Raw genomic sequence first — 55,448 nt, 5'->3', positions numbered from 1 at the left:
CGTCGATCGCGGCGGCGAGGGTGGACGGGGTGCTGATCGCGGTGATGTCGGTGGTGGACAGGGTGATTCGAGAGCCGGTTATCCGGCAGGGCAGGCCGTAGAGTTCGCGGTACAGCCACAGCTGACGGTCGAGCGGGGTCTCGCCTGTCACGTGCGCGGGCATGGCGCCTGACCTCCTTCGAGATAGCTGCGGGCGCTCTCCACGCGCGGGCACGGCGGGTCACAGGTGGCGTGGATTGCCAGAATCCCTTCGGCGCGTTGGCGGGTGACCGGCCAGATGCGGGCGTTCTCGCAGCCGTCTCGGACCCGGACTTCGGTGGTGTGCGGGTGGGTGACCATCTGACGTCCTCTCGACTGATCGTCGTGGTCAACCCAGTTCACGCGCGTTCCAGCGGGGTGAAAACTGAAAACTGAAAAACCAGATCGAGTTTCCTGTTTCCCCAGCGCGGTTCCCGGAGTCGCTGGGACGATTTTCCCGATCCTGAAATCGAGGCCCGTGAACTCTGGGAACTGCAACCGCATCAGAACGGGAAAACTCATGGCCGAGAACACGAGTACCCTCACGCGCCGCCAGCTGGGTCGATACCTGCGCGAAGCGCGGGAGGCGGCGAAGCTGACGCTGACTCAGGCGGCGAAGGTGATGGAGTGGGGCACCAGCACGCTGCAGCGGATCGAGGTCGGGGAGACTGCCAAGATCCGGATACACGATCTGGACAAGCTGATCAGTCTGTACGAAGTCGATGATCAGTGGGCGGTCACGCTACGGGCCATGGCGCAGCAGGCGGCGGTCAAGAGCTGGTACCACGAGTTCGGTTCGGTTATCCCCGAAGACTTTCGGTTGTATGTCGACATGGAGTACAACGCCCGGATCCTGACGTCGTTCCAGCCGGACCTGGTACCGGGCCTGCTCCAGACTCGCCCCTACGCAAGGGTCCTGACCAGTGACGCCTACCCAGAGGACGACGAAGACAAGCTCGCGGGCAGATTGGAACTGAAGGCCCGGCGGCAGCGCGCGATCACCCGCGACGTCAACCCGATTCAGTTCAACGTCATCCTCGGTGAAACTGTGTTGCGCCGAGTCATCGGAGGGCCGAAAGTTATGGCCAACCAGCTCGAGTACCTCGCCACAGCCAGTACGAGGCCGAATGTTTCGCTTCGGGTCCTTCCGTTCTCTGCTGGAATGCCGACTGGGCGTCAGACCGGTCCGTTCGTGATCCTCGAGGCGAAACTCGACAACCGCGGTGATCCGGCCGAGCCGCCGACGGTGTACGGAGAGGGGTTCTCGACCGACATGTACACGGAGAAGTCCGACATCGTCGACAGCTACGCATCCGCGTTCAAGACTCTCCAGCGAGTAGCGCTGGACGAAACGAGCAGCAGGCGACTGGTGCGCGAGGCAGCAAAGGAGTTTCAGTGAACGACGAACTACGCGAGGCACTCTGGTTCAAGAGCAGCAAGAGCGGCGGCGGCAAGGAGTGCGTCGAAGCCGCGTTCTTGGCCGGGGGTGGGATCGGGGTTCGCGATTCCAAGGATCCCGGTGGGGCGGCGCATGTTTTCACCGCTGGGCAGTGGGATGCGTTTATCGGGGCCGTGGCGGCCGGGAGGTTCGATATTCACGGTTGCTCGTAGGGGAATCGGGGGGCGAAGGCTGGGGTGAGGTCGTCCAGCCAGCGGGCTGTGTCGCTGTAGTTCGCGAAGAACGGTGTGCCTACCAGGGATTCGTCGCGGGCTTGGAGGAGGCGCAGAGCGAAGACTTGACGGTCGGCGATCGTGGCCACGCCGTCGACGACGACCTTGCCGGGGGTTGCCGACATGACCGGGCCGCGGACCGTGCGGGCCAGGCCGGGGACCGCGCGGTAGGCGTCGGTGAAGATGGCGGTCGCGGCGGCCAGGGGTACCGCGAAGTGGTCACGGGGGCCGGTGTCGCGTTCGACGAACATGTAGTACGGGATCATGCCGAGTCGGACCTCGTTTCGCCACAGGGTGATCCAGTCGTCGGCGCTGTCGTTGACGGTGCGGACGATCGGGGATTGGCAGCGGATCACGGCGCCGGTGGCCTGTAATCGGCGGATCGCGTGGCGGACCACGTCGGTCTCCAGTTCCCGGGAGTGCGAGACGTGGGCCATGATCGCCAGGTGGCGGCCGGACTCGGTGATCCGGGTCAGCAGCTTCAGCAGTTGATCGGCGTCGGGGTCGGTGACGAAGCGGTGCGGCCAGAAGGCCAGCGCCTTGGTGCCGATCCGGATCGAGGTGATCCGTTCCAGGCGCGGGTCCAGCAGCGGCTCCAGGTGCCGGGCCAGGACGTCCGCGCTCATGATCATCGGATCACCGCCGGTGACCAGGACATCGCTGACCTCGGGATGGCGGTCCAGGTAGCGGATCAGCACTTCGGGACCCGCGGCGGCCATGCGCAGGTCCGGCTCGCCGACGAACTGCGCCCAACGGAAGCAGTACGCGCAGTAGGCGTGACAGGTTTGACCGTTGCGCGGGAAGTACAGCACCGTGTTGCGGTATTTGTGCTGCAAGCCGTCGAACGACTCCCCCTCGGCCGCGGGGCGATTGAGGGTGCGCTGGCCCTCCGGATGTGGGTTCATCGCCTTGCGGATGCGGGTGGCGGTGTGGCGGATGTCGGCGGCGGAGGCGTCGTGCGCGAGCAGGGTCGCGATCTCGGCCCGGTCGTCGTCGGCGAGCATCCGCGGATGCGGCATGGTCAGCCGGAAGATCGGGTCGTCAGGAGCGCGCGTCCAGTCGATGAGTTCGTCCAGGACATAGCGATTCGTCCGGAACGGCAGCACCGCGGCCACCGCCGCCAGATCCCGCGCCTGCGCGGCGTCGAGCCCGGCGCGGGCGGCGATACTCGGCAACTCCCGAGCGCCGATCGCGCGAAACCCATACCCCCTGGTGCCCAGCGACATCCGATGCCTCCAGCACGGCCCGACGGATGTCGAGCGACCGAGCACCGATCCTAATGATCCGCGGCGGCCTCGGCCCCGCGAGGTTGCCCGGGCGATGCCACCGGGCGCAGACACAGGAAGTCGCCGTCGGACGAGTCACGGAAGATTCGGCCCGCCACCACGGTGAGCCGATCGATCAGCCCGGTGTCGACGACCCGGAACAGTTCGTAGTCGCTGCCGTCGTCGAGCCGCGCCCGGATCGGATCGGTCCCGACCCGGCCCAGGAAGCGATCCGTGCGAGCACCCTGCAGATAGCGAATATCGTCCACCACAATCGATTTCACCAAGGACCTGCGCCGGTCACCGGTTCCGTCGGACAGTGTCACGTCGATCAGGTGTTCCAGCGGAACCGACCGGCCCCACACGGCGTGGAATCGGTCGTTGACGAACTTGCCGAGCGGGGAATGCACCGACACCTCCAGCTGGCGAGAGTCGCCGGAGAGGCCGTCGATCGTATAGAACGAGATCAGGCACCGGTCGTCGGCGCGATACATCGTCACATCGGGACCCGACGAATAGAGCCGCACCTGGAAGTCCGCGCCGGGACCGTGACCCGGGTGCGCGCGCTCCAGCTCGCCGATATCCCGTTGCAGGGCGCGCAGGGAGATCAGATTGAGCGCCAACTGCCGCTGCAGGTCCTCGGCCGCACCGAGTTCCCGGTCACGCTGCTCGGCCGCGAGCGTGGACGGGTTGATCAGCAGCACCCGCACGGACACGCCGCGCGCCAACGCATCCCGGGTGATCTGCCCGAAACGATCCGAATGCGGCTCGACCAGCATATTCGAGAAGGTGTCGACGATCCGGATGGCGTTCATACTGCGGTGCGCGCGGTCCAAGAAGCGCCGATAGTCGAGTTCGCGATGCTCACGCACCCGGGATTCGCCGACCCGCTGGATGATCGGGGTCAGCAGGAAGATCGTGAACACCGCGCCGATCAGGTCGGCCGCGGTGTTCAACTCGAAATTGCGCCAATAGTCCGGCATTCCGCGGGACAGCACCGCCAGCAGCAGGACAGTCGCGACACCGACGCCCAATCCGGCGATCCAGCGCGGTTCCGGCCTGCGCCACCGCCGCTTCCAGCTCCGGCCCCATGAAACTCCCCCGCGTGCCACACGATTCAGATTAGGGGCACCACGGGGGAGCTTCAATACGGAGCGGACCGCTCAAAACTACTCGGGCTCAGCGTCATCCGCGGCAGGTTCGCCGCCGCCGCCCCGGATGGACCAGAGCAGGCCGTCGAGTTCGTCGGGCTTGATGAGAACATCGCGGGCCTTGGAGCCTTCCGACGGGCCGACCACTCCCCTGGTTTCCATCAGGTCCATGAGGCGGCCCGCCTTGGCGAAGCCGACGCGGAGCTTGCGCTGGAGCATGGACGTCGAGCCGAACTGGGAGGTGACCACCAGTTCGATGGCTTGCAGGAGAAGGTCGAGATCGTCGCCGATATCGGGGTCGACGTCCTTCTTCTCGCCGGCCTTGGCGGCGGTGACACCCTCCTGGTAGTCGGGCTCGGCCTGGGTCTTGGCGAAATCGACGACGCCGGCGATCTCCTCGTCGGAGATGAAAGCGCCCTGGAGACGAGTCGGTTTACTCGCGCCCATGGGGAGGAACAGGCCGTCACCCATACCGATCAGCTTCTCCGCGCCGGGCTGATCGAGGATGACTCGGGAGTCGGTCAGCGAGGACGTGGCGAAGGCCAGGCGGGAGGGGACGTTCGTCTTGATCAGACCTGTCACCACGTCCACCGACGGGCGCTGGGTCGCCAGCACCAGGTGAATGCCCGCGGCACGGGCCTTCTGGGTGATGCGGACGATGGCGTCCTCGACGTCACGGGGAGCGGTCATCATGAGGTCGGCGAGCTCGTCGACGATGGCCAGGATGTACGGGTAAGGGCGATACACCCTTTCGCTGCCCAGCGGAGTGGTGATCTGACCCGACTTCACCTTGCGGTTGAAGTCGTCGACGTGGCGGACCTTGCTGGCCTGCATGTCCTGATAACGCTGCTCCATCTCCTCCACCAGCCAGGCCAGCGCGGCGGCCGCCTTCTTGGGCTGGGTGATGATGGGCGTGATCAGGTGCGGAATGCCCTCGTAGGGCGTCAGTTCCACCATCTTGGGGTCGATGAGGATCATGCGCACCTCCTCAGGGGTGGCGCGGCACAGCAGCGAGACCAGCATCGAGTTGACGAAACTGGACTTACCGGAACCGGTGGAACCCGCCACCAGCAAGTGCGGCATCTTGGCCAGATTCGCGGTGACGAACTCGCCTTCGATGTTCTTGCCCAAGCCGATCACCAGCGGATGGTGGTCGTTGCGGGTGCTGGAAGCCTTCAATACGTCGGCCAGGCGCACCAATTCGCGGTCGGCATTGGGGACCTCGATACCGACGGCCGACTTGCCCGGGATCGGAGCCAGCAGGCGCACGTTCTCGGTGGCCACCGCGTAGGCCAGGTTGCGGGCCAGCGCGGTGATCTTCTCGACCTTCACGCCCGGGCCCAGCTCCACCTCGTAGCGGGTGACCGTCGGGCCGCGCACGAAACCGGTGACCGCGGCGTCGATCTTGAACTGGACCAGCACCTCGGTGATGGCCTCGATCATGGATTCGTTTGCCGCGCTGCGCTTCTTCGGCGGATCGCCGTCGGTCAACAGGGACAGCGACGGCAGTGTGTAATCGCCGTCCACCTCGCGGTCGGTGACGAACTCCAACTGCTCCGGCGGCGGCGGAGTCTGGTCGACCACCGCGGGAACGGGCTTGGGGGGCTTGGCCTTCGCCGGGGCGGGCCGCGGCTTCTCCCCCGGCTGGACGATCTCCTTCGCGTCCTGCAACGGGGGCTCGCCGAGGATCTCGGTGACCGCGTCCGAACCGCCGAACTCGTCGGCCGGATAGTTCTCCGACGGGGTGCGGCCACGACGCTTGCGCACCTCGGGAGCGTGCAGCGGGAAACCGTCCGCGTCGTAGTTGGACGGATCGTAGGGGTCATCGGAGTAGCGGTCGTATTCGTCGCCGCCCGCGCCGGTGCCGAAGATCTCCCGCAGGCGTTCGGGCACATCCCGGACCTGAGTGCCGGTCAACAGCAGCAGGCCGAAACCGATGGCCAGCATGAGCAGCGGCACCGCCAGGAACGCGGACAGCCCCTCCGAGAGCGGTCCGCCGACCACGTAACCGACGAAACCGGCGGCGTGTGCGCGACCGTGCGCGTCCGACGGGGAACCCGCGGCCAGATGCCACAAGCCCAGGATCGGCAGACCCGCCATCAGCCCGCCCAGCACCAAGCGCGGCCGGATCTCCGGCTGCGGCTCGGTGCGCATCAGAATCACCGCGATCGCCACCAGCACGAACGGCAGTGCCGCCGAAGCCGATCCGGACACCGCCCGCACCGCGGTATCGACCCAGTGCCCGACCGGGCCACCCGCCGACAGCCACACCGCCGCCACGATCAGGAAGGCGAAAGCCACCAGGCCCAGCGCGATCCCGTCACGCCGGTGGCCGTGCTCGATCTCCCCCGCCCGGCTGACCGCCCGCGTCGTCGCGCCCAGACCCCGCGCCATCATGGTCCAGCCGCTGGTCACACCACGCCGGACCACCGCCAGCGGGGCCGTATTGGACTGCGCTCGCCGGGGTGCGGGACGCCGAGCCGGAGCCTTGCGTGCCGTTGTGCCGCGGCCCTTGGCCGGGGTGCGTTGGGTGCGCGCGCGGGACTGCGCGGGAGTCTGCCCCCGCGTGGCCCCCGCTCGCGTACGTGACGTTCCGGTGCGGGCCTTACCTGCCATGCGTCCCAGGCTAGCCGCAACAGCACCACCCGGACCATCCGCAACACCCGGCCCACCCGAATCAGAAACTGTGGCGATCACAACGAAAAACCACCGTCGACGCCGCGATCAGGCGGGAAACCACCGGGTCAGCGGGGTGCCACACACCCCTCGGGGCAGATTAGACGCTGCGATCGAGCGCGTGCACCAACTCGACATCGTCCGGCGCGCCGGTCGCCTCCAGGCGGACCGCGTTGCGCCCGAAAGCGTGCAGCAGCAGCTCCGAGGGCGGACCGGCCAGCACGACCGTACGATCCCCGGCCTGCCGCGCCACCGTACGGCGGCCGTCCGGCGTGGCCAGCGCGACGGTAATCGGCGACTTGCGATAGGCCATGCGGGCCAAGCCCGTCAGCACCTTCCACAGCCGGTCCTCGTCGGCCGCGGACAGGGTGCGGGGCTCCCAGCCGGGCGCGCCACGGCGGACGTCCTCGTGGTGGACGAACATCTCGGTGGTGTTCATCAGGGCGTCGACCGGGCGCAGGTAGAACGGCGGGCCGGAGCGCACCTCGTCGAGCAGCTGCGCGAACGGGCGTTCCGTGACCTTGCGCTGCACGCTGTCCAGATACGGGGCGAACGGCTTGAGCAGGATGCCGGGGGCGGCGTCCGGGCGACGCTCACGAACGACCAAGTGCGCGGCCAGATCCCGGGCCGTCCACTCCCCGCACAGGGTCGGCGCGTCGGGGCCAGCTTCGGCCATCGCCTGAACCAGGGCCTGGCGCTCACGTTGGGCCATATTCATAAGGGGGACCTTAGTCCGGGTTGTCCGGGTTCGCACCGGGGCGTTAAGGAAACCACACGGTCTCCCATAAGCGCCGCCGCTGATCATGATCTGGCACCGGATGTGACAACACAGCCGGAGGCGGCCCGCAACGCGCTGCCGCCGCACAAACCACAGATGCCGGTTGGCGTCAACACTTCCGTATCGGTAACTTGATCCCTCGGTCCATAGGGTCGTGGACCCGAAAGCACAAGAAGGGCAACACCTTGAAGAAGATCGTCAGCGGCGCAGCCGTGATGGTCGCGGCCGTCGGTTCCCTGCTCGCTGGGACCGCCGCTCCGGCCAACGCCTACCAGGACTACAACTACGGCGCCATCGCGCTGTCGGTGTCGACCGGTCGTATCGGCTACTCCTACGACTATTCCGACAGCCCCGCGGCGCAGAACGCCGCCATGAGCTCGTGCACCTACAACGACTGCAAGATCGTCGCGCGCTTCTCGAACGGCTGCGGCGCGGTCGCCTACTCCTCGCGCGACGGCTACTACACCTTCGGCGCCGCGTCCTCGCGGATCGCCGCCAAGAACCAGGCGCTCAACCGGAACTCGAGCGGCGCCACCATCATTCACTGGAACTGCACCACCGGTTACCAGCTCTGAAATCACGGGGAGAATTTCGTTGAAGCACACCGTTTTCCGCGCGACCGCCGCGCTGATGCTGGCCACCTCGGCCTTCGGCCTGGTGGCCTGCAGCAAGTCCGATGACACCAGCAAGGCCGCCGCCACCACCTCGGCCGCCCCCGCCGGCAAGTTCGACGGCAGCACCGACGGCGGCGACGCCAAGCTCACCGGCGCGGCCCCGGCCCCCACCACGGCGGCCGACCTGCCCAAGCCCTCGGTCGCGGACCTGAACGACAAGGTCACCAAGGCGTTCGACCCGTCGATCGACTCCAAGACCAAGACCGACTGGATCGAGAACGCCGGGCTGGACCCGCAGCTCGCCCAGAAGCTGGTCGACGCCGCCAAGGCCAACAACGTCAAGATCAAGATCACCAACGTGGGCGACCCCGCCGAGGGCAAGCTCAAGGCCGACGCCGACGTCACCATCGACGGCAAGCCGGTCCAGAACGCGACCGTCTCCTTCGTCGCCGACGGCACCGACTGGAAGATCGACCACAACTACGCCTGCAGCATCGTCAAGGCCGCCAAGCTCGACTCGGCCGCCTGCCAGGACAAGTAAAACTCTTGTGGTTCCCGCCCCAGGCGGGGTGCTGCCTCCGGCAGGGGTAATCGCCTGCGGCGGGATTGCCGCCTGCGGCAGGCAAATTCGCCTGCGGCAGGCCTCGCGCTGACGGCAAGCGGCGGGCCTTTCGCCAGCGGCGGGCCTCACGTCAGCGCTGCGGCTGGTCGCCCAGGGCGGATCATTCGCCGGCAGAATGCAATCGCCCCGACAGCTTCTTGCTGTCGGGGCGATTTCTGTTGCGCTGCTCGACCTTTGGGGTCAGACGCCGATGACCGTGGGGACGATCATGGGGCGGCGGCGGTACTTCTCGGCGACCCAGCGGCCGACGACGCGGCGGACGGACTGGGCGATGCGGTGGGTGTCGGTGACGCCCTCGACGGCCAGGCGGTGCAGTTCGCTCTCGACGAGTTCCTGGGCGCCGGAGAGGGCCTCGGGGTCGTCGGAGAAGCCGCGGCCGCTGACCTCGGGGGTGCTGACGGCCTTGCCGGTCGCGGAGTCGACGGCGACATTGATGGAGATGAAGCCGCCCTCACCCAGGACCAGACGGTCCGAGAGGGTGGACTCGCCGACGTCGCCGACCGAGAGGCCGTCGACGTAGACCTGGCCGACGGGGACGCGGCCGGAGATCGTGGCGATGCCGTCGACCAGGTCGACCACGACGCCGTTCTCGGCCAGGATGACCCGCTCCTCGGGGACGCCGGTCGCCACCGCGAGGGCGCCGTTGGCGCGCAGGTGCCGCCACTCACCGTGCACGGGCATGGCGTTGGTCGGACGGACCGCGTTGTACAGGTACAGCAGCTCGCCCGCCGAGGCGTGGCCGGAGACATGGACCTTCGCGTTCTGCTGGGTGACGACCGTCGCGCCCAGGCGAGCCAGGCCGTTCACCACCGCGAACACCGCGTTCTCGTTGCCCGGGATCAGCGAGGAGGCCAGCACCACCAGGTCGTCGGCGCGGATATTGATCTGACGGTGGTCGCCGCGCGCCATGCGCGACAGCGCCGACAGCGGCTCACCCTGCGAACCGGTCGAGATCAGCACCAGCTTGTGCACCGGCAGGTTGGCGGCCTGATCCAGATCCACCACCAGGTTGTCCGGGATCTCCAGGTAACCGAGATCCTGAGCGATCTGCATATTGCGGACCATGGACCGGCCCACAAAGCAGACCCGGCGGTCGTAGCGCTGCGCCACGTCCACCACCTGCTGGATGCGGTGCACATGAGAGGCGAAGGAGGCCACGATGACCCGGCCCTTGGCCTTACCGATCACATTGTCGAGCACCGGGCCGATCTCACGCTCGGGCGTCACGAAACCCGGAACCTCGGCATTGGTGGAGTCGACCAGGAACAGGTCCACACCCTCGTCGCCCAGGCGGGAGAAACCGGCCAGGTCGGTGAGGCGGCCGTCGAGCGGCAGCTGATCCAGCTTGATGTCGCCGGTGTGCAGCGCGATGCCCGCGGGCGTGCGGATCGCCACCGCGATGGCGTCGGGGATGGAGTGATTGACCGCGAAGTACTCGCACTCGAACGCGCCGTGCTGGGTGCGCTCGCCCTCGCTGACCTCGATCAGGTTGGGCTGCAAGCGATGCTCGCGGCACTTGGCCGCCACCAGCGCGAGAGTGAACTTGGCGCCGATCACCGGGATGTCGCGGCGCAGGCGCAGCAGGAACGGCACCGCGCCGATGTGGTCCTCGTGACCGTGGGTCAGGATCACCGCGGCGATGTCGTCCATCCGGTCCTCGATGGGACCGAAGTCGGGCAGGATCAGGTCGACGCCGGGCTGCTGGTCCTCGGGGAACAACACACCGCAGTCGACGATCAGCAGCTTGCCGTCGTATTCGAAAACGGTCATGTTGCGGCCGATCTCACCGATACCGCCGAGCGCGAACACCCGCAGGCCGCCCTTGGGGGCCTTCGGCGGGGTGCCCATGGCGTGCGGATCGCGCGGGGCCGGAGCCTGGTCGCGGCCGCCCTGGCGGGAACGGCCACCGCCGCCGCGGCGGTTGCGGTCGCCGCGGTTGCGGGAATCGTCCTGGCGCGAACGGGATTCGTCCGGACGGGAACGGGGGGCCTCGTCGGCCGGTCTGGACTGGGCGGCCTTGCCGCGGACCGAGGAGCGGCCGCGGGCCGCGCGCTCGCGGGCGGGCTCGGCTTCCGCGCGGGCCGGGGCGGCCGACGCCGGTTCCGGCTGCGCGGCAGCCGAACTCACGGTTTCGGGCGCGGCAGCGGGCGGCGCGGCGGGAGTAGGCTGCGCGGGTGCGGGAGCCGGGGCGCCGGCGGCGCGGCTGGCACTGCGACGGGGGCGGCGAGCGGGGCTGGTCACGCAATCACCCCCGCGGCACGCAGGTCCACGGCGAGCTCGTCGAGCTGGTCGCCGTTCGGCATGAGTTGTGGCAAGCGTGGTTCTCCGGTCTCGACTCCGAGCAGGCGCAGCGCGCCCTTGGTCATGGCGACGCCGCCCAGACGCGACATGGCGCGGTTCAGCGGGGCCATGCTGACATTGATCTCACGGGCCCGGGCGATGTCCCCGGCCTGGTAGGCATCGATCAGGGCGCGCAGGCGGTCCGGCACGAGATGCCCGATGACACTGATGAATCCGGTCGCGCCGATCGAGAGCCACGGCAGGTTGAGCACGTCGTCGCCGGAGTAGAAGGCCAGCCCGGTCTCGGCGATCAGCTCCGCGCCCGCGCCCAGATCGCCCTTGGCGTCCTTGACGGCGACGATGTTCGGGTGCTCGGCGAGACGGCGAATGGTGTCGGTCGCGATGGGGACCACCGAGCGCGGCGGAATGTCGTAGAGGGTGACCGGCAGATCGGTCGCGTCCGCGATGGCGGTGAAATGGGCGAACAGGCCGTCCTGGTTGGGACGCGAGTAGTACGGAGTCACGACCAGCAAACCGTGGGCGCCCGCGCGCTGCGCGTTGCGGGACAGTTCGATGCTGTGAGCGGTGTCGTAAGTGCCGGTGCCCGCGATGACGGTGGCGCGGTCGCCGACGGCGTCGACGACGGCGCGCAGCAGGTCGAACTTCTCGGACTCGGTGGTGGTGGGCGACTCGCCGGTGGTTCCGGAGATCGCGAGCAGATCGACGCCGCCGTCGATCAGACGGGCGGCCAGCGCGACACCGGCATCGACGTCGAGCTTGCCTTCGGCGGTAAAGGGGGTCACCATCGCGACACCTACTGTGCCGGACGCGCGCAGCTCGGTTCGCGTCGATTCACCGTTCGTCATAGTCAGAAGGCTACAGCGTCGCTGGAACGGGTTTTGCATCGTTATACCCGAACCGTGCCCCGCAGGTTGGCGATTCGACTCGAGCGCCCGTTTCTGGCGTCAGAAGTTTCCTTGAATGACACCACCCATGACGTCACACTGGTGTCATGGATCTGAACAAGTACACCGCCCAACTCCGTGAGAACCTCATCGCCGCCGCGGCCCTCGGCGACGAGAAAACCCAGGCCACCGCCGCCGCCCTGGCCGCCGCCACCGAGAACTCCGCCCGCCTGATCCTGCTCTCCGCCCTCTCCGAGCTGGCCGCCGAGGTGAGCACCACCCTCCCCGACCGGACCGTCCACGTCTCCGTCGACGGTACCGACGCCCACGTCGATGTGCGCAAGACCGCAGCCACCGACGAGCACCCCACCTTCGAGGAGGTCACCGGCGACATCAGCCGCGTCACCCTCCGCCTGGTCGAACAGCTCAAATCCCGCGCCGAGGAAGCCGCCGCCCAGAGCGGCGTATCCCTCAACTCCTGGCTGTCCTCCACCGTCCAGTCCGCCCTCCGCGATCAGATGAGGAAGGGCGGCCGCTGGGACGAGTCCTGATCCCGTCAGGGCAACTGGCCCGCCAACGCCGAACCGAACGTGCGCGCGTCGGCGCAGGAGTCGAAGCCGTCCTGCTGCACCCGCAAGGTCTTGGCGACGAAGGCGACGCTGCCGTCACCGGTGAAGGTGGTGACATAGCAGCCCAGGTGATGGGTGTCCTGGGCCGCGCGGTACTCGACCGCCTGCCTGCCACCCAGCGCCACCGGGGTGAACTGCACGTATTTGCCACCGGCCTGGAGATCCGCCAGCGTGTCGGAGCTCGACGCGATGGTCAGCTCCACCGTTCTCGCGGTGTCCTGCCACCGGCAGCTCCGTGAGCCGGGCACGCCGGGGTTGTCGAGCCTCGTCTTGGAAGCGGCGTTCAGGCCCGCCGACGAGACCGCGGCATCCGACAGGCCGCACGGGTTCCAGAGCGCGGGTGGCGTCGACTCCGGAATCGGGGTCGGAGCCTTCGAGACGGTATCGACATCGGGGGCGGCCGGGGCCGTGACGTCCGGAGTCGCCGCGCTGACGGTCGCGCTCGCCGTGGTGACGGTGACGCCCGGCGATGGCCGGTCGACCACCGTCGCGTCATCGCAGCCCGCGAGCAGCAGGGCCGAGCCGACGGATGAGACCAGGACTGCGATGACAGAGGTTCTGGCGGACATTCAGGAAACCCTTTCCGATTCGGTTGCTTTCATGAGTGCGCTGGCGATCACCGCGATCGCCACCGCGATTCCGGCCGCTACGACGAAGACCCGGCCGTAGGCCGCCGCCGAGCCCGCGATCGTCGCGAATACCGCCAAGCCGATCGCCCCGCCGACCTGATTGGCGGTGCCCGCCAAGCCGCCGACGATCCCCGCATCACCGTCCGGGGCGTCCGAGGTGGCCACGGCCATGAGAGTCGGGAACGTCAGACCGATGCCGACGGCGATGAGCAGCGTCGGGCCGAGAACACCCAGGAGATAGCCGCTGTCGGCGCCGACGCGGGTCAGCCAGGCGAATCCGGCAAGGAGGCAGGCGCTTCCGGCGAGGATCTGCGGGCGGGCGCCGGTTCGCGGGAGGAGGGTGGCGGACACTCGCGCGAACACCAGGAACGTCACCGCGGCCGGAGCCTGTCCGAGCCCGGTACGCAATGCGCTGTAGCCCAACACGTTCTGAAGCAACAGCGAGGTGAAGTACCACATGGCGATGCCGATCGCGCCGAACAACAGCAGCAGGGTGTTGCCGACGGCGACCGGCCGAATCCGGAACAGCCGCGGCGGCACCAGCGGCCGGGCGGCGACACGGGCCTCCACCGCGAGGAAGACGATCAGCAACAGCACGCCCAGGGCGACCGGACCGGCGACCACACCCGACAGCCAGCCATGATCGGCGCCGCTCATGACACCGAAGATGACCGCGGCGAGCCCGGCGGTCCCGGTGACCGCGCCGAGGAGGTCCAGTGATTCGCGGTGCACGCGGCGTCCAGCGGTCAACGACAGCAGGGCAAGTCCGGTCAAGGCCACACCGATCGGCACGTTGATGAGGAAGACCCACCGCCACGACAGCCCGGTGGTGATGGCCCCGCCCGCCAGCGCACCGGCCATTCCGCCGATCCCGCCCGCCGCCGACCACGCCCCGAATGCCCGTGCGCGCGTGCGGGTCTCGGTGAATTCGGTGTTGATCACCGCCAGCGTCGCGGGCGCCAGCAGCGCGGCCCCGATCCCCTGCGCGAACCGAGCCGCTACCAGCAACTCCGCGGTGGTGGAGATGCCGCCGATCAGACTCGCCGCCGAGAACACCGTCAACCCGATGATCAGCATCCGCCGCTGACCGAACAGGTCCGCGGCGCGACCGCCGAGCAGCATGAACCCGGCGAAGGCGAGTAGATAGCCGTCGACCACCCAGGCCACGCCCGCGGCACTGAATCCGAGATCCCGTTGCACGGAGGGCAGCGCGACATTCACGATGGACGAGTCCAGGATGACCATGAACTGGCAGGCGCAGACCAGCGCCAGGATCAACCGCACTCGACCGGAATGCGTTCCATCCCTAGATGTCTCGACACTCGGGTCGGCGATGGCGTTCATTCCCGGCCCACCAGGACGCCGGTGCGCAGCCGCGCGGCGATCCGGGCCAATCGCGCCCCCTGGTAGGCGGCGGCCTCCAGCGCGGCCTCATCCGGCCCGTGACCGTCCGGTCCGGTGACATACGAAGTGCCGTAAGGATTTCCACCCGCCGCGGAGACGGCCGGATCGGTGAATCCGGGCGGCACGATCAGCGCACCCCAGTGGTAGAACACGTTGGCCAGGGACAGAATCGTCGCCTCGCTGCCGCCGTGCCGGTGGAAGGCCGAGGTGAAGGCCGTGACCGGCTTGTCGGCCAGCGCGCCCTCGCGCCACAGGCCGCCGGCCTGGTCGATGAACTGTTTGAGCTGTGCGGCCGGTGCGCCGAAACGCGTCGGCGTCCCGAACGCGAGCGCGTCCGCCCAGGCCAGGTCCTCGAGCGAGGCCTCGGGGACCGATCGCGTCGCATCGGCGTGCTTGCGCCACAGCGGGTTCTGATCGATCGCCGCGGCGGGTGCGAGTTCGGCGACGCGGCGCACGCGCACCTCGGCTCCGCTCGCTTCGGCTCCCGCCGCGACGGCCTGCGCGAGGGTGTGCACGGTTCCTGTCGCGCTGTAGTAGATGACGGCGACCTTCACGAGCATGGCGACTCCAGGATTGCTAGAATTAGTTATCCGCATAATGTTATGCCGATAACTATCCTGTCAAGGAGACCCGTGGACTTCGAGCAAGCCGATGCCATCAACCAGGCCATACGCCTATTGACCCTGCGCCACCGAGCAAGGGCCGCAACGCTGTTGGCGCCGCTCGGGCTGCATACCGGGCAGGAGGCGCTGTTGCTGGAGCTCGCCCGGAGCGGGCCGATGATTCAGGCGCAGCTGAGTGGCGCGCTCGGGTGCGAGCCGCCCAGTGTCACGTTGATGACGAAGAAACTCGAAGCGTCCGGGCACATTCGGCGGGCGCCCGCGCCGAACGACAAGCGGGCCAGTGTCGTCGAGCTCACCGAGAGCGGGCGGCAGGTCACCGAGAAGGTGAAGCGGCTGTGGCGGGACCTGGCCGAGGAGACCGTGACCGGACTACCGGAGCGAACCGTGGCGGAACTGCCCGCGCTGTTGGCGACCCTGACGGGGAATGTGGACAGCAGACAGCGGTGAGGGGCTTCGACTCGTCCGAACGCATCGCACCGCCGATCGACTTCGGCTACGAGGGAGAGATCGAGAGCCTCACGCATCTGGGTTCGGGGCAGGTCGCCGTGGGCGCGTGGACGCCGGCCGGTCGACTCACCCTCCGCGTGCGCCTCATCGAAGGGAAGGGCAGTGACTGACAACGGTGCTTGTGCCTAGTCGGTCATGGTGGTGACTCGGCCGTCCTGGTCGATCTCGGTGCGGCGGTCCTGGGTGGGGGCGGTAGCGAGGACGGTCGCCAGGACGGGGCGGCCCAGAGGCAGGACTCGGATGGTGACCCGGCCCGCGTTGGTCGCGTCCAATTCCTTGGTGGCGGCATCGATCACGCGGCGGCGGACCCATTCGGGGACTCCGGCGAAGCCGCCGTCGTCGAGGAGGATCACTTCGACGCCGCGGCCGCGAGCGCCGCGGGCGGCGCCGCTGAGTTCGTCGGTGACCAATTGGGGCGCGCGCAGACCGTCGCGGAGTTCGGCCTCGAGCAGGCGGCATTCCTCGCGTTCGGCGGCGGTGAGTTGCGCGCCATCGGCGATGCGCTCGAGGATCGGGCGGGCCACGCGGTCCAGGCGGGCCAGTTGGCGGGTGCGTTCGCTGTCGGCGGCGGCCATGGTGGCCTCGGCGGTGGCGCGCATGAGAGCGTCCTCGCGCAGGATGCGCAGCGAGCGCTGCATGGGGCGCATGATGGCGGTGAAGACCGAGATCGCGGTGATGGTGCCGACCGGGACCATGGAACCGATCAGGGTGCCCGGATCCAGGTGCGAACCGCCCAGGCCGAGGGTGACCAGGACCGCGGCCACGGCGATGACTCCGGCCCACGCGGTGCGAACCCGCCCGCGCAGCACCAGGACTCCGAGCACGTAGGACGAGGCGAACGCCGACCACACCGACTCGTGCGGCAGGTCGCGCACCGGGGTCATGACGGTCAGCGCGGTCGCGATCGGCGGCACGGCGGCCCCGTACAGGGCGACGGGAATCGGCAGCGGGTCGACCGGGATCGCGGTGACCAGCGCGCCCGCGCTGAGCATCAGCACCAGTGCGGCCAGCGCCGCCCACAGCGGGGCCTGCCCGAAATTGCGGGCCATGTACAGCGCGATGACGGCTTCCAGGATGAGCAGGAACCACCACGCGGTGCTGCCCCGCAGCCCGAGCAGATCGCGCAGCCCGAAGCGGGGGTCCAGATCCATGCCGTCAGCGCGAGCCATCGCCACCCCACACCAAGGTCACGGTGGTGCCCTCGCCCGGCTGGGATTCCACGAACGCCGAGCCGCCCGCCAACTGGCGCATGCGGCCCAGGATGCTCATGGAGAGGCCGAGCCGATCGGCGGACACGGCGGCCAGGTCGAATCCGGCCCCGTTGTCGCTGAACACGATCCGGATGCTGCCCGCGCTGACGGTGGCGGTCACCGTGCGCCGCACCTCGCGGCCCGGGACGGCGGCGTGGCGGAGGCTGTTCTTGACGGCCTCGGTGAGCGCGGCGGCGATGGTGCTGGCCGAGTGCACCGGCATGCGCAGGTCGTCGAAGCCGGGCCAGGTGCGGGTGGCGAAGCGGATGCTCGGATTGATCTCCTGCACCGCGGCGCGCAGGAACAGCAGCGCCGAACGGGCGTCGAGCAGGTCCGGATCACGTTCCGCGCCACGGTATTCGTCGAGTTGTTCGAGGGTGCGTTCGGCCTGCCGCCGCACCACATCGGATTCGGCGCCGGCGCGCGAGGCCTCCAAAAGCGTGGAGAGCACGGCGTCGTGGATGAGCGCCGCGAACCGCGAGCGTTCCCGGTCACGCGCCTGCGCGGCGGCCTGGGCGGCGGCACGGCGGCTCGCGATGGCGGATTCGCGGTCGACCCGGGCCGCGGCGCCGACGGCGGCGGTACCGCACCACAGGAACAGGGCCGCCAATCCCGCCGAGCGCAGGAAGTTCTCGATGATGTGCTGCGGCGTCACCTCGCCGACCGTGTACACGGTGGCCAGCGCGGCCGACGCGGACGCGGCCAGCAGATAGATCAGCGTCGTCCGGCCCGACCAGGCCAGCACGCCCGCGCTCACCGCGAGCGCGGTCACCCGGTACGGCCAGATATTGGTGGCGTCGACAGTGTGCGGGGCGAAACCGAGCGGGATGGTGGCGAGCGCGCCGAGGAAACTGACCGCGGCGCAACCACACACGAACCTGATGGCCTTGGTCCCCGCTACCGCCGACACCACGCCGATGATCGGATACCAGCCGAACACGAGCGCCATCGCCGCCACCGACCACCACACCGACGCGTAGCGGCCCTGTTCGGCGACCTCCGGCAGTTCGCCGCCGCCGATGATGGCGCCCGCGATGCCGATGGAGATGCCGAGCCGACGCATGATGCGGTCGTAGGCGGCGGTGGCCGGATCCTCGGTCGCCTTCACGCGGGCACGCACCCGCCGGGTGAGCGCCGTGAGCGAGGGCATGGACCGGGGAGCGGCCGTCGAGTCGAGGGCGCTCGTGGCGGTCATGCCCGCGGACTCCGCTCCGGAACGGGCAGCCACCCGTCCTCGACGGCCCGCTTGTAGAGGTCGGTCTTGGTCGGGGCCGGGCGTCCGGCGTCGGCGTACTTCTGCCGGATGCGGCCCAGATAGTCGTTGACGGTCTGCTCGGACAGCCCGGTCATACGGGCCACCCGCGACGCCTTCTCCCCCGAGGCGTACAGCTGCAGCACCTGCTGCTGACGCGGGCTCAACCCGACATCCTGCAATTGCGGGTCGCCGTCGATGGCGGCGGCCCAGTCGGTGGTGACCACCTGTTCGCCATGTGCGGCCCGGCGCACCGCGGCGACCACGGTCGCCGCGTCCTCGGACTTGCGCACCACACCCAGCACGCCCGCCCGCGCGGCCGATCGCACCAGGAACGGATTGTCCGCACCGGTGAACACCAGCACCTCGATCCCCCGCTCGCGCAGCGCGCGCACATTGTCATCGGGCGAGGAGCCGTCGGCGAGCCGCAGATCCAGCACCACCAGATCCAGTTCCGGCCCGGCCGCCAGCAGTTCCGCGACGGTTCCCGCGGTGATCACCAACTCCAGATCGGCTTCCGGGGCCAGCATGGCCGACAACCCCAGCACCACCGATTCATGATCCTCGACCAGCCCGATACGGCGTGTCCCCGACTCTTGCGCCTCCACGGCGGCCGTCACCTCTTCCCACACTCACAAAGAGCGTTCCGGGAGAACGCCCCCTCGAGTATGACCGGACCACCCGCGAATGTGTCAGACACCAGAATTCGGGGGCATCCGAGTCTCACTCCATCAATCGCGCCGCGACGGTCGCGCCCAGCTCCCAGCACCGCTCGATATCGGACTTCTCGGGCTTGCCCGAAATGATCACCGGCGCGGCCGCTTTCTCCCACCCCAGCCCGGTGGTCGCGCTCTCGACACTGCGTTCCGCGCCCTCGGTGCCCTGATTGCCGTGGATGTAGAGCCCGTACGGGCGACCCTTGGTCGAATCCAGGCACGGATAGTAGAAGGTGTCGAAGGCGTGTTTGAGCGCCCCGCTCATGTAGCCGAGGTTGGCCGGGGTGCCGAGGAGATAGCCGTCGGCGGCGAGGACATCGCTGGCGGTGACGCCGAGGGCCGGGCGGCGGATCACCTCGACGCCCTCGATCTCCGGATCGGTCGCGCCCGCCAGCACCGCCTCGAACATCTCCTGCATGAACGGCGACGGGGTGTGGTGGACGATCAGCAGCGTGGGCACGGTGCGAGCCTACGATCCCTGGCCGCGATAGGGGTCGACCACGACGTGGACCAGGCGCAGGGCGGTGGCGACGGCGTGGTCGGCGTCGCCCTCGGCGAGGCCGAGCAGCGGGTCGAGGCCCTGGACGTGGGGAGCCAGGGCGATTTGCGGCAACAGCAGGAGGAGCAGGGCCAGCAGCGCCTCGGTGTCGGTGCCGGGGCGCAGTGCGCCGGTGGCGACCCCGGCGTCGAAGAGGGGACGCAGGACCGCGAGGTAGCGGACGTTGACCGATTCGCGGACGGCGGTCCGGGCGACGGGGTCCGGCTCGAGGTTGGCCGCGGCGGTCATGGCGCGTTCGAGCGGGTGGTCGTAGAAGTAGCGGACCCACGCCTCGAGCAAGGCTTCGAAGGAACCGAAGAAGTCGGTGTCCCAGCGCAATTCGCGCGCCACCGCCTCCATGCCGGCGCGGATCCGCTCACTCGACCGACTGGCGCACGGCGCGATCACGCCGGTCCCGAACATCGATCACTTCGACGGCGACGAGGTGGTGTTCACCGACGGCCGCCGGGTGGCCGCCGACCTGGTGGTGTTCTGCACCGGCTACAAGATCAGCTTCCCGTCCTTCGACCACGACTTCCTCGACCCGTCGGGTGACAATCGAATCCGCCTGTACCGGCGCGTGTTCCATCCCGCGGTGCCGGGCCTGTACTTCGTGGGCCTGGTGCAGCCGCTGGGCGCGATCATGCCGATCGCCGAACGCCAGGCCCAGCTGATCGCCGACCATCTCCAGGGCCGGTACCACCTGCCGAGCTGCGCCGACATGGACAGCGAGATCGCCGCGCACCGGCGCGGCATCCAGCGCCGCTACGTCGCCTCCAAACGGCACACCATCCAGGTCGACTTCGACGACTACATGCGCGATCTGCGCCTGGAGCGTGAACGCGGAGCCCGCCGACCCGCCGGGCTGTCGGCCGCCGACCGCCCCGCCCGCCGCGCCGCCGAGGTGATCGCGTGATGAGCGGAAACCCCACGGGCACGACCACACACGACGTGCGCTTCCCCTCCGGCAACGGCGACCAGTGCGCCGCCACCCTCTATCTGCCCGAGCCGCGCCCGGGGGTCCGACCGCCGGTGGTGGTGATGGCGCACGGGCTCGGCGCGATCCGCGCCATGGGCCTGGCCGCCTATGCCGAGCGGTTCACCGCCGCCGGATACGCCTGCTTGGTGTTCGACTACCGCCACTTCGGCGACAGCGACGGCGCGCCCCGCTATCTGCTCTCGACCCGCGAGCAGCGCGCGGACTGGATCGCCGCACTGTCGTTCGCCCGGCGCCTCCCCCAGGTCGACAATGCCCGGATCATCGCCTGGGGCACGTCCTTCGGCGGCGGGCATGTCATTCACACCGCCGCGAAACGCCCGGCCGGACTGGTCGCGGCGATCGCGCAGTGCCCCTTCACCGACGGCGTCGCCTCCACCCTCGCGGTCTCGCCGATCAACTCGATCAAGGCCACCGCCGCGGGCGTGCGCGATGTCGCGGCCATGCTGCTCGGGCGGGAACCACACATGATCACCACCGCCGGGCCCGCGAACGGCACCGCGCTGATGACCGCGCCCGACGCCGAATCCGGTTATCTGGCACTGGTTCCGCCCGGCGCCGACTTCCGCAACGAGGCCGCGGCCCGGGTGGTGTTCGACATCCTCACCGATCGGCCCGGCCGCCACACCGCCCGCATCCAGGTGCCGATCCTGTTCTCGGTGTGCGAAACCGATTCCGTCGCACCGGCGAAACCCACCCTGCGCTACGCCGCGCGGGCACCGCGCGGCGAGGTCCGCACCTACGCGGACGGGCATTTCGACATCTATCGCGGTGCGGCCTTCGAGCGGGCGGTCACCGATCAGCTCGCCTTCCTCCGCCTCCATGTCCCGATCACACCGGAAGGAGACACCCCATGACCGGACGCATCGTGCTGCTGGGCGCGACGGGCTACACCGGCGACCTGGTGTTGCACGCGCTGCTGCGACGCGGCATCAAACCCGTTCTGGCCGGGCGCAATCGCGCGGCCGCGCGGGCGCTCGCCGAACAGGCGGGCGGCCTGGAATTCGCGGTCGCCGACGCCTCCGACACCGCGAGCATCACCGCGCTGGTGAGCCCAGGCGATGTGCTCATCACGACCGTCGGACCCTTCGAACGGTTCGGCTACCCGGTCGCGGAGGCCGCCGCGCTGGCCGGAGCCCACTACATCGATTCCACCGGCGAGGTCGGTTTCGTCCGCGAGTTGCAGGGCCGATTGCACGGCATCGCGCGGGCCAACGGCTCGATCATGCTGCCCGCCTTCGGCTACGACTACGTGCCGGGCGTGCTCGCCGGGACGCTGGCCGCGCTCCCTGGGCCGCAAGCTGATCGACGCGTGCACCCGGCCGGTGATCGGCCTGCCCGGCGGACCCGATGCCGCCGAACGTGAGCGCACCCGCTCCCATGTGGTCGCGGTCGCCACCGGCCCGACCGGCCCGCTCGCCGAGGTCCATCTCGAAGGTCCGAGCATCTACAACCTCACCGGTGAGCTGATCGCCTGGGCCGCACAGCAACTCGCGTCCGATGCGGGGCGCACCGCGGGTGTCGTCGGCCCGATCGAGGCGTTCGGGTTCGACGGATTGCGCGACGGCTGCGCCGACATCGGCCTGACCCCGGTGTGATCGATGAGCCCCGACGAGCAGGCGCTCATCGACCTCGCCCTGGTCTGGCAGCCTTTCGGCGGCCCGCCCGCCGGTGAGATCCTCACCACGCTCGGGCTCAGCGCGCCCGAGTTCCGGGCCCGCGTCCGCCGAATCCTGGCCACCCGGGGCACCCGCGTCGAGGAGCCGATGCGCCGGCACGCGCGGGCGGTCCCCCGTTCGTACCTCCACGACGCGGGCCGCCCTTGACGCGCACCGCTCGAATCACTGAATCTCGTTGCCTCGCAACGCGATCTCGCGTTCCTTGGCTTCCGCGGTCTGGCGTGGATTGTCGATGGTGACGGGTTCGTCGCCGAGTTCGGTGTGGGATTGCATGGAGTAGAAGCGGACTTCGTGACCGTCGGGGTCGCGCAGCTCGGGCAGGATCCAGCCGAGGCTGGCGCGGTGCACCCCGGCATGGGATTCGCCGAGGCCGCTCAGATGCCGGGCCAGCGTTTCCAGGGCGGCTCGATCCGGGACGCCGATCGAGAAGAAGTCGAATCCCACGGAGGCGGCGGCCATTTCGGGATGTAGGCGCAGGCCGAGCATCGGTCCGCCGGCGGCGTGGTGCAGGACGACACCCCTCAGGACGCCCTGCTCCTGGAATTCGAGGCCGACGGTGTAGCCGAGGCGGCTGCGGTACCAATCGATGGCCCGTGCCAGATCCGACACGGGAACTTTGAGGTGATGCACCCCGGCGAGTGTGGGGATCATCGCTGCTATCCTTTGCAGTATCGATGTATTTATGCAGTATCACTGTAGTGATGCAGTTAGGATGCAGCAGTTGAGTCCGGGTGTCAAGAAGTCGTCCCCGCTGTGGGACGCCCGCAAGGCCGAGACCGAGCGCAAGATCCTCGACGCGGCGCGGCGGCTGTTCATCGCCGACGGCTACGCGGCGACCTCGCTGGCCGCGGTCGCCGACGCCGCCGAGGTGGGTTCGCGCACGGTCTACCTGCGCTTCGGCTCCAAGGCCGAACTGCTCAAACGCACTATCGACGTGGCGATCGTCGGCGACACCGAGGACGTCGACCTGGCCCACCGCGACTGGCACATCCGGGCCGGGACCGCGCCCACCCTGCACGAACGCGTCACCGCCTACGCCCAGGGCGCGCGGCAGCTCATGGAACGCGCGGCGCCGCTCATCGCGGCCGCCGTCGCCGCTGAGGCCAGCGAACCGGTCATCGCCGAGGCCGCCCGGGCCGGACGCGCCGCCACCCAGCAACATGTCGCGGAGCTGTGGCAGCGCATGCGCGCCGACGGACTGCTGCACCCCGAGGCGGATCTCGACTGGATCATCGGAACGGTCGGCCCGCTCGCCCAGGCCGACACCTATAACCTCATGGTCAGCACCCTCGGCCTGGACCCGGACGGTTACCAACGGTGGCTCTACGGCACGTGGATGCGCCTGGCCACGAGGTCCTCGACGCTTGCGGAGTGCTGATGAAGATCGCCCACACGATCGGGGTTGTCGCGGGCCTGGCCCTGATACTGATCGGATTGTTCCGGCTGTCGCTGCCCGTGGAATGTGACGGTCACTCCATGAACATCGGTCAGGTCTGCCATGAGACCAGCAAGGGCCGCCCGGTGGTGCGGAGCTACGACGAGCAACGCTCCCTGCGCGATTCGACCACGGGATTCCTGGTCGTCGGCGGCGTGATCGTGGCGGCCGGGTCGGCGGTACTGCTGCGCCGGACGCTGCGGGCGGAGTGAGCGCGGGCTCGCCGAGAACACACCGAGCGAACGCGCGGCGGGCACACTGGTAGCCATGGATCCTGTCGTCGCGCTCCGCATGATCGCGTTCTTCAAGGACCGGGCCCGCGAGGATTCGCGGCGGGTGATGGCCTACCGCAATGCCGCCGACATCATCGAGGCCCTCGACGACGAGCAGCGGGAGCGACTGGGCCGCACCGGAGATTGGCAGTCCCTGGCCGGGGTCGGGCCCAAGACGGCGGCGGTGATCGCGCAGGCGTGGGCCGGTCGCGAGCCCGACACCCTGGTCCAATTGCGCACCGCGGCCAAGGATCTCGGCGGCGGTGCGCTGCGGGCCGCGCTCAAGGGCGACCTGCACGTGCACTCGAACTGGTCCGACGGGTCGGCGTCGATCGTGGAGATGATGGCCACCGCGCAGGCCCTGGGCCACGAATACTGCGCGCTGACCGACCATTCCCCGCGGCTGACGGTGGCCAACGGCCTCTCGCCGGACCGGTTGCGACAGCAGCTCGACGTGATCGACGAACTGCGGGACCGTTTCTCCCCCATGGTCATCCTGACCGGCATCGAGGTCGACATCCTCGACGACGGCAGCCTCGATCAGGAGCCCGAACTCCTCGACCGCCTCGATATCGTGGTCGCCAGCGTCCATTCCAAGCTGAAGATGGACGCCGCCGCCATGACCCGGCGCATGGTGCGCGCGGTCTCGGGCGGCCGCGCCACCGTGCTCGGCCACTGCACCGGCCGCCTGGTCGAAGGCAATCGCGGCACCCGCCCCGAGTCGAGTTTCGATGCCGCGCAGGTCTTCTCGGCCTGCCGCGACCACGGGGTCGCGGTCGAGATCAACTCCCGCCCCGAACGCCGTGACCCGCCGACCCGCCTGCTGAAACAAGCCCTCGAGCTGGGCTGCCACTTCTCCATCGACACCGACGCCCACGCGCCCGGCCAGCTCGACTTCCTCGGCTACGGCGCCCAACGCGCCCTCGACAACGGCGTGCCCACCGACCGGATCATCAACACCTGGCCGGTGGACAAGCTCCTGGCCTGGGCGTCGTCCTGACCGCGTTCACTTGACGGTCGGGATCCCGCCGCCGCCGGTGCGGCGATGACGGCCACCCCGTCACGCGATACCGCGCCCGCGAGCACCCCCGGCCGCGGGCGAGCATCGCGTCTAGGCGGCCGCCCGCTGCCGACGGCGCAGGACCGTCGAGGCCACCGCCGCGACCACCGAGAGGGCGGCGAGCCCGGCGAAGGCGAGGTGGTAGCCGGACACCGGGTCCCATCCGGAAGCCGTTGCACGGGACAGGATCACGGCCACCAGCGCGACCCCGACCGCGCCGCCGACCCGCTGCATGATGTTCACCAGCGCCGTGGCGTCGGGCAGCTGCTCGCGCCGGACCGCCGCGTAGGCCGCCGACACCAGCGGCATCGCGCCCACCGCGGTCGCCAATCCCGCCGCGAACAGCAGTGATTGGACGAGGAACCCGTTGGCGTCGACCGGCAGGAAGGCCAGCGGCAGCACGGTGGCGGCCACGGCGAGATTGCCGAGCACCGCGACGCTGCCGCCACCGAAGCGGTCGGTCAGCCTGCCGCCCAGGGGCAGCATGACGACCCCACCCAGCCCGAAGCCGAGCAGGCTCACGCCGGTGCGGACCAGCCCGGTGCCGTGCAATTCCTGGAAGTACAACGGCAGCAACACCATCACGCCGAACATGGCTCCCCCGGCGAAGAACCCGGCGCTGGTGGCCGCGCTGAAGCCGGGGTTGCCGAACAGCCGGATGTCCAGCAGCGGCAGCGTGCTCCGCAGCGCGCGCACCAGGAATCCGGCCAGCCCGGCCAGGCCGAGCAGCACCGGCAGCCACACCGACAGCGAGGTCACCGACCCCGTCACGCCGACCTCGGACAGTCCGTAGACGACCGCCGACACGCCGCCGCCCGCGAATACCAGCCCGAGCACATCCAGCGGCTGCGTGGCCGTCCCGCTGCTCCGCGGCAGGTAGCGCAGGCCCAGTGCCAGTCCGATCAGGCCGAACGGAATGTTGATGAGGAACAACCACTCCCAGCTCCAGTGCGCCAGCAGGAGCCCGCCGATGGTCGGCCCGATGGCGGGCGCGCCCACCACGGCGATGCCGACCACGCCCATGACCCGGCCCATGCGCTGCGGCCCGGCAGCCTGACCCAGGATGGTCTGCCCGGCGGGAATCATCAGCCCGGCGGCGAGCCCTTGCAGGATGCGCAATCCGATCAGCCAGCCCGCGTCGGGTGCGAGGGCGCACGCGGTCGAGGTGAGGGTGAACGCGATCAACGCCCAGAGCCAGAGCCTGGTGACGCCGACGCGCCGCGCGAGCCAGCCGCAGACGGTGAGTGAAACCCCCAGGGCCAGCAGGTATCCGCTGGCGACCCACTGGATCGTGGCCAGCGACGCACCGAGGTCCGCGCCGATGGTGTGCAGCCCGATATTGACCAGCGAGGTGTCGAGCATCCCCATGACCGCGCCGAACACCACCACGCCGGCGGTGCGCCAGACATGCGCGGGGATCTGGTCGGAGTCGGCAGGGGTGGCGCCGGAGTCGGCGGCGATGGATGTCCCGGTGTCCGAACGCGTTTGCGTCATCGGACCCCTCCTTCATTGTTGATGAGCAACTCAATTGCAGAGAGTAACAATGATTGAGCTCCTCAACAATAGATAGAATCGGCGGGTGACCGACGAACCCTCCGCCGCCGCGGGCGCCCACCCCGCCGGGCTGCTGCGGCACCCGACCTACGCCCTCGGCAAGCTGCACAAGGCGATGCACGCCGAACTCGGGACGCCGCTGCGCGAGCACTGGGTGCTCACCTACCTCGCCGAGCGCGCCGAACCGTCCCAGCAGGAGATGGCCAATGTGCTCGAGATCGACCGCAGCGAGGTGGTGCGACTGATCGACAGCCTGGAGAAGGCCGGACTGGTCACCCGCAACCGCGATCCCGAGGACCGTCGGAAATACCGTTTGGCTATCACCGCGGCCGGGAATCGGGTGCGCGCCGAGACCGACGCGCGGATCGCCGCGGCGACCGATGTGCTGCTCGCCCGCCTGTCCCCGGCGGAACGGGAAACGCTGCACCGGCTTTCGCTCAAGGCGCTGGGCTACGACGCCGACGAGATCTGACCCACACCGGGGGGCTTGCGGTGACGGTCTAGGGTTGGGGCGTGCCTTCTCGCCCCCGCCTACCCCGTTTGCCCCAGCTCAACCCGCCGCTGGACGTCCGTCGCGGCTACTCCCAGCAGGAGATCCTCGGCGAGCTGCGCCGTCTGGTCCTGGAGGGCAACCTGCCCCCGGGCACCGGCCTGCCCCTGGGCGAGCTGGCCCGTTCCTTCGAGGTGAGCGCGATCCCGGTGCGCGAGTCGCTGCAGACGCTGATCGGCGAGGGCCTGGTCGAGCATCGGCCCAACTTCGGGTACCAGGTGACCCTGCTGACCGCCGACGAGCTGCGCGAGCTGTACGTGGTGCGCGAGCGGCTGGAGTCGGCGGCGCTGGCCGCGGCGGTGCACAACGCGACCGAGGCCGACCACCAGCTGGCCCGCGAGATCCACGCGCGCCTCGAGCAGGCGGTACTCACCGAGAACGCGGTGGCCTATCACCGCGAGACCCGCAATTTCCATCTGGCGCTGGTGCGCCCGTCGGGGATGCCGCGGGTGGTCCACATGCTGGAATACGCCTGGAACATCACCGAGCCCGTGCAGCCCATGGTGCATGTGACGACCATGGACCGCGTGGTGCTGCACGCCGATCACTCGAAGCAGTTGCAAGCCTTCTTGGCAAGAGATGCTGAAGCGTTGCTGGCGGCCACCGAGGGCCATCATGCACGATTGAACGGTGTGCTCGCGCATCTCCCGAAGGACACCGGACTTTTCGCCGAACCAGCAGGTGAAGAAGATATATAGGCCCTGAACCAGGGGTTACGGAACATATATCGTTCAGGCAATAATCGGGCAATGCCTGTTGGATAGCCTTCGCACACTCGTCTCAATCAACGGGACACCACGACACGATGGGATGTGCGAAATGCCCGATACCGTTGCGCCGGCGGCCGGGAGTTCGCTCGCCCCGGTCCCGCCCGCGCCGGAGGTCCCGGCCTCGCCCGCCCCCGAGTACGACCCCCGCCTGGTCAACGAGGACCTGGCGCCGCTGCGCAAGCAGACCTGGGGCACGTACAACATCTTCGCGTTCTGGATGTCGGACGTGCACAGCGTCGGCGGATACGTCACCGCGGGCTCGCTGTTCGCGCTCGGGCTGCACAGCTGGCAGGTGCTCGTCGCCCTGGTCGTCGGCATCACCATCGTGTACGGCCTCTGCAACCTCGTCGCCAAGCCCAGCCAGGCCACCGGCGTCCCGTATCCGGTGATCTGCCGCAGCGCCTTCGGCGTGCTCGGCGCGAACGTCCCGGCCATCATCCGCGGCCTGATCGCGGTGGCCTGGTACGGCATTCAGACCTTCCTGGCGTCCGCGGCCCTGGATGTGGTGCTGATCAAGCTCTTTCCGGGCCTGGCCCCCTACGCGGTCGAGGCCGACCACGGCTTCCTGGGCCTGTCCGCGCTGGGCTGGGCCTCCTACCTGATCCTGTGGGTGCTGCAGGCCGCGGTGTTCTGGCGCGGCATGGAGTCCATCCGCAAGTTCATCGACTTCTGCGGTCCCGCGGTCTACGTGGTCATGTTCGTGTTGTGCGGCTACCTGATCCACAAGGCGGGCTGGCACGGCATCGACCTGAACATGGGCAAGGCGGCCACCCACACCGGCTGGTCGGCGGTGCCGGTCATGCTGGGCGCGATCGCGCTGGTGGTGTCGTACTTCTCGGGCCCGATGCTCAACTTCGGCGACTTCTCCCGCTACGGGCGCAGTTTCGCGGCGGTGAAGAAGGGCAACTTCCTGGGCCTGCCGGTCAACTTCCTGGTGTTCTCGCTACTGGTCGTGGTGACCGCCTCGCTGACGATTCCGGTGTACGGCGAGCTCATCACCGATCCGGTCGCCACGGTGGCGCGCATCGACAACACCTTCGCGATCGTGCTGGGCGCGCTCACCTTCACCGTCGCGACCATCGGCATCAATATCGTCGCGAACTTCATCTCCCCCGCCTTCGACTTCTCGAACGTGAACCCGCAGAAGATCAGCTGGCGCACGGGCGGCATGATCGCCGCGGTCGGGTCGGTGCTGATCACCCCCTGGAACCTGTACAACAACCCCGACGTCATCCACTACACCCTCGAGGTGCTGGGCGCGTTCATCGGACCGCTGTTCGGCGTGCTCATCGCCGACTACTACCTGGTGCGCCGCCAGCGGGTGTTCGTCGACGAGCTGTTCACCATGTCCGAGCAGGGCACCTATTGGTACCGCAAGGGCTACAACCCGGCCGCCATCGTGGCCACCGCGCTCGGCGCGATCGCCGCGGTGATCCCGGTGCTGACCGCCGGCGACGTGCCCGGCATGTACACCGCCGCCCAGTACAGCTGGTTCATCGGCTGTGCCCTGGCCCTGGTCGCCTACCGCGTGCTGGCGTTGCGCGGTCCGCTGAAGATCGACGCCTCCCGCCACGTCCCGTCCTTCGAGAACCGGTGATTTCCATGCGCATTCGAGTCATCAATCCCAACACCACCGCGGCCATGACCAGCCTGATCGAGGCCAGCGCCAAGCTGGTGGCCGCGCCCGGCACCATCGTCGAGGGCGTGAACCCGGCCATGGGCCCGGCCTCCATCGAGAGCCACTACGACGAGGCGCTGGCCGTGCCGGGCCTGCTGGCCGAGATCGCGCGCGGCGAGGCCGAGGGCGTGGACGGCTACATCATCGCCTGCTTCGGCGATCCGGGCCTGGACGCCGCCCGCGAGCTCGCGCGCGGCCCGGTGATCGGCATCGCCGAGGCCGCCATGCAGTACGCCAGTCATCTCGGGCGCAAGTTCAGCGTGGTCACCACGCTGGGCCGCACCGCGGGCCGAGCCTGGGATCTGGCCGAACGCTATGGGATGGAACGGTTCTGCGCGAACGTGCACGCCTGTGAGATCCCGGTGCTCGAACTCGAGGACCCCAAGGCGCGCAAGGTCATCGCCGACGCCTGCCGTGACGCCGTGGCCGCCGACGGCTCCGACGCGATCGTGCTCGGCTGCGCGGGCATGGCGGATCTGTGCGAGTACCTGACCGACGAGGTCGGCGTGCCCGTCATCGACGGCGTCGCCGCCGCCACCCTGACCGTGCAGTCGCTGGTCACCATGAAGCTGCGTAAGTCCGGCCGCGGGGAATTCGCGGCCCCACTGCCGAAGCGGTATGTGGGATTGCTCGCCGATTTCGGCATCGAGGAGAAGGAGGCCCGTGCGTGAGGGTGCCACCGGAGACATTGAACGGGATCGAATCCCGTGTGCGGGACGTGGATTCGGAGCTGCTGCGGCGCTATCCGGGTGATCGCCCGGGACAGCCGGTGCACACCGCGTACGCCTCCGGCGCCGACGCCTCGATCGATCTGCCCGGCCAGTGGGGCGCGGCCGCGATCGAACTCGCCGAGGCCCAGCGCGACCTGCTGGTCGAGCTGGCCGGCGCCGACGTCACCGAGCGGGTCTTCACGGTTCTTCGCGAGCGGCCCATCCAGGACCTGCGTTTCGATTTCGAGGACGGCTACGGCACCCGCGGCGACGAGGTCGAGGACCGCGACGCCCTGCACGCCGGCGCGGTGCTGAAAGCCCTTGCCCCCGAGGTCGTCTCGCGCGGCATCCGCATGAAGGGCCTGACCTCCCTGGAATGGGCGCGCGCCGTGCGCACCCTGGAGAAGGTCCTCGAGGGCGCGGGCGGGGTGCCCGAGGGCTTCGTGTTCACCGTCCCCAAGATCCGCCACGTCGAGCAGGCCGACATCACCGTGGACCTGTGCGAGGCCGTCGAAGCCGCGCACGGCCTGGCCGCCGGATCGCTGAAGTTCGAGCTGCAGATCGAGAGCCCGCAGGCCATCATCGCCGCCGACGGCACCTCGCCGGTCGCCCAGCTGATCCAGCGCTCGGCCGGACGCTGCACCGGATTGCACTACGGCACTTACGATTACAGCGCCGCCTGCGGGATCGCACCCAAGTTCCAGTCGCTGGAGCACCCGGTCGCCGACCACGCCAAGGCGGTCATGCAGGCCGCCGCGGCCACCACCGGCGTGTGGGTGTGCGACGGCTCCACCCAGGTGCTGCCCATCGGCACCGACTCCGAGGTGCGCGCGGCGGTGTCGCGGCACTTCCGCCTGGTCAGCCGCTCGCTCGAGCGCGGCTACTACCAGGGCTGGGACATGGGCGCGGGCCACCTGGTCACCCGCTGGCTGGCCACCTTCGCGTTCTTCCGCGAGGGCCTGGGCATCGCCGCCCCGCGCATCGGCCGCTACCTGGACCGCCAGGGCGGCGCGGTGATGGACGAACCGGCCACCGCGCAGGCCCTGGCGACAGTGGTGCTGCGCGGACTGGAGTGCGGCGCTTTCGATCCCGCCGACGTGATCGCGATCGCCCCCAAAGCCTCTGTCGAGGTATTGCATCAATTGCGAGAAAGGAAGATCCCGGCGCTATGAGCGACGCTGATTTCACGCTGCTTCCCGATCTGGCCGTGCGCACCCTGGGCGGTGCCGTGCTGTGGGCCGACGACGAGTCCTTCGCCGAGCGGGAGAACCTGATCCGGCCCGAGGCGGCCACCTACTCCCCCGCCACCTTCGGCCACAAGGGGCAGGTCTACGACGGCTGGGAGACGCTGCGCCAGCGCGGCGAGGACGGCGGCCACCCGTCGATCGACGCCTGCCACACCGCGATCATCCGTCTGGGCGTGCCCGGCGTGATCAAGGGCGTCGTGGTGGACACCGCGTGGTTCAAGGGCAACTATCCGCCCGAGGTGTCGGTGGAAGCCATCGCGGTGGCGGGCCATCCGTCGGTCGACGAGCTGGTCGCCGTGCAGGGCTGGACCACCCTGGTGGACCGCGCCAAGGTCGACGGTGATTCGGAGAACCCGTTCGCGGTGGACTCTGCCCAGCGCTTCACCCACGTGCGCCTGCGCATGTTCCCCGACGGCGGCATCGCCCGCCTGCGCGTGCACGGCGTCGCCAAGCCGGATCCGGCCTGGCTCGAGGCGGGCCCGTTCGATCTGGCCGCGATCGAGAACGGCGGTCTGGTCGCCGACTGCTCGAACCGCTTCTACTCGCACCCGCAGAACGTGCTCATGCCCGGTCGCGCCCGCAGCATGGGCGACGGCTGGGAGACCGCGCGCCGCCGCGACAAGAACACCAACGACTGGGTGCTGGTGCGGCTCGCCGAGGAAGGCGTGATCACCGCCGCCGAGATCGACACCTCGTACTTCCTGTTCAACAGCCCGGGCGCGGGCTCACTCACCGGCATCCGCGCCGACGGCAGCGAGGTCGAACTGCTGGCGCGCACCCGCCTGCAGCCCGACACCCGCCACCGCTTCCTGATCGACGCCGCCGACCCGGTGGTGTCGGTCCGCCTGGACGCCTACCCCGACGGCGGCCTGGCCCGGCTGCGGCTCTACGGCATGCTCACCGACGAAGCCCGCGCACGATTGCGTGCCGAGCTGGACAATGAACGCGCATGAGCGATTTCGACCTGAACTACCCGCGGGACATGGTCGGCTACGGCCCCCACCCGCCGCATCCGCAGTGGCCGGGCGATGCGAACATCGCCGTCAACTTCGTCCTCAACTACGAGGAGGGCGGCGAGAACAATGTGCTCGACGGCGACGAGGGCTCGGAGACGTTCCTGTCGGATATCGTTCCGGCGGCGTCGTTCCCGGACCGGCACATGTCGATGGAGACCATCTACGAGTACGGCTCGCGGGCCGGACTGTGGCGGGTGCTGCGGCTGTTCGAGAGCCGGGGCGTGCCGCTGACGATCTTCGGGGTGGCTCGGGCGCTGGAACGCAACCCGGAGGCGGTCGCGGCGTTCAAGCGGCTCGGCTACGACATCTGCTCGCACGGCCTGCGCTGGCTCTCCTACCAGAGCGTGGACGTCGAGACCGAGCGCGCGCATCTGGAAGAGGCGGTGCGGATCATCACCAAGCTCTTCGGTGAGGCGCCCAAGGGCTGGTACACCGGCCGCGACTCGCCGCGGACCCGCGAACTGGTAGTGGAGCACGGCGGATTCGTCTACGACTCCGACTCCTACGCCGACGACCTGCCGTACTGGGTGAAGGTCGGCGACCGGGACCACCTGGTGCTGCCGTACACCCTCGAAACCAACGACATGCGGTTCTCCTCCCCCGCCGGATTCGCCAACGGCGAGGAGTTCTTCACCTACCTGAAGGACGCCTTCGACGTGCTCTACGCCGAAGGCGAGGCGGGCGCGCCGAAGATGCTCTCGATCGGCCTGCACTGCCGCATCGCGGGCAAGCCCGCGCGGGCGAAGGCGTTGGAGCGCTTCGTGGATTACGTGCGATCGCACGACAAGGTGTGGCTCGCCCGGCGCATCGACATCGCCGAGCACTGGCAGCGGGTGCACCCCGCCTCCTGAACGCGAGACCCGAATGCGGCCCGGAACCACCAGGTTCCGGGCCGCATTCGGGTCGTCACGCGAAAACCGCTCAGAGCGTGCCGTTCTCGATATCGGCCTTCACCGCTTCCTGGGAGGCGAGGTGCGCGGCCACGCCGTTGTCCGCGGTGAAATCGATGAGCGGCTGATCGGCGACGAAGGTCAGGTGCTCGTTGACCGTGGTGGTGCCGTCGCCGTTGTCGGTGAAAGTGACCACCTGGTGGGTGGTGACATTGGGGATGTCCCAGGTGTCGGAGGTGTAGTAGTTCTGGTCCGGGTACAGGCGCTGCTCGGCCTGGGTGTGGCCGGGGAAGGTGATCGGCCCCATCGGAATGTCTTCCAGCGCCGTGAAATCGGTGACGCGCACGCCGTCCTCGTCGCAGGTGCGGTGGACGATGATGTCCTTGAGGAAGGAGTGGCGGCCCAGGCCGTTGCGGAAGTCGGTGTACACCGACCACACCTTGTCCAGCGGGGCGTCGATGGTGATCGGCAGATCCACCTCGCGCACCGCCCGCGCGTCGGCTGGATTCCGCTGCTCGGCCTCGTAGATCGACCAGCTGAGCTGCCATTCGAGTTTGTAGTCGTTCTCCGACTCGATACAGGACGGCGCGGTGTCCGCGCGCGCCACCGCCGATACCGCCGCAGGCGACCCCATCGTCGCGCAGGCGATGGCCAGCGCATAACCCACCGTGAACCTCACCCGGCGGACTTTACTCCGGTCGCAACCTACCGGCAGGTTTCCTGCGAAACACTGGCTACCGGGAGCCGGTACGCTCGGCGCGCTCCAAATCGACTGCGCGCTTCATCATTTCGCGCGCCCGAGTGCGGTCCCCGGCATAGTCGTAGGCGCGAGCCGCGCGGTAGCTGGTGCGCCAGTTCTGCGGGTCCGCTTCGAATTCGGCCTTCACCTGCTCGAAAAGCTCATCGGCGGCGGCCTTCTCGATCCGGCCGGAGGGGCGGCGCGGCAGCTCGGAGACGTCGAGCTCACCGCCCTCCTCGTGCATGCGCCGGGCCAGATGCTGGTGGGCGAACGCGGCGCGGACGCTGGTGCCCACGATCCACACCCCCAGCAGCGGCAGGATGAGCACGCCCAGGCCGAGGCCGATGGCCGCGGGCTTGCCGGAACCGATGAGGCTGAACGCGATCCGGCCCAGCAGCACGAAATAGAACCCGAGGACCAGCACCAGGGCCGCGATGAAGCCGACCCGTTTGAAGACCTCGCGGCCGTTGTTCGCCTCCGGCGCGCTCACAGGTCGAGCAGCGGGTCGATGCCCACGGTCAGGCCGGGGCGCAGCGGGGTCTTGCGCACGCCCAGCAGCACGCCCGGCACGAAGGAGGTGCGGTCGAGCGAGTCGTGGCGGATGGTGAGCGTCTCGCCCTGGGTGCCGAACAGCACCTCCTGGTGGGCGACCAGCCCGGCCAGCCGCACCGAGTGCACCCGCACGCCGTCCACGTCCGCGCCGCGCGCGCCCTCGAGCTCCTGGCTGGTGGCGTCGGGGCTGCGGCCGACACCGGCCTTCTCGCGGGCGGCGGCGATGAGCGCGGCGGTCCGGAAGGCGGTGCCCGAGGGCGCGTCGGCCTTGTTCGGGTGGTGCAGCTCGATGACCTCGACCGAGTCGAAGAAGCGGGCGGCCTGCTCGGCGAACCGCATGCTCAGCACGGCGCCGATGGCGAAGTTGGGGGCGATCAGCACGCCGACCTCGGGCTTGGCGGCGAGCCAGCCCTTGACCTGCTCGAGCCGGTCGGCGTCGAAGCCGGTGGTGCCGACGACAGCGTGAATGCCGTTCTCCACCAGCCACTTCAGATTCGGCATCACCACGTCGGGGTGGGTGAAGTCGACCACGACCTCGGCGCCGGCGGCGGTGAACGCCTCCAGCGAGTCGCCCTTGTCGACCTGTGCCACCAGCTCCAGATCCGCGGCCGCCTCGACGCCCGCGCAGATGGACTGCCCGACCTTGCCGCGCGCCCCGAGTACACCCACCCGGATCCGGTTCGTGGCCACCTGGTCTCCTTCGCTCTGACCGATCTGGAACCCGTCGAGCCTATCGGGTCGGCGAAACACCGGGACCACAGGCCGGTGACCACGGGCCGGCCGAATTGACCGAGTGGTAACTTTCGAGGGTGCGATCCACAGCCGGAACCAAGGGCGTCCCGCGCGCCGAACGCGAGGCGCAGATTCTCGACGTGGCCGCCGCGGAGATCGCCCGGGTCGGCTACGCGGGCCTGTCCCCCGCGACGGTGGCGGCGGCGGCCGGGGTGTCGAAACCCTTGGTGTACGGCTACTTCGGTTCCAAGGACGGGCTGTACGTGGCCTGCGTGCAGCGGGCCTCGGCGGTGCTCGGGGACGCCATCGACGCGGCCTTCGCCGGCCCCGCCTCGCTCGATATGGCCGAACGCACGCTCGCCGCGATCTTCACGGTCCTGGAACCGCGCCCGCACGACTGGAAGGTCGTGCAGGACCAATCGCATCCGGACGAGGGGCCCGCGGCCGAGGCGGCGCTGGCCGCACGCGCCCGCATCTCGGCGCAGGCCGATCGGGGCGTGTCGGCGTTCGTGTCGCTGCACGGACTGACCGATCCGCACGATCTGTCGGCACTGCGCGCGGTCTGGACGGGCGTGGTCGCCGCGCTCGTGGACTGGTGGCTGAGCCATCCGGAGCAGACGGCCGAGGCCATGGTCGCCCGCAGCAGCCGGCTGTTCGCCGCCCTCACCTGACCCGGGCACCCTCGTCTGTCCGAATCGGCCTCTTGTCCTCGAATTGACCAATTGGTAACTTACGAATTGGGCAATTCGAGGAGGTCCAGTGTTTTCGCAGGTCTGGCATGAGATCAATACACCGCTGCTGTACGCGGTCCCCGTCTTTCTACTGTCCATCGGTGCCGAGGCGCTGGCCCTGCGCGACGATCACGACGCCACCGGGTACCTGGCCCGCGACACCCGGACGAGCCTGAGCATGGGCGTGGGGTCGCTGGTGTCGAGCGCGATCTTCAAGGCGGGGTCGCTGGTGTTGTTCGTCTTCCTGTGGACCTACGTCGCGCCCTGGCACATCCCCACCGACGTCTGGTGGAGCTGGGCGCTGCTGCTGCTCGTCCTCGACTTCGCGTTCTACTGGAACCACCGCTTCGTCCACCGGGTGCGGATCGGCTGGGCGGCGCATCAGGCGCATCACTCCAGCGAGTACTTCAACTTCGGAACCGCCCTGCGGCAGAAGTGGAATCCGTGGACCGAGGCCATCTTCTGGGCGCCGCTGCCGCTGCTGGGCTTCACGCCCTGGACGATCTACATCGCCTTCACGATCAACCTGATCTACCAGTTCTTCACCCACACCGAGTCCGTCGGAAAGCTCTGGGGCCCGGTGGAATTGCTCTTCAACACCCCGTCACACCACCGCGTGCACCACGGCAGCGACGCGCAGTACCTGGACAAGAACTACGCCGGGATGCTCATCATCTGGGACCGCGTGTTCGGCACCTTCGAACCCGAGATCCAGCGCCCCACCTACGGTCTCACCAAGCCGGTCGGCACCTACAACCTGCTGACGCTGCAGTACGGCGAATACGCCAAGATCGTGCGCGACGTGCGGAGCACCGCGAACTGGCGCGACAAGCTCGGCTACATCTTCGCCCCGCCGGGCTGGGAGCCCGAGCAGACCCGACCCTGACGCGCGACCGGTTCACGAGCTCGGCGGAAGGTGTTCAGGCAACGGCCAACCCGGCGATGGTTCGGACGTATAGGCATCTCTGGTGAGAATTCGTCCCGTTACCCGCCGGGTTGCCGTCGCCGTCGTCGTCGGCGCAGCCGCCGTCACCGCCGCCTGCTCCTCCGGATCCGACTCCGCCGACTTCACCGCCACGGCCGGCCGGCCGCTGGTGATCTCGCTGGACCAGCTGCTGGACAAGACCGGGGGCCACGCCGCCGTCGCGGTCGCCGACCCGCAGCACGGCACCCTGAGCCGGCGGCTGGACGGCGCGCTGGTGTACACCCCCGCGGCCGGGTACACCGGTTCGGACTCCATCACCGTGACCACCACCGACGCGGTGCGCCTGTTCACCACCGACATCCCGCCGATCGGGGAATTCGGCGGAGTTCCGGTGCAGGCCAGCGCCTACGGCTCCGCCTTCACCCCGGTCCCGGGCTCGACCGACGAGTTCTACGGGCTCACCGATCGCGGCCCGAACGTGGACGGCAAGGGCAAGAACGAGAAGATCGCGCCGGTCCCGGACTTCACGCCGCAGATCGCCAAGTTCAAGCTGGTCGGCAACAAGGCCGTGGTGGAATCCACCATCCTGCTGAAGAATCCGGCCGGGCAGCCCTTCAACGGCCTGGTCGACACCTCCGCCACCACCGGCGAGACCATCAAGGACCTGACCGGCAAGGCACTGCCGCCCACCGATCACGGCATCGACAGCGAGGGCCTGGTCGCGCTCGCCGACGGCACCTTCTGGATCTCCGACGAATACGGCCCGTTCCTGGTGCATTTCGACGCCAAGGGCGCGGAGCTGGAGCGGCTCGCGCCGGGCCGCGGACTGCCCAAGGAACTCGCGTTCCGCACCCCGAACCAGGGCATGGAGGGCCTGACCGTCACCCCCGACGGCAGCACCCTGGTCGGCGTCGTCCAGAGCGCGCTCAACGAGCCGGGCGTCACCAATGCCCGTGAGACCCCGATGACGCGCATCGTCACCGTGGACCTGAAGACCAAGGCGGTCAAGGAGTTCGCGCTGCCGCTCGAGTCACCCAAGGAGAAGCTGGCGGTCTCCGAGATCACCGCGCTGTCCAACACCACCTTCCTGGTGGACGAGCGCGACGGCAACAAGGCGCCCAAGGCCAACAAGAAGCTGTGGACCGTCGACATCGCCGGAGCCACCGACATCGGCCCGGACGCCAAAGTCCCCGGCGCGCAGTACGACCCGGAGAAGGGCCTGCTGATCGACGGCAAGCCGATCGAGGTCTACGTCGGCACCGTCAGCACTGCCGACGGCATCGCCGCGCTGAAGAAGGCGGGCATCACGCCGGTCGCCAAGACCGGCAACCTCGACCTGGGCGGGCTGCTGGACGGCCTCAATGCCGACGGCAAGTTCTTCGGCCACGACAAGATCGAGGGCGTGGCCACCAACGACCACGGCAAGACCCTCTACATCTCCAACGACAGCGACTTCGGCATCGAGGCCGTCACCGGCGACCAGCCGCCGTTCGGGCTCAAGGCCAAGATCCTGCCCAACGGCGTTCAGGACACCGGCGAGATCCTGGCGGTGGACACCACCAAGCTGCCCGCCAAGACCGAGACCAAGAAGGTCACGCTGACGGTCGAGTAGGTCAGCGGAATTCCACCGGTTCACCGGGATTCGACGCGGTCCACGGCGCTCAGAGCGCGCCGTAGGCCGCGTCGATCAGGTCGTAGGCCCGGCGGTCGCCGGAGACCCAGTCGCGGCGCAGGTTCGGGGCGAAGGCGATCGCGAGCCGATTCGCGGTGTCGCCCAGGCCGATCGCGCCGCCCGCGCCGGGATGGCCGAAGGCCGTGGGGCGGGCGACCTCGGGCAGGATCATGTTCTCCGAGGGCAGCATGTAGCCCAGGCCGAAGGCGCTCTCCAGGGTCAGCACGGCGTCGCGGCCGCGCACGCGCTCGCGAACGGCGTCAGCGAGGACGTCCGGGGGCAGGAGGTCGCCGGCCGCCAAGTCGGCGTAGAAGCGGGCCAAGGCGCGGGCGGTGGTGACCAGTCCGGTCGAGGGCCAGCCGCCGGCCAGCACCTCCGGACTGTTGTAGGAGCCCAGGGGGTTGGTGGAGGCGCGCAGGGCCAGCGATCGGGGGTCCTGAAAGGCGCGCGCCATCTCGGCCGCCGTCGCGGCACTGATCGGGGCGGGGTCGGTCCACGCCCGGTCGGCGGCGGGCGGAGCACCCACGCGGGCGGCTTGTTCCGCGATCTCGGGCGGCGCGCCGATCCACAGCTGCTCGCCGAAGTTCCGGCGCACGTACTCGCCGACCGTGAATCCCGTGTGGCGGCGGACGAATTCGCCGAGCAGCCAGCCGAAGGTCAAGGCGTGATAGCCGTGTCGGGTGCCAGGTTGCCACACCGGGTGTTGTTCGGCCAGCCGGGCCGCCATCGCCCGCTGGTCCGCGGCGTCGGCGACGGAAACGGGACGCTCGAAGACCGGCAGACCCGCTCGATGGGTGAGCAGATCGGCCAGGGTCGTCGAATCCTTGCCTCCGACACCGTATTCCGGCCACCAGTCGGTGACCGGATCGTCCAGGCCGATGCCGCGCTCATGCGCTACCAGTAGTGCGGCGGTGGCGGTGACACCCTTCGTGCACGAGTAGGTGACCACCGGGGTGTCGCGCAGCCAGGGCCGGTTCGCCCGGGTGTCGGCCAGGCCGCCCCACAGGTCGACCACCGGACGGCCATCGACGAACACCGCCACGGCCGCGCCCGCGTTCCGCCCATCCGCGAAGCTCGCTTCGAACACATCCCGCACCGCCCGGAATGCCGGGTCGACCTGGCCGTCCACGAATCCGCTCATAGCCAAATTAGAACACGTTCTAGTTCAGGACGGAACCGGTATGAGGAATTGCGAGACCAGCCAACCCGGATGCGCGCCGGTGTGCACCACACCGGTCTGCACGAGAACCGTTCGCACCGTGCCGTTCCCGAGATCACGCAGCCGGATCCGCCACATGGGCGGGAAACTCGCCACCTCACCGTCGCCCCACATGCGGCGGAAGTCGGGGTAGCGGCTCAGTCCGTCGAGCAGTTCCGCGAAGGTCTCCGCGCCGCCGAAGCCGCCCACCGCCAACCGGAAGGCCCGCACCGACACGGTCGTGTCGGCCTCCCAGTCGACCATCGCCCGGCGGGCGAGCTCGCAGCCGAACAACCAGTGGAATTGATTGACGCCCTGCCCCATTCCGGGGAACGCGCGCTCCCAGCCGGGGTTGCAGGCCAGCACGCAGCCGCCGACCGCGGTGATCGCGGCGGGCAGGGGCCGATCCAGTAGCTCGCGGAGTTCGGGGGTGACGGCGGCCCGCAGCTCGTCCAGCGGCGGGCAGCCGGAGACGGTGAGCCCGGCCAGATCCCGCAACTGCCGGCGGTCCTCGATCGAGAGGGGGTCGACGCGATCGAGATACCGGATGATCGCGTCGAGAACCTCCCGGGTGGGACGGTCGCGCGCACCCTTCTCCAAATGCGTGATGTAGCTGGAGCTCACGCCCGCATTGAATGCGAGACGTTCGCGCGACACCTTGCGGGAATCGCGTACGGAACGCAATACCGGACCGAGCGCCGGAACAGCCGGTGCGCCATTGCCTTCGCCATCGTCCGCGCCCTTGTCATTGTCTATCGATGTATCGATTGCCACGCCGAGCTCCTCCAGATATTCGCCCGTGTGCACCCTGGCGAGAATCCAGGTTCATCCGACGTTTCGATACTGACAGAAAACCGACTGACCTGCATGTACGTGTCCTAGACAACAGTTCTCCGACCGGCATCAATGAATGCGCTCAGTGACGAGAACTACATTTCCCGAGCGGAAAGAACTGAATTAGTTGCACCCGGACAACAATTCCGACCGGTCGAATTGAATGGATGATTCAGAGCGCGACAATCACATTTCACAGGCTCACCCTGAGATATCCAGCGGCGCTGAACAATTGAACCTGAACCGCATATTGCGCCAGTCGTGCAGTTGTAGCATTCGATGCGGGATCACCGGGTGAGGCTGGGGGCCGGAGCGCCGCTGCTGAGGACGCCCCGCCTGACGGGTGTTCCAAATGTGGACGCCGTCGACCAGTCCGGGCAACCCTCGGTCTGCTGGTACGGCGGCACCTCACAGAGCGGCAGCAAGATCACGGTCACCCCGACCTTCGGATGACCTGATCGGCCCGCCGCGGACCACCGGCCGCGGCGGGCCGGATCCGCGTCAGTCGAAGATGCCTCCGCGTCAGTCGAAGATGATGACCTGGCGCAGGGCGTGGCCGGCGGCCAATTCGTCCATGGCGTGGTTGATGTCGTCGAGGCGGATGCGGGAGGAGACGAGGCGCTCGACCGGGAGGGTGCCCTCGCGCCACATGCGGACGAATTCGGGGATGTCGCGGGCGGGGACGGCGGAGCCGAGGTAGCTGCCGACGATGGTGCGGCCCTGCGCCACCAGGGCCAGCGGGGAGATGCTGGCGCGGGCGTCGGGGGCGGGCAGGCCCACGGTGACCGTGGTGCCGCCGGGAGCCGTTGCGGCCACGGCGGTTTCGAAGGCGCGGATGTTTCCGGCGGCCTCGACGACGACTTCGGCCTGGATGTTGTCGGCGGCGATCTGCTGCGGGGTGTAGGCGGCGGTCGCGCCGAGTTCCAGTGCGGTCTTCAGCTTCTCGGGGACGGTGTCCACCGCGATGACCTCCTGGCCGGTGCTCGCGCGCAGGGAGGCGGCCACCAGCACCGCGGCCATGCCGACGCCGCCGAGACCGACCACCATGATGCGGTCCCGCGGGCCGGGCTGGGCCGAATTCAGCAGTGCGCCACCACCGGTGAGGACGGCGCAGCCGAGGACGGCGGCCACCTCCGGAGGCACGTCGTCGTCGACGGGGACCACCGAATGACGGTCGACGACGGCATGGGTGGCGAAGCCCGAGACGCCCAGATGGTGATGGACCTCCACACCGTCACGGAGCAAACGCCGTCCGCCCGCGAGGAGTTCGCCCGCGTTGTTGGCGAGACTACCGGGCTCGCACGGGGTGCGGCCGTCGGTGGCGCAGCCCGCGCAGGAGCCGCAGCGGGGCAGGAAAGTCATGATGACGCGCTGGCCGACACGCAAGTCGGAGTCGCCGGGGCCGAGCGCCTCGATGCGGCCCGCGGCCTCGTGGCCCAGCAGCATGGGGACCGGGCGGACGCGGTTGCCGTCCACCACGGACAGATCGGAATGGCACAGCCCCGCGGCCTCGATCCGGACCAGCAGCTCACCCGGGCCGGGTTCGCCCAGGTCCAGCTCGCTGATGGTGATCGGCTTCGAATCGGCGAAGGGCGTCGACGCCCCGATCTGTTCCAGGACGGCACCACGAATCCTCATGCGCCCGACGCTACTCCATCGCACCTTCCCAGACAGTCCGGAATCTGATTCCATGGAGCCGGACAGGAGCACACATGACCACTTCGCTGACCACCGGCAACCGCGCCTTCAACCAGGTGGTGACGCGGTTCTGGGGCAAGGTCGCCCGCGCCTACGACACCGCCGCCCTGCAACACCTCGTCTACCGCCCGCCGCAGGATCAGATGGTCGCCGAGCTGCGCGCCGCCGGCTCCCGGCGGATCGCCGACATCGGCTGCGGCACCGGCATTCTCACCACCCGCATCCAACGCGAGCTGCGGCCCGACGCCGTCTACGGCGTGGACGCCTCGGCGGGCATGCTGGAGCAGGCCCGCGCCCGCTCGGCCGAGGTCCGGTGGCGGCATTCCGCCGCCGAGCATCTCCCCTTCGACGACGGCGCGCTGGACGCGGTCGTCACCACCAGCGCCTTCCACTTCTTCGACCATCCGGCGGCGCTGCGCGAATTCCATCGGGTGCTGACACCCGGCGGCCTGGTGGCCATCGCGACCATGCATCCCTCCGGTGCGGCGTCGCGCCCGATCCAGCAGCTGACCCGCAGCCCGCGCTTCCCCGCGCACGCGCCGTCGCCGCGCGAGACCCGCGCCCTGCTGACCGGCGCCGGTTTCGAGGTCGTCGATCAGCGCAAGGTCGCGCGGCCGCTGCCGTCGTGGCTGATCCCGGACGTCATCACCGTCGGCACGCGGCGCTGACCGTCACGTCCCCGGGTTGTCGCCGCCGCGGAAACACACGGTGAGTTCGAGCTTTCGCCAGATCACCCAGACCGCGCCGCGGCCGTCCCGGGGACAGGACGCGCCCGAGGTGGCGTTGGCCAGCACGGCGGTGGCCTGGACGATGTGCTCGCCGGACGTCGCGCAGTCGACCTTCGACGGGGTCTCCATGGCGGTGGTGTCGTAGCAGACGCCGGTGCGCCAGTCGAAGGTCAGGCACAGGTGGTAGCGCGGCTTGCCGGTCTTGTCCTTCGGGGCGGAATCGAGCGTGTAGAGCGGGTCGGTGCACGGGTCGGGGCCGTTCTGCAGCACCCGGTAGTTCGCGTCCACCGAATCGCAGTCCGACGGTTCGGGTGTGCCCGCCTTCCAGGTCGGGGTGCCCGAGGCATCCCTGGCTCGCTCGATGGGGACCTCGACGCAGTCCCCCGGCTTCAGGGACGCCATGGGATCGGGGGCGGCGGGTTTGGCCGAAGTGGTCGGCCCGCCGGCCTGCACGAGTTCGGGTGGCGCGCCGATGGGGTTGCCCGCGACGGTTTCCCGGGTCATGGGTGAGAGGGTGGCCGTCACCGCCGCGAACGCGAGGATCCAGCCGGTCGCCGCGCAGGCCAGGGCGCTCGCCCGCTGCCGCTTCGATGCCGCTCCGGCCCGGCTCCCGAGAGCCGCGGCCAGGCAGAGCAGCAGAACCGCTGCCGCGACAACCCAGCCGACGCCGTGGCTCCCCACCACCAACCCCTTCAACTCCGCTCGTCTGCAAGCTATCCCACGGCCGAGTTCCGGGCAAAACGGGCGACGAGCCCGGCTGGTTCAGGAGGCGAGTTCGGAGGCGGATTCGGCCAGCACCGGCGGCCACGGGGTCGGGGAGATATGGGACGGCTTGGTCGCGGGGCTCTCGTCCCAGTCGAAGTGGACACCGACCCACGCCTTGGGGCGGTCGAAACTGACCTCGCGCGCATCGAAGGCGGCGCGGCGGAAGGAGATGTCGCCGAAGAAGTCACCCCCGGCGAAGACCACCTTGCGGCCCCCGAAGACGGTGTCGGCGAAGGAGACCGTGCCGTGGTACTCGGTGCGCGCGAACGACACTTCCTGGGTACGGCCGGTACGCCAGCGGATCTGCGTGCCCAGGTGGGCACAGTCGAAGGAGCTGGACTCGGTGTAGAAGCGGGAATCGGCGAAGGTGACTCGCGCGCCGGTGAATTCCGCACCCGTGAAGGTGACGCGCTCGCCGTCGAACACCGCGCGCTCGAACGTGGTCTGGTCGGCGGCGAAGACGGCGTTGGCGAAGCTGGTCCGCTCCCCCGCGAACGTGGTGCGGTCGAACGCGGTTCGCGTGCCCCGGAATTCGGCGCCCTCGAAGCTGCCGCCGCTGCCGAAGGTGGCCTCGGCGAAGGTGGCGGCGGTGTCGTCACGGTCGGCGCGGTCCACGGCGGTGTGGGCGAAGACGGCGCGGTCGAAGACGGCGGCGCTGCGGAAGATGGCCCCGCGGAACGTGACCCGCTTGCCGAGGAACCGCGCCTGCTCGAAGGTGACCGTGCGGCCGCTCAGGAACATGGCGTTGGTGAAGCGGGTATTGCGGCCCGCGAAGACGGCGTAGCGGAAGTCGGCGTTCTCGAAGACGGCGTCGGTGAAGTCGAAATCGCAGGAGCTCCAGCGGGTCTCGGCCGAGGGGCGCAGATGTTCGGCGATCACCCGGACGATGGTGTCGCGGACCTGCCGGTCGTTCTGTCGGTAGGTGTACACCCGTTCGACGGCGGTGCCGTGGTCCTCGATGCGCTGAGACTTGGAGACCAGGTGGCTGGCGCCCTCCTCCGGCTGGTACGGCAGCCGCAGGTAGCCGCACAGCACGTCCACGCACTGCTGGCGCCGCCAGCGCGCGGAGAACTCGTCGGCGACCCCGGCCATGGCGTAGACCCCGGCGATGCGCACCGCCACATCCGGGTCGCCGAGCTGACCGGCGGCGGCCCCGAAGACCTCGGCGAAGCGGCCACGCTCGGCATCGCGCTGCTTGCGGTAGGCCACCACCAGCGCGACCGCGCCGCCGATGCCCGCCGCCACCGCGAGCGAAATCCGGCTCAGATCCAGCTGATTCGGCGTCTCGGCCTTGGCGCCGAGGAAATGCCACAGCCCCCACCAGGTGAGGCCCGCGATGGCGAGCCCGCCCGTCACGGCGGCCAGGACCGACACCAACAGACCCGATCGGTGTACCGTCCGGCTCACCACCCCACCGAACCTCCACCGCCGCATAGCCGAAGAATAGCGATCCGGGACGCGTCACGCATCGGATGCGGCAATTCCACCCGACTTCGCGCACCCGAAAAACCGGGCATCGCAATCCGTTTCGCCCGGAATGCCGCGTCCGCCCCGGACATGTGGGGTCACCGGGGCGGACGGGTTGTGCGGACGGGTTGTTCCGAGAACGTGGACCGCAGCGCGACAGTCAGTCGACAGCCGCGGTGGCCACCACGGCTGCCGCGGCCTCGACGTTGCGACGCAAGCCGATCCCGGCCGCGCCCAGGCAGGCCAGCGCGACCACCGCGACGAACCACGGGAAGACCGTGCTCAGCCCCCACGTGGTGGCCGCCCAGCCCGCCAGCACCGTCGGCACCGCCATGGCCGAGTAGGCCAGCAGGTAGTAGGCCGACATGGTCTCGCCCCGCTTGTGTTGCGGCACAACGTTGGACAGGTGCCGCAGCGATCCGCCGAAGCCCAGGCCGAAGGTGCCGCCCAGCGCGAGCCCGGCCAGCAGCACCAGCACCCAGTTGTGGGTGTCGAGCGCCGGAATGGTGAGCAGCAGCGCGATCGCCATGCCGATGTCGCCCGCGATGGCCGCGCGGCGCGCCGGGATGCCGCCCGCGACGGCCTGGGCGAGTGCGCCCGCGGTCGCCGTGGAAGCCACCACCGCGCCGCCGAACACCAGATTGTGGATGCCGGTCTCGGCCGAGGCCAGCGAGGGGTACAGCGACAGCAGCACGCCCAGCACCGACCAGGCCGCCATCACACCGAGCGCGGAGAACCAGAAGTCAGCGCGGATCTCCTGCGGCACAGCCGGTTTGGCGATGGTGATGCGCTGCTTCCGCCGCGCCGCGTGCGGTTCCCGCAGCGCCAGCACGCCCGCGGCGATCAGCAGGCACACCAGCGTGATCACCACGTACGGCGTCCGCAGCGGATGCGGCGCGTACTGGGCCAGCACCGCCGACCCCAGGATCGCCACGGCCATACCGACATTGAAGGCGACCCCGGACAGCTGACCCGACCGCGCGCCCGCCTGCGGGCGCAGGTCCAGCAGCGCCGCCGCGCCCGCCACCACGATCGCGCCGACCGCGGCCCCGTGCAGCGCCCGCGCCAGCAGCAGCATGGCCACATTGTCGGCGAACAGGAACACCACCAGGCCGACGATCATGGTCGCGAACGCGCCGAGCAGGACCGGCTTGCGGCCCACCACATCCGAGATCCGGCCCGACACGAGGACCGCGCCGAGCGCGGCCACGGCGTAGACGGCGAACACGAATGTGGTGGTGAGCGGAGAGAAATGCCAGCTGCGTTGATAGAGCGCGTAGAGCGGCGCGGGCGCGCCCGAGACGCCGAGCGCCACACCACTGGCGGCGAGGACGAGCGCGTACGCCCAGCTCTGAGTGCCCTGTTCCGCGCTGGTCTCCACCGCTGTTGCCGATGCCATCCCGGCCTCCATCAGGTAAGTTTGAATCTTATCGAACTCACCGTAGTCAAGGTTCGACAGTTATCAAACTAGTTTTCCCGTGAGGTAGGTCATGACCGACACCGACGCGCTGCCCGCCGTGGCCCCGCTCCCCGCGGTGCTCGGCGCGCTCCAGGACCCGGTCCGCCTGGAAATCGTCCGCCGCCTGGCCGAAGCCGGCGTCCCCATCCGCTGCAGCCTCACCTACGACGGCGTCAGCAAATCCACCGCCGCCCACCACTTCAAGATCCTGCGCGAAGCGGGCGTCACCGAACGCGTCACCATCGACGGCAACACCCACCTACGCCTGCGCGCGGACGACCTCGACGTCGCCCTCCCCGGCCTGCTCCCCGCCGTCCTCGCCGCCGCGAACCGCGAACACGCACCGGAGTAGCCGGCCACCGCGCGAGGCGATCAACCGCGCGCCCCCGCCGACGCGGGCATTCTGATCACGGTCGGCGCCATTCCCCGCGGGTGGGCCACCGACGCCGACGGTGTCGACTCCCCGGCCTTGCCGACGGTGTCGACTCCCCGGCCTTGCGGGCGCTGGTCGATGAACTCACCGACCTGATGAACGCCTACAACCACGAGGGCACCGATGTCGCCCGACCCTGCTCGGCGAAGGACAGCAGCCAACGTCCCGGACACGTGGAAGCGACAGGGAACCGGCCGCGCCCGTCGAGGTTTCGACGACGCGCCACAGCGGCGGCGCGGGTCGCGCTCGGGCCTGATGCCCGCGATCGGTCAGGACTGGGTGAGCGGCAAGGACTTCCACCAGTCGACGACACCGCTCGGGGTGGTGGGGATGCCGCGGGTGTACATGAGGAACTTCTCGCGCTTGGGGTCGTCGAAGAAGGAGGTGGCGAAGACCGTGGACGGGACGTCGGCGGTGGCGTCGAAGCGGTGGTTGACGTACTGCTTCGAGCCGCAGAACTCCTTGAAGGTCAGATCCTCCAAAGCGCTTCCGGCGGGGCGGATCCGGCGGGCCGCCGAGCGCGCCACCGCGGCGGAATCGTAGGCGAAGACGATGTACTCGCGGACTTCGTGGTCGGCGGAGTACTGGCAGTCCCAGGCCGCGGCCCAGCCCTCGAAGGCGAACGGCGGCAGGAAGTCCTTGGTGTCGTGATCGACCACGCGGCAGCTGGCCGAGTTGAATCCCGAGCCCAGTTCCGGAGAACGCGGCACGAGCCCCGGGAAAGCCGCACTGATCTGGGCGATCTCAGCCGCGGCCGCCTTCGGCTTGGCGCCGCGGCCGGACGGGCTCATGACGAACACCACCACGCCGAGCGCGACCGCCAGACCCACGCTCATCATCACCAGCATGCGCAGGCCGCCCAGCCACCGGCCCGTACCCGGAGCGGTCATCCGCGGTGGCGGCGACTGATGCCGGTCCGTGCGCGGCCCGAACAGGGCGGGAATGTCGGTCAGCCGGCCCGAACGCACCGCCGTCGATGACGGAATCCGCCGTGCCCCGGTCGTTTCCGCTGGCGAGGTCCGACGCGCCCCGGCGGCGTCCGGCTGGTGTGCTCGCCGGGCTCCGGTGACCTCCGAGGGATGAACTCGCCGCGCGCCCGTGGTCTCCGAGGGATGCACACGTCGCGCGCCCGTGGTCTCCGACGGGTGCACCCGCCGCGCCCCGGTGGTCTCCGACGGATGTCTTCGGCGCGCAGCGGAATCCGGCTGCGATCCGCGTCGCGCCCCCGACGCCTCGGCCTGCTGTCCCGGCCAGACCGCGGGTGCGTCCGGCTGCTGCGCCCGACGCATCGCCGACGTGTCGGACGGCTTCCCGGGCCGGGCCGCCGGTGTGTTCGACTGCTGGCTCCGCCGTGCCCCCGAGGAGTCGGGCTGCTGCCCGGGCCAGGGTGGCGGCGTATCGGACTGGTGCCCCCGCCGCACCGCGGTGGGGTCCGATTGCTGCCATCGACCCGCCGGTGAATCCGCTTGCTCCGCTCGCGAACCCGGCGCGTTCCGGATCCCCCGGCGGCCGGTGGACGGCGCGGCGGCCCGTCGTGCGGACGGATCCGCGCCTCGGCGGCGCGGCGGTGCGTGGGCACTCTCGACCGCGACGCCCTCGGCGAGCGCTCGTTGCGCGGCCGCCGCGAATTCCGAACAGGTCGGGTACCGGTCGTCGGGGTTCTTGGCCAGAGCGCGGGCCAGGACCGGATCCAGGGTCGCGGGCAGGTCGGGTCGCAGGCCGGCGATCGGGGGCGGGTTGTCGTACAGGTGGGCTTTGACGATCGCGCCGAGGTCGTTCGCGCGGAAGAGCGGAACCCCGGTCAGCAATCGGAACAGGGTGCAGGCCAAGGAGTATTGGTCGGCGCGATGGTCGACCGGCTGATTCTGCAGCTGTTCGGGGGAGGCGTAGGCCAGGGTCGCCATGACCGAGCCGGAGCCGGTGAGGCGGCCGGTGTCCTCCTGTAGCCGGGCGATGCCGAAGTCGGTGAGCAACACCCCCGCCTGCTGTTCGCGGGTCTCGCGCGCCAGCATGATGTTGGCGGGCTTGACATCTCGGTGCAGCACGCCGACGCGATGCGCGTAGTCGAGGGCGTCGGCGGTGGCGGCGACGATCTCGACGGCGCGCTCGGCGGTCATGTCGGTGACCGATTCGGCTTCGATGCCGTCGACGTACTGCATGGCGATCCACAGTCGCCCGTCCTCGACGCCGCGGTCGTAGACGGTGACCACACCGGGGTGATTCAGCCGGGCCGCGAGGTCGGCCTCGCGTTCGAATCGAGCGTGAGTCTCGCTGTCGCCGTGGTACTCCGCGTTCAACAGCTTCAGTGCGATCCAACGCGGCAGGCGTGGATGGCGCGCCAGGTACACCGCACCCATCCCGCCGCGTCCGAGCTCACGTTCGATGACATACCCGGCGAAGTTCTCACCTGGTTCGACCACGACCCCTCCCATTCCGGCGAGGTGATCATAGCCACAAACGGGCATACCTCACCGTCGGCTGGAGATTACCGCCGAGTAAGTATTTCAGCCGACCAGATTCCGGACGGCCGAGGGCAGGTCGCGGGTGCGCCGATACGGTCCGGCCACCGCCGCCCCGAACGGTCGCGCCAACAAGCTCGTCGCGATCGAGGACACCTCCTCGGTGGTGACTTCGTCGATGCGAGCGAGGGTTTCGGACACACTGCGGTGATTGCCGTAGCTGAGCTCCGAGCGCCCGATCCGGTTCATCCGCGATCCGGAGTCCTCGAGCCCCAGCACCAGGCCCCCGCGCAGCGAACCCTTGGCGCGAGCGCATTCGGCGTCGGTGATGCCGTCGGCCGCCACCTCCTCGAGCACGCCGTGCGCCAGAGCGGCTACGCGACCGAGGTTTTCGGGCTGGCAGCCCAGGTACACCGAGAACGCGCCGGTGTCGGCGAAGGTGTCGACACTGGAGTACACCGAGTACGCCAGCCCGCGCTCCTCCCGAATGCGCTGGAACAGCCGCGAACTCAGGCCGCCGCCGAGCACGGTGTTGAGGATCGACAGCGGCCAGCGCTTCTCACCCTCGTGCCGCCCGAAGGCGCGGGTGCCGAACACCAGGTGCGCCTGCTCGCTGTCCCGGTTGATGCGGATCAGTTCCGGATTGCCGCGCGGGCGGAACCTGCCCTCGCGGCGCGGCGCCGGTTCCAGTCCGGTCTCGAGCCGATTCTCGAAGGCGCGGAACACCAATTCGACGACGTGCTCGTGCTCGATATTGCCCGCGACCGCCACCACCATCCGGTCGGGCCGGTAGCGGCGCAGGTGGAACGAGCGCAGCTGGTGCGCGCCCATGGCCTCGATGGTCTCGACACTGCCGATCACCGGGCGCCCGATCGGGTGGTCGCCGAACAGCGCGGTCAGGAACGCGTCGCCGACCATGTCCTCGGGATCGTCGTCGCGCATGGAGATCTCCTCCAGCACCACCTGCCGCTCCACGTTCACGTCCTCGGCGCGGCACAGCCCGTTGAGCACCACGTCGCTGACCAGGTCCACCGCCAGCGGCAGGTCCTCGTCGAGCACGTGGGCGTAGTAGCAGGTCTGTTCCTTCGCGGTGAACGCGTTGAGCTCGCCGCCGACCGCGTCCATGGCCTCGGCGATGTCCAGGGCCGAGCGCGAGGGCGTGGCCTTGAAGAGCAGATGCTCGAGGAAATGCGCGGCGCCGGCCACGGTCGGACCCTCGTCGCGCGAACCGACACCCACCCATACGCCGATCGAGGCCGAGCGCACGCCCGGCACATGCTCGGTCACGACCCGCAGACCGCCGGGCAGGACGGTCCGGCGCACTCCGATATCCATTGCGGGAGACTCGTTCCGGTCGATCGCCAGCGCAGAACCCCCCTGCTCCAAGTTGCGGAGCAAGGGGGCGTTGTTCTGCGCGGAGTCCTTCGCGGTGCGCGCGGAACCCGCGCGCACCGCGGACTGCTTCTTCGTCACAGAGAAATGATTACTCTGCGTTCGCGTCGACCGCAGCCGAGGTCGCGGAGTTGTCCGAATCCTCGTCGATCGGAACCAGCGAGATCTTGCCGCGGTTGTCGATGTCGGCGATCTCGACGCGGATCTTGTCACCCACGTTGACCACGTCCTCGACCTTGGCGACGCGCTTGCCGTTGCCCAGCTTCGAGATGTGGACCAGACCGTCGCGGCCCGGGAGCAGCGACACGAACGCGCCGAAGGCGGTGGTCTTGACGACCGTGCCCAGGAAGCGCTCGCCGACCTTCGGCAGCTGCGGGTTGGCGATGGCGTTGATCGCGTCGATCGCGGCCTGCGCCGACGGGCCGTCGGTCGCACCGACGAACACGGTGCCGTCATCCTCGATGGAGATGTTGGCGCCGGTGTCCTCGGTGATCTGGTTGATCACCTTGCCCTTGGGTCCGATCACCTCGCCGATCTTGTCGACCGGGATCTTGATGGCGGTGACGCGCGGAGCGTAGGGGCTCATCTCGTCCGGGGTGGCGATGGCCTCGGCCATCACGTCCAGGATGGTGTCGCGGGCGTCCTTGGCCTGGTTCAGCGCGCCGGCCAGCACCTGCGACGGGATGCCGTCGAGCTTGGTGTCCAGCTGCAGGGCGGTGACGAACTCGCGGGTACCGGCGACCTTGAAGTCCATGTCGCCGAAGGCATCCTCGGCGCCGAGGATGTCGGTGAGGGCCACGTAGCGGACCTCGTCCTCACCCTTGTCGTTCTTCACGGTGTCCGACACCAGGCCCATGGCGATACCGGCGACGGGGGCCTTCAGCGGCACACCGGCGTTCAGCAGCGACAGGGTCGAGGCGCAGACCGAGCCCATCGAGGTGGAACCGTTGGAGCCCAGCGCCTCCGACACCTGACGGATGGCGTAGGGGAACTCCTCCTGCGAGGGCAGCACCGGCATCAGGGCGCGCTCGGCGAGAGCGCCGTGGCCGATCTCGCGACGCTTGGGCGAGCCCACGCGACCGGTCTCACCGGTGGAGAACGGCGGGAAGTTGTAGTGGTGCATGTAGCGCTTGGAGGTCTCCGGGCCGAGCGAGTCGACCTGCTGCGCCATCTTCACCATGTCGAGGGTGGTGACGCCCAGGATCTGGGTCTCGCCACGCTCGAACAGCGCCGAACCGTGGGCGCGCGGCACCACGGCGACCTCGGCCGAGAGCGCGCGGATGTCCGCGAGGCCACGACCGTCGATGCGGAAGCTGTCGGTCAGGATGCGCTGGCGGACCAGCTTCTTGGTGACCGAGCGGAAGGCCGCGCCCAGCTCCTTCTCGCGACCGGCGAAGGACTCGGCCAGCTCGGAGAGCACGGCCAGCTTGATCTCGTCGGTGCGCTCGTCGCGCTCCTGCTTGCCCGCGATGGACAGCGCCTCGTTCAGCTCACGCTTGGCGGTGCCCTCGACGGCCTCGTAGGCGTCGGGCTGGTACGGCAGGAAGATCGGGAACTCTTCGGTCGGCTTGGCCGCCAGGGCGGCCAGGTCGGCCTGCGCCTTGCACAGGCGGGCGATGAACGGCTTGGCGGCCTCGAGGCCTTCGGCCACAACGATTTCCGTCGGGGCGGAGGCGCCGTCGGCGATCAGGGCCAGCACGTTGTCGGTGGCCTCGGCCTCGACCATCATGATGGCGACGTCACCGTCGACCACGCGGCCGGCGACGACCATGTCGAACACGGCGTTCTCGAGCTGCTCGACGGTCGGGAACGCGACCCACTGGCCCTCGATCAGGGCGACGCGCACGCCGCCGACCGGGCCGGAGAAGGGCAGGCCCGCGATCTGGGTGGACGCCGAGGCGGCGTTGATCGCGACCACGTCGTACAGATCCTTCGGATCCAGCGACATGACGGTCACGACGACCTGGATCTCGTTGCGCAGGCCGTCGACGAACGACGGGCGCAGCGGCCGGTCGATCAGGCGGCAGGTCAGGATCGCGTCGGTGGAGGGGCGGCCCTCACGACGGAAGAACGAGCCGGGGATGCGGCCCGCGGCGTACATGCGCTCCTCGACGTCCACCGTCAGCGGGAAGAAATCGAACTGGTCCTTGGGCTGCTTGGAGGCCGTGGTGGCCGAGAGCAGCATGGTCTCGTCGTCGAGGTAGGCGACCACGGAACCCGCGGCCTGCTTGGCCAGGCGTCCGGTCTCGAAACGGATGGTGCGAGTACCGAAGGCGCCGTTGTCGATCAGGGCGACGGACTCGAAAACGCCGGGCTCGACCTCGGCGGCGGAACTGGTCTGGGTGTCGGACATCTTTGTTATCTCAACCTCTCGTCTTCGCCGGATCCGGCACGTGTTCGTTCACGTGCCCACCGGCAGGCAAGCCGTACCCGGCATGGGCGCGCGGCAGCCCTCGTGGCTGCCGCAACGCACACCCGGCCGGTATCCCCTTGGATACGGCGACGCGGAGGCGGTCATCGATCGAAGCCCTCCGGGCGCGCATGGTTCATCTCATACTTCGCGCCCCGAAAAGCCACTACCGAAGACCGACGCCACGCGACGGGTGCATACGGCTCGTGTCGGCGTATATCCGGCCGTGTCCCCCCTCGTGGGGAACCTCCGGCCACATATACGAAAGGCCAACGAGAAGGATTCTATGCCTCCTCGTTGGCCGGTTCGTCAACTACCTCCGCTCACCAGGTGTGTCACCTCGTGGGCCGAGGGGTCCGCGGCTGGAATCAGCGACGCAGGCCGAGACGCTCGATCAGCGAACGGTAGCGGTTGATGTCCTTGTCCTGCAGGTACTTCGACAGCCGCTTGCGACGACCGATCAGCGCCATCAGACCGTGGCGGGTGTGGTGGTCGTGCTTGTGCTTCTTGAGGTGCTCGGTGATGTCGGCGATCCGCTTCGACAGCAGCGCGATCTGCGCCTCCGGGGAACCGGTGTCCTTCTCGTGGACGCCATACTCGGCGAGGATGGCCGACTTCTGCTCGGTGGTGAGAGCCACAGATACTCCTTGTTTCAGACCGCGCTCGGAGGAGGCCGGGACAACCCGGCCCGGGCAGCCGCCGCGGACCGCAGCAAACCCGACGTGACAGCCTACCGGAGGCGATACTGTCGCGGAAATCGGCCCTGGCGCGGCCTAGTCGTCGGCCTCGCCGCCGAGTACCTTGCGGGCCTGATCGCAGTCGCGGCGGATGGCCTCGACCAGTTCCTCGATCGACTCGAACTTGCGCATGCCGCGCAGCTGCTCGACGAAGTCGACGGCCACGTGCTTGCCGTAGAGGTCGGCGTCGAAGTCGAGGATATGGGGCTCGACGGTGCGGTTGCGGCCGTCGAAGGTCGGGTTGGTGCCGACCGAGATGGCGGTCATGTGGCGGGTGCCCGCCAGCGGGTCGCCGGGCTCGAGGACAGTGAACCAGCCCGCGTACACGCCGTCGGCGGGGATGGCGGCATGCATGGTGGGGGCCACGTTGGCGGTCGGGAAGCCCAGACCCTTGCCGCGACCGTCGCCGTGCACGACCACGCCCTCGACGCGGTGCGGGCGGCCCAGCGCCTCGGCGGCGGCGCCCACATTGCCCTCGGACAGGCAGCCGCGGATGTAGGTGGAGGAGAAGGTGACCGCGTGCTCGCCCAGCAGCTGCACGCCGTCGACCTCGAAGCCGTAGCGGTTGCCCAGCTCCCGCATGGTGTCGAGGGTGCCGGCGGCCTGCTTGCCGAAGGTGAAGTTGTCGCCCACCACGACCTCGGACACGTGCAGGCGGTTCACCAGCAGTTCCTCGACGTACTCCTCGGGGGTGAGCTTCATGAAGTCGCGGGTGAACGGCATGACCACGAACACGTCGATGCCGAGTTCCTCGACCAGTTCCGCGCGCCGGTCCAGGGTGGACAGCTGCGGCGGATGCGTTCCCGGGCGCACCACGTCCACCGGATGCGGGTCGAAGGTCATCAGCACCGACGGAACGCCGCGCACCGCAGCGGATTTCACCGCGCGGCTGATCAGCTGGGTATGCCCGCGGTGCACGCCGTCGAACACCCCGATGGTGAGGACACACCGGCCCCAGTCCGCGGGCATCTCCTCGAGGCTTCGCCATCTCTGCACACCGGAAGCCTACGCAAAGCGCGTCTCGGACAATATTCCGCCGTGCGGAAGTCCACGGCCGGAAGCATGCCCGTCACCGTGTGTTCACCGGTCCGGGGCGCTCGGCGGCGGGTGCCTCTACCAGCGAGCGCGCCG

The 55,448-nt window shown here is 69.2% G+C and carries 59 protein-coding genes (1 of these 59 only partly in view); 27 read left to right on the top strand and 32 right to left on the bottom strand.

The annotated features are described in order from the left end of the window. On the bottom strand, positions 1 to 163 hold the start of the coding sequence (locus tag ACFRAQ_RS08785) for a hypothetical protein (RefSeq protein WP_379096256.1). Its footprint begins 308 nt before the window's first position; the window shows 163 of its 471 coding nt (coding positions 1–163); the start codon lies at positions 161 to 163; its stop codon lies off the left edge, out of view. Further along, positions 148 to 540, bottom strand: coding sequence for a hypothetical protein (locus ACFRAQ_RS08780; protein WP_379096253.1), 393 nt, complete (start codon positions 538 to 540; stop codon positions 148 to 150). Before ACFRAQ_RS08780 ends, ACFRAQ_RS08785 begins: the two co-directional genes overlap by 16 nt. Here ACFRAQ_RS08780 and ACFRAQ_RS08775 point away from each other — a divergent pair. Next, positions 539 to 1,417, top strand: coding sequence for a helix-turn-helix domain-containing protein (locus tag ACFRAQ_RS08775; protein WP_379096250.1), 879 nt, complete (start codon positions 539 to 541; stop codon positions 1,415 to 1,417). The two genes, ACFRAQ_RS08780 and ACFRAQ_RS08775, sit on opposite strands and share 2 nt — an antisense overlap. After that, the gene (locus ACFRAQ_RS08770; protein WP_379096247.1) at positions 1,414 to 1,629 is read left to right on the top strand and encodes a DUF397 domain-containing protein; all 216 of its coding nucleotides are present in this window, start codon (positions 1,414 to 1,416) and stop codon (positions 1,627 to 1,629) included. The genes ACFRAQ_RS08775 and ACFRAQ_RS08770 overlap by 4 nt, the downstream gene beginning before the upstream one ends. Here ACFRAQ_RS08770 and ACFRAQ_RS08765 read toward each other — a convergent pair. From ACFRAQ_RS08765 to ACFRAQ_RS08750, 4 genes are all read right to left on the bottom strand, one after another. Beyond that, complete coding sequence (locus ACFRAQ_RS08765) at positions 1,614 to 2,915, bottom strand: KamA family radical SAM protein (protein WP_379096244.1); 1,302 nt, start codon at positions 2,913 to 2,915, stop codon at positions 1,614 to 1,616. The two genes, ACFRAQ_RS08770 and ACFRAQ_RS08765, sit on opposite strands and share 16 nt — an antisense overlap. A 50-nt stretch (positions 2,916 to 2,965) precedes the next feature. Continuing rightward, positions 2,966 to 4,102 (bottom strand): DUF5919 domain-containing protein, encoded by a 1,137-nt coding sequence (locus tag ACFRAQ_RS08760; protein ID WP_379096239.1) that lies wholly within the window; start codon positions 4,100 to 4,102, stop codon positions 2,966 to 2,968. Positions 4,103 to 4,123: 21 nt separating this feature from the next. Beyond that, a complete protein-coding gene (locus tag ACFRAQ_RS08755) occupies positions 4,124 to 6,721 on the bottom strand; it encodes a DNA translocase FtsK 4TM domain-containing protein (RefSeq protein ID WP_379096236.1) in 2,598 nt (865 codons plus the stop codon). Positions 6,722 to 6,881: 160 nt separating this feature from the next. After that, positions 6,882 to 7,499, bottom strand: a complete 618-nt coding sequence (locus ACFRAQ_RS08750) for a TIGR03085 family metal-binding protein (protein ID WP_379096233.1) — start codon at positions 7,497 to 7,499, stop codon at positions 6,882 to 6,884. Positions 7,500 to 7,744: 245 nt separating this feature from the next. Between ACFRAQ_RS08750 and ACFRAQ_RS08745 the strand changes: the two genes are divergently transcribed. After that, positions 7,745 to 8,134 (top strand): DUF4189 domain-containing protein, encoded by a 390-nt coding sequence (locus ACFRAQ_RS08745; protein ID WP_379096230.1) that lies wholly within the window; start codon positions 7,745 to 7,747, stop codon positions 8,132 to 8,134. A 19-nt stretch (positions 8,135 to 8,153) separates the two neighbouring features. After that, a complete protein-coding gene (locus tag ACFRAQ_RS08740) occupies positions 8,154 to 8,714 on the top strand; it encodes a hypothetical protein (protein ID WP_379096227.1) in 561 nt (186 codons plus the stop codon). Between the two features lie 261 nt (positions 8,715 to 8,975). Here the strand turns inward: ACFRAQ_RS08740 and ACFRAQ_RS08735 are convergent, their stop codons facing one another. Then, complete coding sequence (locus ACFRAQ_RS08735) at positions 8,976 to 11,036, bottom strand: ribonuclease J (RefSeq protein WP_379096225.1); 2,061 nt, start codon at positions 11,034 to 11,036, stop codon at positions 8,976 to 8,978. Then, a complete protein-coding gene (dapA, locus tag ACFRAQ_RS08730) occupies positions 11,033 to 11,941 on the bottom strand; it encodes a 4-hydroxy-tetrahydrodipicolinate synthase (RefSeq protein WP_379096222.1) in 909 nt (302 codons plus the stop codon). The genes ACFRAQ_RS08735 and dapA overlap by 4 nt, the downstream gene beginning before the upstream one ends. Positions 11,942 to 12,087: 146 nt before the next feature. Between dapA and ACFRAQ_RS08725 the strand changes: the two genes are divergently transcribed. Further along, positions 12,088 to 12,531, top strand: a complete 444-nt coding sequence (locus ACFRAQ_RS08725) for a toxin-antitoxin system HicB family antitoxin (RefSeq protein ID WP_379096219.1) — start codon at positions 12,088 to 12,090, stop codon at positions 12,529 to 12,531. Between the two features lie 5 nt (positions 12,532 to 12,536). Here the strand turns inward: ACFRAQ_RS08725 and ACFRAQ_RS08720 are convergent, their stop codons facing one another. Genes ACFRAQ_RS08720 through wrbA form a run of 3 tightly spaced genes read right to left on the bottom strand, consistent with a single transcriptional unit; the run spans position 12,537 to position 15,202 of the window. Continuing rightward, positions 12,537 to 13,178: a DUF3558 family protein gene (locus ACFRAQ_RS08720; protein WP_379096216.1), complete on the bottom strand. Its 642-nt coding sequence runs from the start codon at positions 13,176 to 13,178 to the stop codon at positions 12,537 to 12,539. Further along, positions 13,179 to 14,582 (bottom strand): MFS transporter, encoded by a 1,404-nt coding sequence (locus ACFRAQ_RS08715; protein ID WP_379096213.1) that lies wholly within the window; start codon positions 14,580 to 14,582, stop codon positions 13,179 to 13,181. Then, positions 14,579 to 15,202, bottom strand: a complete 624-nt coding sequence (wrbA, locus tag ACFRAQ_RS08710; protein WP_379096210.1) for an NAD(P)H:quinone oxidoreductase — start codon at positions 15,200 to 15,202, stop codon at positions 14,579 to 14,581. Before wrbA ends, ACFRAQ_RS08715 begins: the two co-directional genes overlap by 4 nt. A gap of 72 nt (positions 15,203 to 15,274) precedes the next feature. Here wrbA and ACFRAQ_RS08705 point away from each other — a divergent pair, with 72 nt between their 5' ends. Then, positions 15,275 to 15,712, top strand: a complete 438-nt coding sequence (locus ACFRAQ_RS08705) for a MarR family winged helix-turn-helix transcriptional regulator (RefSeq protein ID WP_379096207.1) — start codon at positions 15,275 to 15,277, stop codon at positions 15,710 to 15,712. Continuing rightward, entirely contained in the window at positions 15,709 to 15,882 is a 174-nt protein-coding gene (locus ACFRAQ_RS08700) for a hypothetical protein (protein ID WP_379096204.1), read from the top strand. The genes ACFRAQ_RS08705 and ACFRAQ_RS08700 overlap by 4 nt, the downstream gene beginning before the upstream one ends. A gap of 15 nt (positions 15,883 to 15,897) precedes the next feature. Here the strand turns inward: ACFRAQ_RS08700 and ACFRAQ_RS08695 are convergent, their stop codons facing one another. The 5 genes from ACFRAQ_RS08695 to ACFRAQ_RS08675 all read right to left on the bottom strand — a co-directional run bounded on the left by ACFRAQ_RS08695 (position 15,898) and on the right by ACFRAQ_RS08675 (position 19,879). Further along, positions 15,898 to 16,941: a hypothetical protein gene (locus ACFRAQ_RS08695; RefSeq protein WP_379096201.1), complete on the bottom strand. Its 1,044-nt coding sequence runs from the start codon at positions 16,939 to 16,941 to the stop codon at positions 15,898 to 15,900. Next, a complete protein-coding gene (locus ACFRAQ_RS08690) occupies positions 16,928 to 18,217 on the bottom strand; it encodes a sensor histidine kinase (RefSeq protein WP_379096198.1) in 1,290 nt (429 codons plus the stop codon). The genes ACFRAQ_RS08695 and ACFRAQ_RS08690 overlap by 14 nt, the downstream gene beginning before the upstream one ends. Beyond that, positions 18,214 to 18,882, bottom strand: a complete 669-nt coding sequence (locus tag ACFRAQ_RS08685; protein ID WP_357097276.1) for a response regulator transcription factor — start codon at positions 18,880 to 18,882, stop codon at positions 18,214 to 18,216. The genes ACFRAQ_RS08690 and ACFRAQ_RS08685 overlap by 4 nt, the downstream gene beginning before the upstream one ends. Positions 18,883 to 18,997: 115 nt before the next feature. After that, positions 18,998 to 19,450 carry a flavodoxin family protein gene (locus ACFRAQ_RS08680; protein WP_357281016.1) on the bottom strand — a complete coding sequence of 151 codons (453 nt, stop codon included), beginning with the start codon at positions 19,448 to 19,450 and terminating at the stop codon, positions 18,998 to 19,000. Positions 19,451 to 19,459: 9 nt separating this feature from the next. Continuing rightward, a complete protein-coding gene (locus tag ACFRAQ_RS08675) occupies positions 19,460 to 19,879 on the bottom strand; it encodes a hypothetical protein (RefSeq protein ID WP_379096194.1) in 420 nt (139 codons plus the stop codon). On the opposite strand from ACFRAQ_RS08675, the gene ACFRAQ_RS08670 reads away from it, so the two are divergent. Genes ACFRAQ_RS08670 through ACFRAQ_RS08650 form a run of 5 tightly spaced genes read left to right on the top strand, consistent with a single transcriptional unit; the run spans position 19,854 to position 22,351 of the window. After that, positions 19,854 to 20,444, top strand: coding sequence for a hypothetical protein (locus ACFRAQ_RS08670; RefSeq protein WP_379096192.1), 591 nt, complete (start codon positions 19,854 to 19,856; stop codon positions 20,442 to 20,444). The two genes, ACFRAQ_RS08675 and ACFRAQ_RS08670, sit on opposite strands and share 26 nt — an antisense overlap. Then, positions 20,444 to 21,382 carry an alpha/beta hydrolase gene (locus ACFRAQ_RS08665; protein WP_379096190.1) on the top strand — a complete coding sequence of 313 codons (939 nt, stop codon included), beginning with the start codon at positions 20,444 to 20,446 and terminating at the stop codon, positions 21,380 to 21,382. Before ACFRAQ_RS08670 ends, ACFRAQ_RS08665 begins: the two co-directional genes overlap by 1 nt. After that, positions 21,379 to 21,891 carry a saccharopine dehydrogenase NADP-binding domain-containing protein gene (locus ACFRAQ_RS08660; protein ID WP_379096187.1) on the top strand — a complete coding sequence of 171 codons (513 nt, stop codon included), beginning with the start codon at positions 21,379 to 21,381 and terminating at the stop codon, positions 21,889 to 21,891. The genes ACFRAQ_RS08665 and ACFRAQ_RS08660 overlap by 4 nt, the downstream gene beginning before the upstream one ends. Beyond that, positions 21,851 to 22,123: a hypothetical protein gene (locus tag ACFRAQ_RS08655; protein WP_379096184.1), complete on the top strand. Its 273-nt coding sequence runs from the start codon at positions 21,851 to 21,853 to the stop codon at positions 22,121 to 22,123. The genes ACFRAQ_RS08660 and ACFRAQ_RS08655 overlap by 41 nt, the downstream gene beginning before the upstream one ends. Positions 22,124 to 22,126: 3 nt before the next feature. Next, positions 22,127 to 22,351 carry a hypothetical protein gene (locus tag ACFRAQ_RS08650; RefSeq protein WP_379096181.1) on the top strand — a complete coding sequence of 75 codons (225 nt, stop codon included), beginning with the start codon at positions 22,127 to 22,129 and terminating at the stop codon, positions 22,349 to 22,351. A 15-nt stretch (positions 22,352 to 22,366) separates the two neighbouring features. On the opposite strand, the gene ACFRAQ_RS08645 is transcribed toward ACFRAQ_RS08650, so the two are convergent. Continuing rightward, entirely contained in the window at positions 22,367 to 22,855 is a 489-nt protein-coding gene (locus ACFRAQ_RS08645) for a VOC family protein (protein WP_379096178.1), read from the bottom strand. Between the two features lie 70 nt (positions 22,856 to 22,925). Between ACFRAQ_RS08645 and ACFRAQ_RS08640 the strand changes: the two genes are divergently transcribed. From ACFRAQ_RS08640 to ACFRAQ_RS08630, 3 genes are read left to right on the top strand one after another with little or no spacing between them, the layout of a single operon-like run. Continuing rightward, a complete protein-coding gene (locus ACFRAQ_RS08640; RefSeq protein ID WP_379096176.1) occupies positions 22,926 to 23,582 on the top strand; it encodes a TetR/AcrR family transcriptional regulator in 657 nt (218 codons plus the stop codon). After that, positions 23,582 to 23,851: a hypothetical protein gene (locus tag ACFRAQ_RS08635; RefSeq protein ID WP_379096173.1), complete on the top strand. Its 270-nt coding sequence runs from the start codon at positions 23,582 to 23,584 to the stop codon at positions 23,849 to 23,851. The genes ACFRAQ_RS08640 and ACFRAQ_RS08635 overlap by 1 nt, the downstream gene beginning before the upstream one ends. A gap of 55 nt (positions 23,852 to 23,906) precedes the next feature. Then, complete coding sequence (locus tag ACFRAQ_RS08630) at positions 23,907 to 24,911, top strand: PHP domain-containing protein (RefSeq protein ID WP_379096170.1); 1,005 nt, start codon at positions 23,907 to 23,909, stop codon at positions 24,909 to 24,911. A gap of 111 nt (positions 24,912 to 25,022) precedes the next feature. Here the strand turns inward: ACFRAQ_RS08630 and ACFRAQ_RS08625 are convergent, their stop codons facing one another. After that, a complete protein-coding gene (locus tag ACFRAQ_RS08625; protein WP_379096167.1) occupies positions 25,023 to 26,465 on the bottom strand; it encodes a DHA2 family efflux MFS transporter permease subunit in 1,443 nt (480 codons plus the stop codon). Positions 26,466 to 26,550: 85 nt separating this feature from the next. Between ACFRAQ_RS08625 and ACFRAQ_RS08620 the strand changes: the two genes are divergently transcribed. From ACFRAQ_RS08620 to puuE, 7 genes are all read left to right on the top strand, one after another. After that, positions 26,551 to 26,997 (top strand): MarR family winged helix-turn-helix transcriptional regulator, encoded by a 447-nt coding sequence (locus ACFRAQ_RS08620; RefSeq protein WP_379096164.1) that lies wholly within the window; start codon positions 26,551 to 26,553, stop codon positions 26,995 to 26,997. 41 nt (positions 26,998 to 27,038) lie between these two features. Continuing rightward, complete coding sequence (locus tag ACFRAQ_RS08615; RefSeq protein WP_379096161.1) at positions 27,039 to 27,773, top strand: GntR family transcriptional regulator; 735 nt, start codon at positions 27,039 to 27,041, stop codon at positions 27,771 to 27,773. Positions 27,774 to 27,894: 121 nt separating this feature from the next. Further along, positions 27,895 to 29,442 carry an NCS1 family nucleobase:cation symporter-1 gene (locus tag ACFRAQ_RS08610; RefSeq protein WP_379096158.1) on the top strand — a complete coding sequence of 516 codons (1,548 nt, stop codon included), beginning with the start codon at positions 27,895 to 27,897 and terminating at the stop codon, positions 29,440 to 29,442. Between the two features lie 5 nt (positions 29,443 to 29,447). Next, positions 29,448 to 30,194 (top strand): aspartate/glutamate racemase family protein, encoded by a 747-nt coding sequence (locus ACFRAQ_RS08605; RefSeq protein WP_379096155.1) that lies wholly within the window; start codon positions 29,448 to 29,450, stop codon positions 30,192 to 30,194. Continuing rightward, positions 30,191 to 31,405, top strand: coding sequence for a DUF6986 family protein (locus ACFRAQ_RS08600; protein ID WP_379096152.1), 1,215 nt, complete (start codon positions 30,191 to 30,193; stop codon positions 31,403 to 31,405). The genes ACFRAQ_RS08605 and ACFRAQ_RS08600 overlap by 4 nt, the downstream gene beginning before the upstream one ends. Then, positions 31,402 to 32,433 carry an allantoicase gene (alc, locus tag ACFRAQ_RS08595; RefSeq protein WP_379096150.1) on the top strand — a complete coding sequence of 344 codons (1,032 nt, stop codon included), beginning with the start codon at positions 31,402 to 31,404 and terminating at the stop codon, positions 32,431 to 32,433. Before ACFRAQ_RS08600 ends, alc begins: the two co-directional genes overlap by 4 nt. Next, positions 32,430 to 33,347, top strand: a complete 918-nt coding sequence (gene puuE / locus ACFRAQ_RS08590) for an allantoinase PuuE (RefSeq protein ID WP_379096147.1) — start codon at positions 32,430 to 32,432, stop codon at positions 33,345 to 33,347. Before alc ends, puuE begins: the two co-directional genes overlap by 4 nt. A 70-nt stretch (positions 33,348 to 33,417) precedes the next feature. Here puuE and ACFRAQ_RS08585 read toward each other — a convergent pair whose 3' ends face one another. Genes ACFRAQ_RS08585 through dapB form a run of 3 tightly spaced genes read right to left on the bottom strand, consistent with a single transcriptional unit; the run spans position 33,418 to position 35,367 of the window. Then, a complete protein-coding gene (locus ACFRAQ_RS08585; protein ID WP_357281059.1) occupies positions 33,418 to 34,065 on the bottom strand; it encodes a hypothetical protein in 648 nt (215 codons plus the stop codon). A 55-nt stretch (positions 34,066 to 34,120) separates the two neighbouring features. Continuing rightward, complete coding sequence (locus ACFRAQ_RS08580) at positions 34,121 to 34,615, bottom strand: hypothetical protein (protein ID WP_357097308.1); 495 nt, start codon at positions 34,613 to 34,615, stop codon at positions 34,121 to 34,123. Beyond that, positions 34,612 to 35,367 carry a 4-hydroxy-tetrahydrodipicolinate reductase gene (gene dapB, locus ACFRAQ_RS08575; RefSeq protein ID WP_379096143.1) on the bottom strand — a complete coding sequence of 252 codons (756 nt, stop codon included), beginning with the start codon at positions 35,365 to 35,367 and terminating at the stop codon, positions 34,612 to 34,614. Before dapB ends, ACFRAQ_RS08580 begins: the two co-directional genes overlap by 4 nt. Before the next feature lie 119 nt (positions 35,368 to 35,486). On the opposite strand from dapB, the gene ACFRAQ_RS08570 reads away from it, so the two are divergent. From ACFRAQ_RS08570 to ACFRAQ_RS08560, 3 genes are all read left to right on the top strand, one after another. Next, complete coding sequence (locus ACFRAQ_RS08570; RefSeq protein ID WP_379096140.1) at positions 35,487 to 36,080, top strand: TetR/AcrR family transcriptional regulator; 594 nt, start codon at positions 35,487 to 35,489, stop codon at positions 36,078 to 36,080. A gap of 88 nt (positions 36,081 to 36,168) precedes the next feature. Further along, positions 36,169 to 37,026 carry a sterol desaturase family protein gene (locus tag ACFRAQ_RS08565; RefSeq protein WP_379096137.1) on the top strand — a complete coding sequence of 286 codons (858 nt, stop codon included), beginning with the start codon at positions 36,169 to 36,171 and terminating at the stop codon, positions 37,024 to 37,026. Positions 37,027 to 37,108: 82 nt separating this feature from the next. Continuing rightward, complete coding sequence (locus ACFRAQ_RS08560; protein ID WP_379096134.1) at positions 37,109 to 38,677, top strand: esterase-like activity of phytase family protein; 1,569 nt, start codon at positions 37,109 to 37,111, stop codon at positions 38,675 to 38,677. A 49-nt stretch (positions 38,678 to 38,726) separates the two neighbouring features. Here ACFRAQ_RS08560 and ACFRAQ_RS08555 read toward each other — a convergent pair whose 3' ends face one another. From ACFRAQ_RS08555 to ACFRAQ_RS08545, 3 genes are all read right to left on the bottom strand, one after another. Further along, a complete protein-coding gene (locus ACFRAQ_RS08555) occupies positions 38,727 to 39,878 on the bottom strand; it encodes a serine hydrolase domain-containing protein (protein ID WP_379096131.1) in 1,152 nt (383 codons plus the stop codon). 24 nt (positions 39,879 to 39,902) lie between these two features. After that, on the bottom strand, positions 39,903 to 40,709 hold the full coding sequence (locus ACFRAQ_RS08550) for a helix-turn-helix domain-containing protein (protein ID WP_379096129.1): 807 nt from the start codon (positions 40,707 to 40,709) through the stop codon (positions 39,903 to 39,905). Positions 40,710 to 41,291: 582 nt separating this feature from the next. Then, positions 41,292 to 42,407: an alcohol dehydrogenase catalytic domain-containing protein gene (locus tag ACFRAQ_RS08545; RefSeq protein ID WP_379096126.1), complete on the bottom strand. Its 1,116-nt coding sequence runs from the start codon at positions 42,405 to 42,407 to the stop codon at positions 41,292 to 41,294. Between the two features lie 74 nt (positions 42,408 to 42,481). Here ACFRAQ_RS08545 and ACFRAQ_RS08540 point away from each other — a divergent pair, with 74 nt between their 5' ends. Then, positions 42,482 to 43,135: a class I SAM-dependent methyltransferase gene (locus ACFRAQ_RS08540; protein WP_379096122.1), complete on the top strand. Its 654-nt coding sequence runs from the start codon at positions 42,482 to 42,484 to the stop codon at positions 43,133 to 43,135. 3 nt (positions 43,136 to 43,138) lie between these two features. Here the strand turns inward: ACFRAQ_RS08540 and ACFRAQ_RS08535 are convergent, their stop codons facing one another. The 3 genes from ACFRAQ_RS08535 to ACFRAQ_RS08525 all read right to left on the bottom strand — a co-directional run bounded on the left by ACFRAQ_RS08535 (position 43,139) and on the right by ACFRAQ_RS08525 (position 46,826). Further along, positions 43,139 to 43,876 (bottom strand): hypothetical protein, encoded by a 738-nt coding sequence (locus tag ACFRAQ_RS08535; RefSeq protein ID WP_379096119.1) that lies wholly within the window; start codon positions 43,874 to 43,876, stop codon positions 43,139 to 43,141. Between the two features lie 81 nt (positions 43,877 to 43,957). Continuing rightward, on the bottom strand, positions 43,958 to 45,367 hold the full coding sequence (locus ACFRAQ_RS08530; RefSeq protein WP_379096116.1) for a pentapeptide repeat-containing protein: 1,410 nt from the start codon (positions 45,365 to 45,367) through the stop codon (positions 43,958 to 43,960). Between the two features lie 220 nt (positions 45,368 to 45,587). After that, positions 45,588 to 46,826 carry an MFS transporter gene (locus ACFRAQ_RS08525; protein WP_379096113.1) on the bottom strand — a complete coding sequence of 413 codons (1,239 nt, stop codon included), beginning with the start codon at positions 46,824 to 46,826 and terminating at the stop codon, positions 45,588 to 45,590. A gap of 91 nt (positions 46,827 to 46,917) precedes the next feature. On the opposite strand from ACFRAQ_RS08525, the gene ACFRAQ_RS08520 reads away from it, so the two are divergent. Continuing rightward, positions 46,918 to 47,238, top strand: coding sequence for an ArsR/SmtB family transcription factor (locus ACFRAQ_RS08520; protein ID WP_379096110.1), 321 nt, complete (start codon positions 46,918 to 46,920; stop codon positions 47,236 to 47,238). A gap of 350 nt (positions 47,239 to 47,588) precedes the next feature. Here the strand turns inward: ACFRAQ_RS08520 and ACFRAQ_RS08515 are convergent, their stop codons facing one another. The 5 genes from ACFRAQ_RS08515 to ACFRAQ_RS08495 all read right to left on the bottom strand — a co-directional run bounded on the left by ACFRAQ_RS08515 (position 47,589) and on the right by ACFRAQ_RS08495 (position 55,313). After that, complete coding sequence (locus ACFRAQ_RS08515) at positions 47,589 to 49,739, bottom strand: protein kinase (protein ID WP_379096106.1); 2,151 nt, start codon at positions 49,737 to 49,739, stop codon at positions 47,589 to 47,591. Positions 49,740 to 49,823: 84 nt separating this feature from the next. Next, entirely contained in the window at positions 49,824 to 51,113 is a 1,290-nt protein-coding gene (locus tag ACFRAQ_RS08510) for a M16 family metallopeptidase (protein ID WP_379100156.1), read from the bottom strand. A gap of 148 nt (positions 51,114 to 51,261) precedes the next feature. Next, a complete protein-coding gene (locus tag ACFRAQ_RS08505) occupies positions 51,262 to 53,523 on the bottom strand; it encodes a polyribonucleotide nucleotidyltransferase (protein WP_357093352.1) in 2,262 nt (753 codons plus the stop codon). Between the two features lie 425 nt (positions 53,524 to 53,948). Then, positions 53,949 to 54,218, bottom strand: coding sequence for a 30S ribosomal protein S15 (gene rpsO, locus ACFRAQ_RS08500; RefSeq protein ID WP_213556830.1), 270 nt, complete (start codon positions 54,216 to 54,218; stop codon positions 53,949 to 53,951). Positions 54,219 to 54,353: 135 nt separating this feature from the next. Beyond that, positions 54,354 to 55,313: a bifunctional riboflavin kinase/FAD synthetase gene (locus tag ACFRAQ_RS08495; protein WP_379096101.1), complete on the bottom strand. Its 960-nt coding sequence runs from the start codon at positions 55,311 to 55,313 to the stop codon at positions 54,354 to 54,356. Positions 55,314 to 55,448: the final 135 nt, after the last annotated feature.

Origin of the sequence: Nocardia sp. NPDC056611 (assembly GCF_042792755.1) — a bacterium.
Lineage (GTDB): Bacteria > Actinomycetota > Actinomycetes > Mycobacteriales > Mycobacteriaceae > Nocardia.
The sequence above is the reverse complement of the archived record's forward strand: the minus strand, read 5'-3'. Positions and strand labels throughout refer to the sequence as shown.

Bases quoted from the DNA above. Each gene is read 5' to 3' on its own strand.
- ACFRAQ_RS08775 (WP_379096250.1), top strand. From the start codon at position 539: ATGGCCGAGAACACGAGTACCCTCACGCGCCGCCAGCTGGGTCGATAC.
- ACFRAQ_RS08780 (WP_379096253.1), bottom strand. From the start codon at position 540: ATGAGTTTTCCCGTTCTGATGCGGTTGCAGTTCCCAGAGTTCACGGGC.
- ACFRAQ_RS08765 (WP_379096244.1), bottom strand. From the start codon at position 2,915: ATGTCGCTGGGCACCAGGGGGTATGGGTTTCGCGCGATCGGCGCTCGG.
- ACFRAQ_RS08755 (WP_379096236.1), bottom strand. From the start codon at position 6,721: ATGGCAGGTAAGGCCCGCACCGGAACGTCACGTACGCGAGCGGGGGCC.
- ACFRAQ_RS08750 (WP_379096233.1), bottom strand. From the start codon at position 7,499: ATGAATATGGCCCAACGTGAGCGCCAGGCCCTGGTTCAGGCGATGGCC.
- dapA (WP_379096222.1), bottom strand. From the start codon at position 11,941: ATGACGAACGGTGAATCGACGCGAACCGAGCTGCGCGCGTCCGGCACA.
- ACFRAQ_RS08725 (WP_379096219.1), top strand. From the start codon at position 12,088: ATGGATCTGAACAAGTACACCGCCCAACTCCGTGAGAACCTCATCGCC.
- ACFRAQ_RS08720 (WP_379096216.1), bottom strand. From the start codon at position 13,178: ATGTCCGCCAGAACCTCTGTCATCGCAGTCCTGGTCTCATCCGTCGGC.
- ACFRAQ_RS08715 (WP_379096213.1), bottom strand. From the start codon at position 14,582: ATGAACGCCATCGCCGACCCGAGTGTCGAGACATCTAGGGATGGAACG.
- wrbA (WP_379096210.1), bottom strand. From the start codon at position 15,202: ATGCTCGTGAAGGTCGCCGTCATCTACTACAGCGCGACAGGAACCGTG.
- ACFRAQ_RS08695 (WP_379096201.1), bottom strand. From the start codon at position 16,941: ATGGCTCGCGCTGACGGCATGGATCTGGACCCCCGCTTCGGGCTGCGC.
- ACFRAQ_RS08690 (WP_379096198.1), bottom strand. From the start codon at position 18,217: ATGACCGCCACGAGCGCCCTCGACTCGACGGCCGCTCCCCGGTCCATG.
- ACFRAQ_RS08665 (WP_379096190.1), top strand. From the start codon at position 20,444: ATGAGCGGAAACCCCACGGGCACGACCACACACGACGTGCGCTTCCCC.
- ACFRAQ_RS08660 (WP_379096187.1), top strand. From the start codon at position 21,379: ATGACCGGACGCATCGTGCTGCTGGGCGCGACGGGCTACACCGGCGAC.
- ACFRAQ_RS08650 (WP_379096181.1), top strand. From the start codon at position 22,127: ATGAGCCCCGACGAGCAGGCGCTCATCGACCTCGCCCTGGTCTGGCAG.
- ACFRAQ_RS08645 (WP_379096178.1), bottom strand. From the start codon at position 22,855: ATGATCCCCACACTCGCCGGGGTGCATCACCTCAAAGTTCCCGTGTCG.
- ACFRAQ_RS08635 (WP_379096173.1), top strand. From the start codon at position 23,582: ATGAAGATCGCCCACACGATCGGGGTTGTCGCGGGCCTGGCCCTGATA.
- ACFRAQ_RS08630 (WP_379096170.1), top strand. From the start codon at position 23,907: ATGGATCCTGTCGTCGCGCTCCGCATGATCGCGTTCTTCAAGGACCGG.
- ACFRAQ_RS08625 (WP_379096167.1), bottom strand. From the start codon at position 26,465: ATGACGCAAACGCGTTCGGACACCGGGACATCCATCGCCGCCGACTCC.
- ACFRAQ_RS08610 (WP_379096158.1), top strand. From the start codon at position 27,895: ATGCCCGATACCGTTGCGCCGGCGGCCGGGAGTTCGCTCGCCCCGGTC.
- ACFRAQ_RS08605 (WP_379096155.1), top strand. From the start codon at position 29,448: ATGCGCATTCGAGTCATCAATCCCAACACCACCGCGGCCATGACCAGC.
- alc (WP_379096150.1), top strand. From the start codon at position 31,402: ATGAGCGACGCTGATTTCACGCTGCTTCCCGATCTGGCCGTGCGCACC.
- puuE (WP_379096147.1), top strand. From the start codon at position 32,430: ATGAGCGATTTCGACCTGAACTACCCGCGGGACATGGTCGGCTACGGC.
- ACFRAQ_RS08555 (WP_379096131.1), bottom strand. From the start codon at position 39,878: ATGAGCGGATTCGTGGACGGCCAGGTCGACCCGGCATTCCGGGCGGTG.
- ACFRAQ_RS08545 (WP_379096126.1), bottom strand. From the start codon at position 42,407: ATGAGGATTCGTGGTGCCGTCCTGGAACAGATCGGGGCGTCGACGCCC.
- ACFRAQ_RS08540 (WP_379096122.1), top strand. From the start codon at position 42,482: ATGACCACTTCGCTGACCACCGGCAACCGCGCCTTCAACCAGGTGGTG.
- ACFRAQ_RS08525 (WP_379096113.1), bottom strand. From the start codon at position 46,826: ATGGCATCGGCAACAGCGGTGGAGACCAGCGCGGAACAGGGCACTCAG.
- ACFRAQ_RS08520 (WP_379096110.1), top strand. From the start codon at position 46,918: ATGACCGACACCGACGCGCTGCCCGCCGTGGCCCCGCTCCCCGCGGTG.
- ACFRAQ_RS08510 (WP_379100156.1), bottom strand. From the start codon at position 51,113: ATGGATATCGGAGTGCGCCGGACCGTCCTGCCCGGCGGTCTGCGGGTC.
- ACFRAQ_RS08505 (WP_357093352.1), bottom strand. From the start codon at position 53,523: ATGTCCGACACCCAGACCAGTTCCGCCGCCGAGGTCGAGCCCGGCGTT.